Source organism: Pseudomonas sp. F01002 (genome assembly GCF_004402115.1).
GTDB classification, from domain to species: Bacteria; Pseudomonadota; Gammaproteobacteria; order Pseudomonadales; family Pseudomonadaceae; genus Aquipseudomonas; species Aquipseudomonas frigoris.
Window position 1 is genome coordinate 57,672 of the sequence record NZ_SOPU01000080.1, and the last position, 48,316, is coordinate 105,987.

At 55.6% G+C, this 48,316-nt stretch carries 56 protein-coding genes, 4 tRNA genes and 1 pseudogene (1 of these 61 running past the window's edge); 9 read left to right on the forward strand and 52 right to left on the reverse strand.

Annotated elements, in window-relative coordinates; genetic code table 11:
- From E3W21_RS29955 to E3W21_RS29990, 8 genes and pseudogenes are all read left to right on the forward strand, one after another.
- Positions 1-42 carry the 3' portion of a PspA/IM30 family protein gene (locus E3W21_RS29955; protein ID WP_134423337.1) on the forward strand. It extends 657 nt beyond the left edge of the window, so the window shows 42 of its 699 coding nt (coding positions 658-699); its start codon lies beyond the left edge, outside the window; the stop codon is at positions 40-42.
- 165 nt (positions 43-207) lie between these two features.
- The gene (locus E3W21_RS29960) at positions 208-771 is read left to right on the forward strand and encodes a rhomboid family intramembrane serine protease (RefSeq protein WP_134423339.1); all 564 of its coding nucleotides are present in this window, start codon (positions 208-210) and stop codon (positions 769-771) included.
- A 204-nt stretch (positions 772-975) separates the two neighbouring features.
- Positions 976-1,143, forward strand: a pseudogene (locus E3W21_RS29965) (potassium channel protein); the annotation flags it as partial.
- Positions 1,130-1,807, forward strand: a complete 678-nt coding sequence (locus E3W21_RS29970; RefSeq protein WP_134423341.1) for a DUF2491 family protein — start codon at positions 1,130-1,132, stop codon at positions 1,805-1,807. The pseudogene E3W21_RS29965 and the gene E3W21_RS29970, both read left to right, overlap by 14 nt.
- A gap of 15 nt (positions 1,808-1,822) precedes the next feature.
- Entirely contained in the window at positions 1,823-2,251 is a 429-nt protein-coding gene (locus tag E3W21_RS29975; RefSeq protein WP_123365591.1) for a DUF350 domain-containing protein, read from the forward strand.
- A gap of 18 nt (positions 2,252-2,269) precedes the next feature.
- Positions 2,270-2,986, forward strand: coding sequence for a DUF1190 domain-containing protein (locus tag E3W21_RS29980; protein ID WP_134423343.1), 717 nt, complete (start codon positions 2,270-2,272; stop codon positions 2,984-2,986).
- A gap of 12 nt (positions 2,987-2,998) precedes the next feature.
- Complete coding sequence (locus E3W21_RS29985) at positions 2,999-4,156, forward strand: glutathionylspermidine synthase family protein (RefSeq protein WP_134423345.1); 1,158 nt, start codon at positions 2,999-3,001, stop codon at positions 4,154-4,156.
- A gap of 121 nt (positions 4,157-4,277) precedes the next feature.
- Positions 4,278-6,482, forward strand: a complete 2,205-nt coding sequence (locus tag E3W21_RS29990; protein ID WP_134423347.1) for an OsmC domain/YcaO domain-containing protein — start codon at positions 4,278-4,280, stop codon at positions 6,480-6,482.
- Positions 6,483-6,547: 65 nt separating this feature from the next.
- Here the strand turns inward: E3W21_RS29990 and E3W21_RS29995 are convergent, their stop codons facing one another.
- Both E3W21_RS29995 and E3W21_RS30000 read right to left on the reverse strand, forming a co-directional pair.
- Complete coding sequence (locus E3W21_RS29995) at positions 6,548-7,078, reverse strand: single-stranded DNA-binding protein (RefSeq protein WP_134423349.1); 531 nt, start codon at positions 7,076-7,078, stop codon at positions 6,548-6,550.
- 9 nt (positions 7,079-7,087) lie between these two features.
- Positions 7,088-8,485 (reverse strand): MFS transporter, encoded by a 1,398-nt coding sequence (locus E3W21_RS30000; protein WP_129440770.1) that lies wholly within the window; start codon positions 8,483-8,485, stop codon positions 7,088-7,090.
- A gap of 191 nt (positions 8,486-8,676) precedes the next feature.
- Here E3W21_RS30000 and uvrA point away from each other — a divergent pair, with 191 nt between their 5' ends.
- Entirely contained in the window at positions 8,677-11,511 is a 2,835-nt protein-coding gene (gene uvrA / locus E3W21_RS30005) for an excinuclease ABC subunit UvrA (protein WP_134423351.1), read from the forward strand.
- Between the two features lie 65 nt (positions 11,512-11,576).
- On the opposite strand, the gene bfr is transcribed toward uvrA, so the two are convergent.
- The 50 genes from bfr to birA all read right to left on the reverse strand — a co-directional run bounded on the left by bfr (position 11,577) and on the right by birA (position 48,120).
- A complete protein-coding gene (bfr, locus tag E3W21_RS30010) occupies positions 11,577-12,041 on the reverse strand; it encodes a bacterioferritin (RefSeq protein WP_129440766.1) in 465 nt (154 codons plus the stop codon).
- A gap of 149 nt (positions 12,042-12,190) precedes the next feature.
- A complete protein-coding gene (locus tag E3W21_RS30015; protein ID WP_134423353.1) occupies positions 12,191-13,645 on the reverse strand; it encodes a catalase in 1,455 nt (484 codons plus the stop codon).
- Between the two features lie 209 nt (positions 13,646-13,854).
- Positions 13,855-14,241 carry a 50S ribosomal protein L17 gene (gene rplQ, locus E3W21_RS30020; RefSeq protein ID WP_008145500.1) on the reverse strand — a complete coding sequence of 129 codons (387 nt, stop codon included), beginning with the start codon at positions 14,239-14,241 and terminating at the stop codon, positions 13,855-13,857.
- Between the two features lie 42 nt (positions 14,242-14,283).
- Positions 14,284-15,285, reverse strand: coding sequence for a DNA-directed RNA polymerase subunit alpha (gene rpoA / locus E3W21_RS30025; RefSeq protein ID WP_003186012.1), 1,002 nt, complete (start codon positions 15,283-15,285; stop codon positions 14,284-14,286).
- Between the two features lie 22 nt (positions 15,286-15,307).
- Positions 15,308-15,928: a 30S ribosomal protein S4 gene (gene rpsD, locus E3W21_RS30030; RefSeq protein ID WP_003210056.1), complete on the reverse strand. Its 621-nt coding sequence runs from the start codon at positions 15,926-15,928 to the stop codon at positions 15,308-15,310.
- Between the two features lie 18 nt (positions 15,929-15,946).
- Complete coding sequence (gene rpsK, locus E3W21_RS30035; protein ID WP_002555466.1) at positions 15,947-16,336, reverse strand: 30S ribosomal protein S11; 390 nt, start codon at positions 16,334-16,336, stop codon at positions 15,947-15,949.
- Positions 16,337-16,366: 30 nt separating this feature from the next.
- Positions 16,367-16,723, reverse strand: coding sequence for a 30S ribosomal protein S13 (gene rpsM, locus E3W21_RS30040; protein ID WP_003186020.1), 357 nt, complete (start codon positions 16,721-16,723; stop codon positions 16,367-16,369).
- Positions 16,724-16,853: 130 nt separating this feature from the next.
- Entirely contained in the window at positions 16,854-16,970 is a 117-nt protein-coding gene (gene rpmJ / locus E3W21_RS30045) for a 50S ribosomal protein L36 (protein ID WP_002555468.1), read from the reverse strand.
- A 27-nt stretch (positions 16,971-16,997) separates the two neighbouring features.
- Positions 16,998-18,326, reverse strand: a complete 1,329-nt coding sequence (secY, locus tag E3W21_RS30050; RefSeq protein WP_003228718.1) for a preprotein translocase subunit SecY — start codon at positions 18,324-18,326, stop codon at positions 16,998-17,000.
- Complete coding sequence (rplO, locus tag E3W21_RS30055) at positions 18,327-18,764, reverse strand: 50S ribosomal protein L15 (RefSeq protein WP_007896782.1); 438 nt, start codon at positions 18,762-18,764, stop codon at positions 18,327-18,329.
- 3 nt (positions 18,765-18,767) lie between these two features.
- Entirely contained in the window at positions 18,768-18,944 is a 177-nt protein-coding gene (gene rpmD / locus E3W21_RS30060; RefSeq protein ID WP_003186033.1) for a 50S ribosomal protein L30, read from the reverse strand.
- 2 nt (positions 18,945-18,946) lie between these two features.
- Complete coding sequence (rpsE, locus tag E3W21_RS30065) at positions 18,947-19,447, reverse strand: 30S ribosomal protein S5 (protein WP_007943782.1); 501 nt, start codon at positions 19,445-19,447, stop codon at positions 18,947-18,949.
- Between the two features lie 3 nt (positions 19,448-19,450).
- Positions 19,451-19,801: a 50S ribosomal protein L18 gene (gene rplR, locus E3W21_RS30070; protein ID WP_003186037.1), complete on the reverse strand. Its 351-nt coding sequence runs from the start codon at positions 19,799-19,801 to the stop codon at positions 19,451-19,453.
- A 10-nt stretch (positions 19,802-19,811) separates the two neighbouring features.
- Complete coding sequence (rplF, locus tag E3W21_RS30075; protein WP_007896774.1) at positions 19,812-20,345, reverse strand: 50S ribosomal protein L6; 534 nt, start codon at positions 20,343-20,345, stop codon at positions 19,812-19,814.
- Between the two features lie 12 nt (positions 20,346-20,357).
- Complete coding sequence (gene rpsH / locus E3W21_RS30080; protein ID WP_003186040.1) at positions 20,358-20,750, reverse strand: 30S ribosomal protein S8; 393 nt, start codon at positions 20,748-20,750, stop codon at positions 20,358-20,360.
- Positions 20,751-20,959: 209 nt separating this feature from the next.
- On the reverse strand, positions 20,960-21,265 hold the full coding sequence (gene rpsN / locus E3W21_RS30085; protein WP_003176414.1) for a 30S ribosomal protein S14: 306 nt from the start codon (positions 21,263-21,265) through the stop codon (positions 20,960-20,962).
- Positions 21,266-21,278: 13 nt separating this feature from the next.
- Positions 21,279-21,818 (reverse strand): 50S ribosomal protein L5, encoded by a 540-nt coding sequence (gene rplE / locus E3W21_RS30090; RefSeq protein ID WP_003176415.1) that lies wholly within the window; start codon positions 21,816-21,818, stop codon positions 21,279-21,281.
- A gap of 20 nt (positions 21,819-21,838) precedes the next feature.
- Positions 21,839-22,153 carry a 50S ribosomal protein L24 gene (gene rplX, locus E3W21_RS30095; RefSeq protein WP_008145498.1) on the reverse strand — a complete coding sequence of 105 codons (315 nt, stop codon included), beginning with the start codon at positions 22,151-22,153 and terminating at the stop codon, positions 21,839-21,841.
- Positions 22,154-22,164: 11 nt separating this feature from the next.
- On the reverse strand, positions 22,165-22,533 hold the full coding sequence (gene rplN / locus E3W21_RS30100; protein ID WP_002555479.1) for a 50S ribosomal protein L14: 369 nt from the start codon (positions 22,531-22,533) through the stop codon (positions 22,165-22,167).
- 23 nt (positions 22,534-22,556) lie between these two features.
- A complete protein-coding gene (gene rpsQ, locus E3W21_RS30105; protein WP_003176419.1) occupies positions 22,557-22,823 on the reverse strand; it encodes a 30S ribosomal protein S17 in 267 nt (88 codons plus the stop codon).
- 2 nt (positions 22,824-22,825) lie between these two features.
- Positions 22,826-23,017 (reverse strand): 50S ribosomal protein L29, encoded by a 192-nt coding sequence (gene rpmC, locus E3W21_RS30110; RefSeq protein WP_008030901.1) that lies wholly within the window; start codon positions 23,015-23,017, stop codon positions 22,826-22,828.
- Entirely contained in the window at positions 23,017-23,430 is a 414-nt protein-coding gene (gene rplP, locus E3W21_RS30115; RefSeq protein WP_008145497.1) for a 50S ribosomal protein L16, read from the reverse strand. Before rplP ends, rpmC begins: the two co-directional genes overlap by 1 nt.
- A gap of 12 nt (positions 23,431-23,442) precedes the next feature.
- Positions 23,443-24,129: a 30S ribosomal protein S3 gene (gene rpsC / locus E3W21_RS30120; protein WP_003176422.1), complete on the reverse strand. Its 687-nt coding sequence runs from the start codon at positions 24,127-24,129 to the stop codon at positions 23,443-23,445.
- A 13-nt stretch (positions 24,130-24,142) separates the two neighbouring features.
- Positions 24,143-24,475: a 50S ribosomal protein L22 gene (gene rplV, locus E3W21_RS30125; RefSeq protein ID WP_003103908.1), complete on the reverse strand. Its 333-nt coding sequence runs from the start codon at positions 24,473-24,475 to the stop codon at positions 24,143-24,145.
- A gap of 13 nt (positions 24,476-24,488) precedes the next feature.
- The gene (rpsS, locus tag E3W21_RS30130; RefSeq protein ID WP_002555486.1) at positions 24,489-24,764 is read right to left on the reverse strand and encodes a 30S ribosomal protein S19; all 276 of its coding nucleotides are present in this window, start codon (positions 24,762-24,764) and stop codon (positions 24,489-24,491) included.
- A 16-nt stretch (positions 24,765-24,780) separates the two neighbouring features.
- Entirely contained in the window at positions 24,781-25,605 is an 825-nt protein-coding gene (gene rplB / locus E3W21_RS30135) for a 50S ribosomal protein L2 (RefSeq protein WP_129440762.1), read from the reverse strand.
- A gap of 14 nt (positions 25,606-25,619) precedes the next feature.
- Positions 25,620-25,919 carry a 50S ribosomal protein L23 gene (rplW, locus tag E3W21_RS30140; protein ID WP_002555488.1) on the reverse strand — a complete coding sequence of 100 codons (300 nt, stop codon included), beginning with the start codon at positions 25,917-25,919 and terminating at the stop codon, positions 25,620-25,622.
- Entirely contained in the window at positions 25,916-26,518 is a 603-nt protein-coding gene (gene rplD / locus E3W21_RS30145) for a 50S ribosomal protein L4 (RefSeq protein WP_007896707.1), read from the reverse strand. The genes rplW and rplD overlap by 4 nt, the downstream gene beginning before the upstream one ends.
- A gap of 12 nt (positions 26,519-26,530) precedes the next feature.
- Positions 26,531-27,166, reverse strand: a complete 636-nt coding sequence (gene rplC, locus E3W21_RS30150; RefSeq protein ID WP_003186059.1) for a 50S ribosomal protein L3 — start codon at positions 27,164-27,166, stop codon at positions 26,531-26,533.
- A gap of 80 nt (positions 27,167-27,246) precedes the next feature.
- Positions 27,247-27,558, reverse strand: a complete 312-nt coding sequence (rpsJ, locus tag E3W21_RS30155) for a 30S ribosomal protein S10 (RefSeq protein WP_003186070.1) — start codon at positions 27,556-27,558, stop codon at positions 27,247-27,249.
- 141 nt (positions 27,559-27,699) lie between these two features.
- Complete coding sequence (gene tuf, locus E3W21_RS30160) at positions 27,700-28,893, reverse strand: elongation factor Tu (RefSeq protein ID WP_134423355.1); 1,194 nt, start codon at positions 28,891-28,893, stop codon at positions 27,700-27,702.
- Between the two features lie 30 nt (positions 28,894-28,923).
- A complete protein-coding gene (gene fusA, locus E3W21_RS30165) occupies positions 28,924-31,029 on the reverse strand; it encodes an elongation factor G (protein WP_129440758.1) in 2,106 nt (701 codons plus the stop codon).
- Between the two features lie 30 nt (positions 31,030-31,059).
- On the reverse strand, positions 31,060-31,530 hold the full coding sequence (gene rpsG, locus E3W21_RS30170; RefSeq protein ID WP_002555493.1) for a 30S ribosomal protein S7: 471 nt from the start codon (positions 31,528-31,530) through the stop codon (positions 31,060-31,062).
- A 118-nt stretch (positions 31,531-31,648) separates the two neighbouring features.
- Positions 31,649-32,020, reverse strand: a complete 372-nt coding sequence (rpsL, locus tag E3W21_RS30175) for a 30S ribosomal protein S12 (protein WP_002555494.1) — start codon at positions 32,018-32,020, stop codon at positions 31,649-31,651.
- 216 nt (positions 32,021-32,236) lie between these two features.
- Positions 32,237-36,436, reverse strand: a complete 4,200-nt coding sequence (gene rpoC / locus E3W21_RS30180) for a DNA-directed RNA polymerase subunit beta' (RefSeq protein WP_007896632.1) — start codon at positions 36,434-36,436, stop codon at positions 32,237-32,239.
- 64 nt (positions 36,437-36,500) lie between these two features.
- Positions 36,501-40,574 carry a DNA-directed RNA polymerase subunit beta gene (gene rpoB / locus E3W21_RS30185; RefSeq protein WP_129440756.1) on the reverse strand — a complete coding sequence of 1,358 codons (4,074 nt, stop codon included), beginning with the start codon at positions 40,572-40,574 and terminating at the stop codon, positions 36,501-36,503.
- 220 nt (positions 40,575-40,794) lie between these two features.
- Positions 40,795-41,160 carry a 50S ribosomal protein L7/L12 gene (gene rplL, locus E3W21_RS30190; RefSeq protein WP_008145490.1) on the reverse strand — a complete coding sequence of 122 codons (366 nt, stop codon included), beginning with the start codon at positions 41,158-41,160 and terminating at the stop codon, positions 40,795-40,797.
- 80 nt (positions 41,161-41,240) lie between these two features.
- A complete protein-coding gene (rplJ, locus tag E3W21_RS30195) occupies positions 41,241-41,741 on the reverse strand; it encodes a 50S ribosomal protein L10 (protein WP_010467255.1) in 501 nt (166 codons plus the stop codon).
- Positions 41,742-41,939: 198 nt separating this feature from the next.
- Entirely contained in the window at positions 41,940-42,635 is a 696-nt protein-coding gene (gene rplA / locus E3W21_RS30200) for a 50S ribosomal protein L1 (protein WP_007896626.1), read from the reverse strand.
- Positions 42,635-43,066 (reverse strand): 50S ribosomal protein L11, encoded by a 432-nt coding sequence (gene rplK, locus E3W21_RS30205; RefSeq protein ID WP_003210097.1) that lies wholly within the window; start codon positions 43,064-43,066, stop codon positions 42,635-42,637. Before rplK ends, rplA begins: the two co-directional genes overlap by 1 nt.
- Positions 43,067-43,183: 117 nt before the next feature.
- Positions 43,184-43,717 carry a transcription termination/antitermination protein NusG gene (gene nusG, locus E3W21_RS30210; protein WP_007896622.1) on the reverse strand — a complete coding sequence of 178 codons (534 nt, stop codon included), beginning with the start codon at positions 43,715-43,717 and terminating at the stop codon, positions 43,184-43,186.
- A 9-nt stretch (positions 43,718-43,726) separates the two neighbouring features.
- Positions 43,727-44,095, reverse strand: a complete 369-nt coding sequence (gene secE / locus E3W21_RS30215; protein ID WP_008145488.1) for a preprotein translocase subunit SecE — start codon at positions 44,093-44,095, stop codon at positions 43,727-43,729.
- Positions 44,096-44,140: 45 nt separating this feature from the next.
- Positions 44,141-44,216, reverse strand: a tRNA-Trp gene (locus E3W21_RS30220).
- Between the two features lie 53 nt (positions 44,217-44,269).
- The gene (gene tuf, locus E3W21_RS30225) at positions 44,270-45,463 is read right to left on the reverse strand and encodes an elongation factor Tu (protein ID WP_007896619.1); all 1,194 of its coding nucleotides are present in this window, start codon (positions 45,461-45,463) and stop codon (positions 44,270-44,272) included.
- An 84-nt stretch (positions 45,464-45,547) separates the two neighbouring features.
- Positions 45,548-45,623 (reverse strand) — tRNA-Thr (locus E3W21_RS30230).
- A 26-nt stretch (positions 45,624-45,649) separates the two neighbouring features.
- A tRNA-Gly gene (locus tag E3W21_RS30235) sits at positions 45,650-45,723 on the reverse strand.
- A 23-nt stretch (positions 45,724-45,746) separates the two neighbouring features.
- Positions 45,747-45,831 (reverse strand) — tRNA-Tyr (locus tag E3W21_RS30240).
- Positions 45,832-45,973: 142 nt separating this feature from the next.
- Complete coding sequence (locus E3W21_RS30245; RefSeq protein ID WP_129440755.1) at positions 45,974-46,414, reverse strand: hypothetical protein; 441 nt, start codon at positions 46,412-46,414, stop codon at positions 45,974-45,976.
- Between the two features lie 7 nt (positions 46,415-46,421).
- Positions 46,422-47,171: a pantothenate kinase gene (locus E3W21_RS30250; RefSeq protein ID WP_134423357.1), complete on the reverse strand. Its 750-nt coding sequence runs from the start codon at positions 47,169-47,171 to the stop codon at positions 46,422-46,424.
- Positions 47,161-48,120, reverse strand: a complete 960-nt coding sequence (gene birA, locus E3W21_RS30255; RefSeq protein WP_129440751.1) for a bifunctional biotin--[acetyl-CoA-carboxylase] ligase/biotin operon repressor BirA — start codon at positions 48,118-48,120, stop codon at positions 47,161-47,163. The genes E3W21_RS30250 and birA overlap by 11 nt, the downstream gene beginning before the upstream one ends.
- Positions 48,121-48,316 lie beyond the last annotated feature (196 nt).

Sequence of the window (48,316 nt, forward strand, 5' to 3'; positions counted from 1 at the left end):
AACGCGATTCTGGAACGCCTGAAACAAAAATCGGCCGAATAATCGACCCGGGCGCTGATGCCTGGCGCTTAACCTGTGGAGCGAGCTTGCTCGCGATTGCGATCTGCCAGTCGACATTAATGCTGACTGATAAATCGCCATCGCGAGCAAGCTCGCTCCCACATGGAATGCGCTCAACTGACGGACATTCAACTGTCGAGGTCAAGGATGGATGCCCTGAAAGGTTTCAAGACAATCGCAGGCCTGACCCTTTTCATGGTCGCACTGCAACTGTTCAATGTAGCGACCGGCTACAGCCTCATGTCCTTCGGGCTGATCCCGAGAACCGTGCACGGACTGCTCGGCATCATCACCTCGCCTTTCCTGCACGCGTCCTTTGCACACCTGAGCGCGAACCTGGTTGCCTTCTTGATCCTGGGCACCCTGGTCATTGTCGAAGGGCTCAACCGGTTCATTGCCGTCAGTGCGATCATTATTCTGCTGGGCGGCTCGCTGGTCTGGCTGTTCGGTTTTACAGGCGTACACATCGGCGCCAGCGGCTGGGTATTCGGGTTATGGGCGTACCTCCTGTCCCGCGCCTGGTTCCACAGGAGCTGGGGCAACCTGATAACGGCCGGCGTCGTGGCCCTGCTCTACGGCGGTCTGATTTTTGGCTTCCTGCCTCGCCAGGGCGTTTCCTTCGAAGGCCATCTGTTTGGTGCGCTCGCCGGATTTATTGCAGCCAAGGTACTTTTCTCGGCACCGCGCAGCAGGTTAAATGCCGCCGATTGAACGCACTTGCGCATTCAGACGCCGAGGCGATGAAGTCGCCAGGAACAAGTACCCACGGAGTCAGGGACGAAATGTCGATTTTCCTTTTATTGCGCCTGTACGCTTCCTCCCTCTTCCTCCCTCTTCCACCGATTCGGCTGGGCAGGCCTGGTCATTGCATTGGGCGTACACCTGATCAGCGCTTACCTGACCCTGGCCACCGTGCTGGCGTCGCGGATGAAAGAACACCACAACGCCACCCTCATTGGCTATCGCACCAAAGGTGCCACACAACCGTCGATCAACCCGCCCAGCGCCACCCGCGTTGAGGGCGGCGAACTCTTCTACATCGCCTCCACTCGCCTCAAGGAAATCTCCAATGGGATGGTTTAAACAGTTGATGGGGCTTGAGGCCCCGAACGCGACGACAGAATCGAAATGGACCACCAGCGAAACCCCGCCACCGGCCACTGGCCCATTGGGCCTGGGATTGGGCAAAGGCGTGATGTTCGACACCACCCTGAAACTGTTGCTCGACGGAAATACCACGGTGACCATCCCGGGCTCCCAGCAGATCTGGAGCAACGGCACCATCAATCTCGGGCAGTCAACCTGGCTGTCGCGTTATTACATGAACGACGAAGACTACTGGCTGCAGGTGCACACCACCGGCGAGATCGCCGGACAAGTCGAGTCGGTGATCCTGTTCAACTACCTCAGTTACATAACCATCGGCAGTGAAGCGGAGCTGCGCCGGTTGGCCGGCCCGCAAAGCCTGATCGGGCTGCCGACCTACACCCATAACGGCGTCGAATACACCCGTGAATGGGGCACCGAGAATGGCCAGACAGAGTTGGTGGCGTTGAGCGAACAGCTGAAAAATCCGGACGAGTCCTACAGTATCGAGCACCGTTCGATGCTGTACGCTCGCGAAACCGGCCTGACCGATCGCCGGGAATTCCTGCTGTTTTCCGTCGAAGAAGACGCCGAAGGCACCATCAGTTTGAGCACGTCGCTGGGCATCTCGCTGTACACAACCGACCTGAACACGTTCTGAAAAAGGAAGAAGTCCATGCTAGAAGCACTCTCCATCTCGTTGAACAAAGCCGCCGTGTTCGGGTTTGTCACGTACCTCCTCGGCGCTGCCGTGTTGTTCGCCCTGTTCCAGTTCATCTACACCCGCATCACGCCGCACAAGGAATTCGAACTGATCCGCTCGGGCAACGTTGCCGCTGCGATCGCCCTGGGCGGCGCCATCATCGGTTTCGCCATTCCGGCCAGCAATGTGATTGCCTACTCGATCAGCATCCTCGACTTCGTCGTCTGGGCGGTGATCGCCGCCCTTGTACAACTGCTGGCGTTCCTGGTGACCAGCCTGGTGCTCAAAGGCACTTCCGAGCGCATCAAAAAAGGTGAAATCGCGGCCGGCATCTATGTGGCAGCCGTGGCCATCAGCGTCGGCATGTTGAACGCCGCGTGCATGACCCCTTCCCAGAACTGATTGCGCCCGGAGCTCCCGATGAAACGAAGCAAGTACGTTCAGCTTTCGCTGGCAGCGTCGGTCGCCATGGCGATATCAGGCTGCGGGCCGACGGAAAAAACCTACGCGGTGCAGAAGAAGTACAACTTCCAGTCCGTCCAGCAATGTGCCGATGAAAAGCTCCCGGTGGATGTCTGTTCGGACGCCTACATGACGGCCATGGCCGAGCACCGCCGCATTGCGCCGGTGTACGACAACCAGGCCGATTGCGATGCCGACTTTGTCGCCGACTGGTGCCAGCAGGACTCCGCTGGCAAGTTCATCCCCAAGCTGGGCGGTTTCGAACTGACCGCCGATGGCCAGGTCACGCAATCCCAGGTAGACGCAGCCAAGGCGCAATTGCCGGCCTCGGAAGCGAACAGTGGCGGCTCGGGTTTCTCCACCAGCAGCCTGCTGACCGGCCTGCTGATCGGCAACATGCTGAGCAGCAACCGCAACAGCTACTACTCCGAGCCGGTGTACCGCTATCGCGATGATCGTGGCAGCTATTCGAACTCGACGCTCAGCCAGCGGATTGCCAAGGGCTCGACGTTTACCAAGTCCAATCAGGCGAGGTACGGCAGCAGCAATTACGCCGACTCGGTCCGCTCTTCTACCAGCAAGCCGGTCTCCGTTGCCTCGTCCACTTCCCGTGGCGGCTTCGGCAGCAAGGCCAGTGCACGCAGCGGCTGGGGCGGCGGCGGGTCGAGCAGTTAAGGAAACCGGGCCATGAAGAAAATCCATTGTGCAGAGCGTGCTGACTGGAAACAGACCGCCGAGAGTCTCGGCTTTCTGTTCCACACCATCGACAACGAGCCCTACTGGGATGAGAGCGCGTATTACCAGTTCTCGCTCAAGCAGATCGAGAACGATCTCGAAGACCCGACCACCGCGATCCATGAGATGTGCATGGACCTGGTCGCCCGCGTGGTTCAGAGCGAGGAGTTGCTGGAGCGCCTGAGCATTCCCGCGCCATTCTTCGACATGGTTCGCACCTCCTGGCTCGAAGGTCACCCGCACCTGTACGGGCGCATGGACTTTTCCTACAACGGCACCGGACCCGCCAAGTTGCTGGAACTCAACTACGACACGCCAACCAGCCTGTATGAGGCTGCGGCGTTTCAGTGGTGCTGGCTGGAACAATGCATCGAACGCGGTTTGCTGCCCAAGCATGCCGACCAGTTCAACAGCATCGACACCAAACTGCATCAGGCCTTCGCTCAATTGCAGCTCAAGCAGCCCTTCTACTTCGCCTCGATGAAAGATTCGGTCGAAGACAAGGGCACCACCGATTACCTGCGGCTGGTGGCGGAAAAGGTCGGCATCGAGTCACGCCATATCGACATCGAAGACATCGGCCTGACCAGCGACGGACGTTTCGTCGACCTGGAGGATCGCTGGATTCCTCACCTGTTCAAGCTGCACGCCTGGGAATTCATCTTCCACGAGCCCTTTGGTGCAGCGATTGCCCAGAGTGATACGCAGTTTTTCGAGCCGGCCTGGAAGTCCATCATCTCCAACAAAGGCATCTTGCCGCTGTTGTGGGAGTTCAACAAAGGTCACCCGAACCTCCTCGCGGCGCACCTCGATACTGACCCGGGGAAAGCGGTGCCGAAAGGCTGGGTGCGCAAGCCGTTCTTTTCGCGGGAAGGTGCCAACATCGAGTTGCAAACCGCTGACGGTCTGATCGTGAAAGAGGACGGGCCCTACACCGATGCGCCGTTTATCCTTCAGGAATTCGCGCCGCTTCCGCAGTTCGGTGACAGCTTTACTTTGATTGGCTCCTGGGTGATCGGCGATGAAGCGGCGGGGATCGGTGTGCGTGAGGACAACAGCTTGATCACCAAGGATTCGAGCCGGTTCTTGCCTCATCTGATACTCGACTGACCCTCCATCGCCCACTAAAAAGGTCCGGTGTAGACATATCGACAGACGCCCGCAAGACTTATGGCCGAAATGCCGGATAATGGCGACCAAATCGTCTAGCCCGTTATTCTGGTAATCCCCCATGGAAATCAAGGTCAACTTTCTCGACAACCTTCGACTTGAAGCCAAGTTCGACGACTTCACGGTGGTGGCCGATCAACCTATCCGCTACAAGGGCGATGGCTCGGCACCGGGTCCGTTCGACTACTTCCTGGCTTCGTCGGCGTTGTGCGCGGCTTATTTCGTGAAGCTGTACTGCGACACTCGCAGTATTCCCACCGAAAACATCCGCCTGTCGCAGAACAACATTGTTGACCCGGAAAACCGCTACAACCAGATTTTCAAGATCCAGGTCGAGTTGCCGGCGGATATTTCCGACAAGGACCGCCAGGGCATCCTGCGTTCCATCGACCGGTGTACCGTGAAAAAAGTGGTCCAGGCCGGGCCTGAGTTTGTGATCGAAGAGGTGGAAAACCTCGACGCCGATGCCCAAGCGTTGCTGATGCCTGCTTCTACCTCAGAGGCGAGCACGTATATTGCGGGCAAGGATCTGCCGCTGGAGCAGACCATCGCCAATATGTCGGCCATTCTAGCGGACCTGGGCATGAAGATTGAAATCGCCTCGTGGCGCAATATCGTTCCCAATGTGTGGTCGCTGCATATCCGCGATGCGCACTCGCCGATGTGTTTTACCAACGGCAAGGGCGCAACCAAGGAAGGCGCGCTGGCGTCGGCGTTGGGCGAGTTTATCGAGCGACTCAACTGCAACTTCTTCTACAACGATCAGTTCTGGGGCGAAGAGATCGCCAACGCGCCGTTTGTGCATTACCCGGACGAACGCTGGTTCAAGCCTGGCCGTAAAGATGAACTGCCGGCCGAAATCCTCGACGCGTACTGCCTGAAGATTTACAACCGCGACGGCGAGCTACGCGGTTCCCATCTGATCGATACCAACTCGGGCAATGAAGAGCGCGGCATCTGCTCGTTGCCGTACGTGCGCCAGTCGGACGGCGAGGTGGTGTACTTCCCGTCCAACCTGATTGAAAACCTGTTCCTGAGCAACGGCATGAGTGCCGGTAACACACTGGCCGAAGCCCAGGTGCAATGCCTGTCGGAGATCTTCGAGCGTGCGGTAAAACGCGAAATCATCGAAGGTGAATTTGCACTGCCGGATGTGCCCGCCGATGTGCTGGCGAAGTACCCCGGGATACTGGCCGGGATTCAGGCGCTGGAAGAGCAAGGGTTCCCCGTATTGGTGAAGGATGCGTCCCTGGGCGGTGAGTTCCCGGTGATGTGCGTCACATTGATGAACCCGCGTACCGGCGGTGTGTTCGCCTCGTTCGGCGCGCACCCGAGCCTGGAAGTGGCGCTGGAACGCAGCCTGACCGAATTGTTGCAGGGCCGCAGCTTCGAAGGCCTCAACGACCTGCCCCAGCCGACGTTTGAAGGCCATGCGGTGACCGAGCCGAATAACTTCGTCGAGCACTTCATCGATTCCAGCGGCGTGGTGTCGTGGCGCTTCTTCAGCTCCAAGTCCGATTACGAATTCGTGGAGTGGGACTTCTCCGGCCAGGGTGAAAACTCGAATGCCGAAGAAGCCGCGACCTTGTTCGGCATTCTCGAAGGCATGGGCAAGGAAGTGTACATGGCGGTCTACGAGCATATCGGCGCGACGGCATGCCGCATCCTGGTGCCGGACTATTCGGAAATCTATCCCGTGGACGACCTGATCTGGGATAACACCAACAAAGCGCTTTTCTTCCGCGCCGATATCCTGAACCTGCATCGCCTGGACGACAACGAACTGCAAGCGCTGGTTGAGCGCCTGGTGGAAAGTGAGCTGGACGACTACACCGACATCACCAGCCTGATCGGCATCGAATTTGACGACAATACGGCGTGGGGTCAGCTGACGATTCTTGAGTTGAAGCTGCTGATTTATCTCGCCTTGCAGCAATATGAAGAGGCGAAAGAGGCGGTAGAAATGTTCCTGCAGTACAACGACAACACGGTTGAGCGTGGTTTGTTCTACCAGGCCGTCAATGTGGTGCTGGAGATGAAGCTGGACGAAGACCTGGAACTGGAAGACTACGAGGCCAATTTCCGCCGGATGTTTGGCAACGAGCGCACGGATGCAGCGATCGGATCGGTGGACGGCAGCGTGCGTTTCCATGGCTTGACGCCGACCAGCTTGAAACTGGAGGGGCTCGACAAGCACCTGCGGTTGATCGACAGCTACAAGAAACTGCACTCGGCACGGGCCAATGTGACCGCGTTATCCAGTTAATAGCGCCAACAAAAAAGCGAAGCCAGATGGCTTCGCTTTTTTGTTACTGACTGGATAGCTGCTTTTTAGAACGGGATATCGTCATCAAAGCTGTCGAAATCCGGAGCCGGTTGCGGAGCAGCCTGCTGTGGAGCCGGAGCCGGACGCGACTGTTGCGGTGCCGATGACTGCTGTGGACGCGGAGCCTGCTGGCGTGGAGCCGGGGCGGACTGCTGGTAGTTATTGCCCCCGCCTTGTTGGTCGCCCTGCTGTGGACGGCCGCCCAGCAGTTGCATGGTGCCTTGCATGTCGACCACGATTTCAGTGGTGTAACGCTTGATACCGTCTTTTTCCCACTCGCGGGTCTGCAGCTTGCCTTCGATGTAGACCTGCGAACCTTTACGCAGGTACTCGCCGGCGATCTCGGCAACTTTGCCGAACATCGACACACGGTGCCATTCGGTCTTCTCGACCTTCTGACCGGTTTGCTTGTCAGTCCACTGTTCGCTGGTCGCCAGACTCAGGTTGGTCACGGCGTTACCGTTAGGCAAGTAGCGAACTTCGGGATCCTGGCCGCAAGTGCCGACCAATATGACTTTGTTAACCCCACGGGCCATAACGTTCTCCTAGGCTACGCACGCTGCCCCGGCCGGGTTGTTCACCAGGCGCTCAAGGGTGGTGCGATCCAATAGTTCTGTGTCCAATTTGATGTAAATCGCCGCTTCATCTTCGACGATCACTGCATCTGTTACCCCTACGACGGCCTTCAGGCGCTCGACCAGACCCGCTTCGCGGATCGCCTCAGGCGACAACGGCAAGCGCAGGCTCGTCACGTAGGGAGGTTCGCGCATGGTAACAGCAAAGGCCAGCCAGAGGGCAGCCAGACCGGCGCATCCAAGGAACACAACCGACAGACCGCCATGCTGGAACAACCAGCCGCCGAGGATGCCGCCCAGTGCAGAACCGAGGAACTGGCTGGTGGAATAAACCCCCATCGCCGTGCCCTTGCCGCCCGCCGGTGAAACCTTGCTGATCAGCGATGGCAACGAAGCTTCCAGCAAGTTGAACGCGGTAAAGAACACCACCGTCCCGATCACCAGAGCCCGCAAGCTATCGCCGAACTGCCAGAAGAATAGCTCAGTGAGCATCAGCGTCGCGACGGCGCCGAGTAAAACTCGTTTCATTTTGCGTTTCTTCTCGCCGTAGATGATGAACGGGATCATGGCGAAGAAGGAAATCAGCAGCGCGGTCAGGTAGACCCACCAGTGCTGCTCTTTAGGCAGCCCGGCTTTTTCGACCAGCGCCAAAGGCAACGCAACGAAGCTCGACATCAACATCGCGTGTAACACAAAAATGCCCAGGTCCAGACGCAGCAAGTCTGGATGCTTGAGCGTCGGTATCAGTGCCTGGCGCGCAACGCCGGACTCGCGGTGCTGCAACGGCCCGGTTGAGCGCGGCACCATGAACATCACGATCACGATGCCGAACAGCGCCATGCCACCCGTGGCGAGGAACAACCCGGACAGGCCAAAGGCGCGGGTCAGCAACGGTCCTACAACCATCGCGACAGCGAACGACAGACCGATCGTCATGCCGATCATGGCCATGGCTTTGGTCCGATGCTGTTCGCGGGTCAGGTCTGACAGCAACGCCATCACCGCCGCAGAAATCGCCCCGGCGCCTTGCAGGATTCGTCCGGCGATCACGCCCCAGATCGAGTCGGCATTAGCCGCCAGTACGCTACCGAGGGCGAAGACGACCAGCCCCAGGTAAATCACCGGGCGACGGCCGATACGGTCGGAAATAAAGCCGAAAGGAATCTGGAAGATCGCCTGGGTCAGGCCGTAAGCGCCAATCGCCAGCCCGATGAGGGCCGGGGTCGCGCCTGCCAGATCCATCCCATAGGTCGCCAGAACCGGCAACACCATGAACATGCCAAGCATACGGAAGGCGAACACCAGGGCCAGACCGCTTGCTGCTCGGGTCTCACTGCCACTCATGCGTTCGCTGTGGGGATCGTGCATGGAAAAACCTCATGTGAACCGGCGGCGATTCTACCAGTCCCATCGATTGACAGGGTATATCGCGACGCTTTGACGCGCTCTGCTGACAGACTCTTCATGTAAGGCTGCAACCCGCTCATTCGATAGTGTGCATCCATCCAGTATTTGGCCGTATACTCCTACGTTTTCGACGCCCGCCGAGCGAGGCCACTTTGGACAAGATCCTGATTCGTGGGGCCCGAACCCACAACCTGAAGAACATCGACCTGACCCTGCCCAGGGACAAACTGATCGTCATCACCGGCCTGTCCGGCTCCGGAAAATCATCTCTGGCATTCGACACGCTGTACGCCGAAGGCCAGCGCCGCTACGTCGAATCGCTGTCGGCCTACGCTCGGCAATTTTTGTCGATGATGGAAAAACCTGACGTCGACACCATCGAAGGTTTGTCGCCAGCCATTTCCATCGAGCAGAAATCGACCTCGCACAACCCGCGTTCGACGGTCGGCACCATCACCGAAATCTACGATTATCTGCGCCTGCTTTACGCTCGCGTGGGTATTCCGCGCTGCCCGGATCACGACATTCCGCTGGAAGCCCAGACCGTCAGCCAGATGGTCGACCTGGTCCTCGCCCAACCGGAGGGCAGCAAGCTTATGCTGTTAGCGCCGGTGATCCGCGAGCGTAAAGGCGAACACCTTTCGGTTTTCGAAGAACTGCGCGCCCAAGGCTTTGTGCGGGCCCGGGTCAACGGCCGGCTCTGCGAGCTGGACGAATTGCCGAAGCTGGATAAGCAGAAGAAGCACTCGATCGATGTGGTGGTCGACCGTTTCAAGGTGCGCGCCGACCTACAGCAGCGCCTGGCCGAGTCGTTCGAGACCGCTTTAAAGCTCGCGGACGGCATCGCCCTGGTTGCGCCGATGGACGACGAGCCCGGCGAAGAAATCATCTTCTCCTCGCGCTTCGCCTGCCCGATCTGCGGTCATGCCATCAGCGAACTGGAACCCAAGCTGTTCTCCTTCAACAACCCTGCCGGCGCTTGCCCGACGTGCGATGGCCTGGGGGTGAAGCAGTTCTTCGACATCAAGCGATTGGTCAATGGCGAACTGACGCTGGCCGAGGGCGCGATTCGTGGCTGGGACCGGCGCAACGTCTATTACTTCCAGATGCTCGGGTCGCTGGCCTCGCACTACAAGTTCAGTCTGGAGGTGCCGTTCAACGAACTGCCGGCCGATCAGCAGAAATTCATCTTGCACGGCAGCGGTTCGCAGAACGTCGACTTCAAATACCTGAACGACCGTGGCGACATCGTCAAACGTTCGCACCCGTTCGAAGGCATCGTGCCGAATCTGGAACGTCGCTACCGTGAAACCGAGTCCGCCTCGGTGCGTGAAGAGCTGGCCAAGTTCCTCAGCACCCAGCCTTGCCCGGATTGCCGCGGTACTCGCCTGCGTCGTGAGGCGCGGCATGTGTGGGTTGGCGAGAAGACGCTGCCGGCGGTGACCAATCTGCCGATTGGCGATGCCTGTGAATATTTCGGCGTGCTGAAACTCACCGGCCGCCGTGGCGAAATTGCTGACAAGATTCTCAAGGAAATTCGCGAGCGACTGCAGTTCCTGGTCAACGTTGGCCTCGATTATCTGTCGCTCGATCGCAGTGCGGACACATTGTCTGGCGGTGAAGCTCAGCGGATTCGTCTGGCCAGTCAGATCGGCGCGGGCCTGGTAGGGGTTCTGTACATCCTCGACGAGCCGTCGATTGGCTTGCACCAACGGGACAACGATCGGCTGCTCGGTACGCTCAAGCACCTGCGGGACATCGGTAATACGGTGATTGTGGTCGAGCACGACGAAGATGCGATTCGCCTGGCTGACTACGTGGTGGATATCGGCCCGGGTGCGGGTGTACACGGTGGGCATATCGTTGCCGAAGGTACGCCGGCCGAAGTCATGGCTCATCCTGATTCGTTGACCGGCAAATACCTGTCGGGTCGGGTGAAGATTGCCGTTCCGGCCAAACGCACACCGCGCAACAAGAAGTTGTCGCTGTCCCTCAAGGGTGCACGCGGCAACAACTTGCGCGATGTCGATCTGGACATTCCGATCGGCCTGCTGACCTGCGTGACCGGCGTGTCCGGCTCGGGCAAGTCGACGCTGATCAACAACACCCTGTTCCCGCTTAGCGCTACGGCGTTGAACGGAGCGACGACACTCGAAGCGGCTGCCCACGACAGCATCAAAGGCCTGGAGCATCTGGATAAGGTTGTCGACATCGATCAGAGCCCGATCGGTCGAACGCCACGCTCCAACCCGGCGACCTACACCGGATTGTTTACACCGATTCGCGAACTGTTCGCCGGTGTGCCGGAGTCCCGCTCCCGCGGTTATGGTCCTGGACGATTCTCCTTCAACGTGAAGGGCGGACGTTGCGAAGCGTGTCAGGGCGATGGCTTGATCAAGGTGGAAATGCACTTCCTGCCGGACATCTATGTTCCGTGCGACGTCTGCAAGAGCAAGCGCTACAACCGCGAGACTCTGGAGATCAAGTACAAGGGCAAGAGCATCCACGAAACCCTCGAGATGACGATCGAGGAAGCGCGGGTGTTCTTCGACGCGGTTCCGGCCTTGGCGCGCAAGCTTCAGACGCTGATGGATGTCGGCCTGTCGTACATCAAGCTCGGGCAGTCAGCGACCACGCTGTCGGGTGGTGAAGCCCAACGGGTCAAGCTGTCCCGCGAACTGTCCAAGCGCGACACCGGCAAGACGCTGTATATCCTCGATGAGCCGACAACTGGCCTGCACTTCGCGGATATTCAGCAGCTGCTCGACGTACTGCATCGATTGCGCGACCACGGCAACACCGTGGTGGTGATCGAGCACAATCTGGATGTGATCAAGACGGCCGACTGGCTGGTGGACTTGGGGCCGGAAGGCGGTTCCAAGGGCGGCCAGATCATTGCAGTCGGTACGCCGGAAGAAGTGTCCGAGATGAAGCAATCTCACACGGGCTTCTACCTCAAGCCGCTACTGGCTCGCGACAAAGCCTGAATCAGGCCCACGAAAAAGCCCCTGTCACTTCATCGGTGACAGGGGCTTTTTTGTAGCCGGCGGAATCAGAACTGCGATTGCAGGTAATTCTCCAGACCGATCAACTTGATCAGACCCAACTGCTTCTCGAGCCAGTAGGTGTGATCCTCTTCGGTGTCGTTCAGCTGAATACGCAGCATCTCGCGGCTGACGTAGTCCTTGTGCAGCTCGCAGAGCTCGATGCCCTTGCAGAGTGCGGCGCGGACTTTGTATTCCAGACGCAGGTCCGCGGCGAGCATGTCAGGCACTGTGGTGCCGACGTCCAGGTCGTCCGGACGCATGCGCGGAGTGCCTTCGAGCATTAGAATCCGGCGCATCAGGGCGTCAGCGTGCTGCGCCTCTTCGTCCATTTCGTGGTTGATACGTTCGTAGAGCTCGGTAAAACCCCAGTCCTCGTACATCCGCGAATGGATGAAATATTGATCACGAGCCGCCAGTTCGCCGGTCAGCAACGTGTTGAGGTAATCGATTACGTCTGGGTGGCCTTGCATCGCCCTACATCTCCCTGCTTGAAAGTCTGTAGTTTGAACCAAGCAGACTGTTTGGTCACTCTGCTTGCGCGATAAAAGCGAAGATATCCTGAGAAAATTGGTTTAAATAACGCAAAAACCGCCAAAATGAGGGCGGTTCTGCTTCTCGTTTAGACTTCGTTAAGCTGTACGCCCAACGCCGTTGCGATCGCTTCTCCGTACGCCGGGTCGGCCCTGAAGAAATGCTGTAATTGACGATCAATCACGTCGCTGGAAACCCCTGCCATCGCGCCGGCAATGTTGTTGATCAGCAGCGTTTTCTGCGCATCGCTCATCAGACGGAACAGTGCACCCGCGTGGCTGTAGTAGTCAGTATCTTCGCGATGATCGTGACGATCAGCTGCACCACTCAGCGCCAGCGCTGGTTCTGCATAGCGAGGCGCTTGTTTCGGCGAGTCAATGTAGCTGTTCGGCTCGTAGTTAGGTGTCGCACCGCCATTGCTGCCAAACGCCATCGAACCGTCGCGCTGATAGCTGTTCACCGGACTGCGAGGCGCGTTCACCGGCAATTGCTGGTGGTTAGTGCCAATACGGTAGCGGTGAGCATCGGCGTAAGCGAACACTCGCCCTTGCAGCATGCGGTCAGGCGACAAACCGACACCAGGGACCATATTGCTCGGACCGAAAGCGGCTTGCTCGACTTCAGCAAAATAGTTCTGCGGGTTGCGGTTAAGCTCCAATTCGCCCACTTCGATCAGCGGAAACTCTTTCTGCGACCAGGCCTTGGTCACGTCGAACGGGTTCTCGTAGTGCGCTGCGGCCTGAGCCTCACTCATGATCTGGATGCACACGCGCCATTTCGGAAAATCACCGCGCTCGATCGCGCCGAACAGATCACGCTGTGCGTAATCTGGATCGGTACCAGCCAGGCGCGCCGCTTCTGCTGGCGCCAGGTTTTTGATCCCTTGCTTGGTCTTGTAGTGCCATTTCACCCAGTGACGTTCGCCATTGGCGTTGATCAGGCTGTAGGTGTGGCTGCCGAAGCCGTGCATGTGACGGTAGCCATCGGGGATGCCGCGGTCCGAGAACAGAATAGTGACCTGATGCAACGCCTCAGGTGAGTGCGACCAGAAGTCCCACATCATTTGTGCGCTTTTCAGATTGCTTTGTGGAAGACGTTTCTGGGTGTGAATAAAGTCCGGGAATTTCAAAGGATCGCGGATGAAGAACACTGGCGTGTTGTTGCCGACGATGTCCCAGTTGCCTTCTTCGGTGTAGAACTTCAGAGCAAAACCACGTGGATCGCGCTCGGTGTCGGCCGAACCACGCTCACCACCCACGGTGGAAAACCGCAGGAAGGTTGGGGTTTGCTTGCCGACAGACTCAAACAGTTTGGCGCTTGTGTACTCGGTGATGTCCCGAGTTACGCTGAACGTACCGTAAGCACCCGAACCTTTGGCGTGCACACGGCGCTCAGGAATGTTTTCACGGTTGAAGTGGGCAAGCTTCTCGATCAGGTGAAAGTCGTCGAGCAGCAGCGGGCCACGAGGGCCGGCGGAGCGGGAATTCTGGTTGTCGGCGACAGGAGCGCCACTGGCGGTGGTAAGTGTTCTATTTTGGCTCATGCGATGTCTTCCTCTGTCTGTCTTTCCTACTGCCGGCTAATCGGCTGAGAGGGAGTATTGACCATCAACATGACACCATCAAATTCATTAAGTTGTGAGAATCGATAGATAAATACTAATGAAACTGTATCACCTAGTCCTCTCGATACTTTTCGAGCGCTCACAAAAAACCGGGCACTAGGCCCGGTTCTTCGTTTCAGACTGACGTCTTACTCAGCGGATACAGCTTCACCACCGGCAGGACGATCAACCAACTCGACGTACGCCATAGGCGCGTTGTCGCCAGTGCGGAAACCGCACTTGAGGATGCGCAGGTAGCCACCCTCACGGGTAGCGTAACGCTTGCCCAGGTCGTTGAAGAGCTTACCAACGATAGCTTTCGAACGAGTACGGTCGAAAGCCAGACGGCGGTTAGCCAGGCTGTCTGTCTTGGCCAAAGTGATCAGCGGCTCAGCAACGCGACGCAGTTCTTTAGCTTTCGGCAGTGTAGTTTTGATCAGCTCGTGCTCGAACAGCGACACTGCCATGTTTTGAAACATGGCCTTGCGGTGCGAGCTAGTGCGGCTCAGGTGACGACCACTTTTACGATGACGCATGGTTCATTCCTTACCAAACACAACGTTCGGTGATTACGACGATCAGGCAGTCGCCTTGTCGTCCTTCTTAAGACTTGCAGGCGGCCAGTTGTCGAGGCGCATGCCGAGGGACAGACCGCGGGAGGCCAGAACGTCCTTGATTTCAGTCAAGGATTTCTTGCCAAGGTTCGGAGTCTTCAACAGCTCTACTTCGGTACGCTGAATCAGGTCACCGATGTAGTAGATGTTTTCCGCCTTAAGGCAGTTAGCCGAACGTACAGTCAGTTCCAGATCGTCAACCGGGCGAAGCAGGATCGGATCGATCTCGTCTTCCTGCTCAACAACCACTGGCTCGCTGTCACCTTTGAGGTCGACGAACGCAGCCAACTGCTGTTGCAGAATGGTTGCAGCGCGGCGAATAGCCTCTTCAGGGTCCAGAGTACCGTTGGTTTCCAGATCAATAACCAGCTTGTCCAGGTTAGTACGCTGTTCGACACGGGCGTTTTCCACCACGTATGCGATACGGCGAACCGGGCTGAACGAAGAGTCAAGCTGCAAGCGACCGATGCTGCGGCTTTCGTCTTCATCGCTCTGACGCGAGTCTGCCGGTTCATAACCACGACCACGAGCTACGGTGAGCTTCATGTTCAGGGCGCCGTTAGACGCCAGGTTAGCGATTACGTGATCGGGGTTAACGATCTCGACATCATGATCCAGCTGAATATCGGCAGCGGTAACCACCCCCGAACCCTTCTTCGACAAGGTCAGCGTAACTTCGTCACGGCCGTGCAGCTTGATAGCCAGACCTTTAAGGTTCAACAGGATTTCAATTACGTCTTCCTGTACACCTTCGATGGCGCTGTACTCATGGAGCACACCGTCAATCTCGGCCTCGACTACTGCGCAGCCGGGCATTGAGGACAACAGGATGCGGCGCAGCGCGTTGCCCAGGGTGTGGCCAAAACCACGCTCGAGAGGCTCGAGAGTGATCTTGGCGCGGGTTGGACTGACAACCTGCACATCAATATGGCGGGGTGTCAGGAACTCATTTACCGAAATCTGCATGGATGCACCTATTTTCTAGCCCTTACTTGGAGTAGAGCTCGACAATCAGGCTTTCGTTGATGTCGGCGGACAGATCACTGCGAGCAGGAACGTTCTTGAAAACGCCCGACTTCTTCTCAGTGTCTACTTCTACCCATTCTACGCGGCCACGTTGGGCACACAGATCGAGAGCTTGGACAATGCGAAGTTGGTTCTTTGCTTTCTCGCGAATCGCGACCACGTCACCAGCACGAACCTGGTACGACGGCACGTTTACGGTCTGACCGTTAACGCTTACGGATTTGTGCGATACCAGCTGACGGGATTCGGCACGAGTAGAGCCAAAACCCATACGGTATACAACGTTGTCCAGACGGCATTCGAGCAGTTGCAACAGGTTTTCGCCAGTTGCGCCTTTCTTGCCAGCAGCTTCTTTGTAGTAGCCGCTGAATTGACGCTCGAGAACGCCGTAGATACGACGGACCTTCTGCTTTTCACGCAGTTGGGTGCCGTAATCGGACTGGCGACCGCGGCGTTGGCCGTGGATACCAGGTGCTGCTTCAATGTTGCACTTCGATTCGATCGCGCGCACGCCGCTCTTCAAGAAGAGATCGGTGCCTTCGCGACGAGCGAGTTTGCATTTTGGACCAATGTAACGAGCCATTCTTTACAATCTCCTGGATTACACGCGGCGCTTCTTCGGCGGACGGCACCCGTTGTGCGGGATTGGCGTCACGTCGGTGATGCTGGCGATCTTGTAGCCACAGCCGTTCAAAGCGCGGACTGCAGATTCACGACCTGGACCTGGACCTTTGACGTTAACGTCGAGGTTTTTCAGGCCGTATTCCAGCGCAGCTTGACCAGCACGTTCAGCAGCTACTTGAGCAGCAAACGGGGTGGACTTGCGGGAACCGCGGAAACCCGAACCACCGGAGGTAGCCCAGGAAAGAGCGTTGCCTTGACGGTCGGTGATGGTCACGATTGTGTTGTTAAAAGATGCATGGATGTGGGCGATGCCATCAACCACTGTCTTTTTAACTTTTTTACGAGGACGAGCAGCAGGTTTAGCCATGATTAATTTCCTGTCGATTCGCTGGGGCGATTACTTGCGGATCGGCTTACGCGGACCTTTACGGGTACGCGCGTTAGTCTTGGTACGCTGACCGCGCACTGGAAGACCACGACGATGACGCAGACCGCGATAGCAACCGAGGTCCATCAAACGCTTGATTTTCATGTTGATTTCGCGACGCAGGTCACCTTCAGTGGTGAACTTCGCCACTTCGCCACGCAGCTGTTCAATCTGCTCGTCGCTCAGATCTTTGATCTTTGCGGCTGGGTTTACCCCAGTCACTGCACAGATCTTCTGTGCAGTAGTGCGACCAACACCATAGATGTAGGTCAGCGAGATAACAGTATGCTTGTTATCTGGAATGTTAACGCCTGCAATACGGGCCATTCAGTGGGACTCCAATTGACAGCTACCTACGCCCCGGAAGCCAAGAAATAGGGCGCGAGATAATATCGCTGTAATAACAAATAATCAACCCGGCAGCGCACTAGCTGCCGGGCTTGAAGCACAATCACACTCAGCCTTGGCGCTGTTTGTGACGCGGTTCCGCGCTGCAAATTACTCGAACAACACCTTCGCGGCGAATAATCTTGCAGTTACGGCACAGCTTTTTCACCGATGCACGAACTTTCATCACCAACTCCTCGAACCTTATGGGTACTCAGCGCAACATGCCGCTGCCGTAACCCTTCAGGTTGGCTTTCTTCATCAGGGATTCGTACTGGTGCGAAACGAGGTGCGATTGTACTTGGGACATGAAGTCCATCACAACCACGACGACGATCAGCAACGAGGTCCCGCCAAGGTAGAACGGTACGTTTGCTGCAACCACCAGGAACTGGGGCAGCAAGCACACGGCCGTCATGTAAAGAGCACCGAACATGGTCAAACGAGTCAGAACGCCATCAATGTAGCGCGCAGACTGCTCGCCTGGACGGATGCCCGGAATAAAGGCACCGGACTTCTTCAGGTTTTCCGCTACGTCTTTCGGATTGAACATCAACGCCGTATAGAAGAAGCAGAAGAAAATAATCCCTGCACTAAACAGCAGAATATTCAACGGCTGACCAGGAGCGATCGACTGCGAGATGTCCTGCAACCAGCCCATACCTTCAGACTGGCCGAACCAGGCACCCAACGAAGCCGGGAACAGCAAAATGCTGCTCGCGAAAATGGCCGGAATAACACCGGCCATGTTCACCTTCAGCGGCAAGTGGCTAGTCTGCGCAGCGAAGACCTTGCGGCCCTGCTGACGCTTGGCGTAGTGAACAGCAATACGACGCTGACCACGCTCAATGAACACCACAAAACCGATAATCGCTACTGCCAGCAAACCGATGGCAACCAGGGCGAAGATGTTGATATCACCCTGACGTGCAGACTCGAAAGACTGCCCGATCGCTCTCGGAAGACCGGCGACGATACCCGAAAAAATCAACATCGAGATACCGTTGCCAACACCACGCTCAGTAATCTGCTCACCCAGCCACATCATGAACATCGCACCAGCCACAAAAGTGGATACCGCGACGAAATGGAAGCCAAAGTCACCAGTGAACGCAACGCCCTGCCCTGCCAGACCAATGGACATGCCAATTGCCTGAACGAGAGCGAGAACGACAGTGCCGTAGCGGGTGTACTGGCTGATCTTGCGACGGCCAGCTTCACCTTCCTTCTTCAACTGCTCCAACTGCGGGCTGACGGCGGTCATCAGCTGCATGATGATCGATGCCGAAATGTACGGCATGATCCCCAGTGCAAAGATGCTCATCCGTTCCAGCGCGCCGCCGGAAAACATGTTGAACAAGCTAAGAATGGTCCCCTCATTCTGTCGAAACAGGTCCGCGAGTCGGTCCGGGTTGATACCTGGAACCGGGATGTGTGCGCCTATTCGGTAGACGATAATCGCCAGGAACAGAAAACGCAGACGAGCCCAGAGTTCAGACATACCGCCTTTGCCGAGCGCAGAGAGAGCACCTTGCTTAGCCATTTATTCCTCGAACTTGCCGCCAGCTGCTTCGATAGCCGCACGCGCACCTTTGGTGGCGCCGATTCCCTTTCCGATGGTAACAGCGCGAGTAACTTCGCCGGACAGCATGATTTTCACACGCTGTACGTTGACGTTGATCACGTTGGCATCTTTCAGGGACTGCACGGTGACGATGTCGCCTTCCACTTTAGCCAGCTCGGACAGACGCACTTCTGCGCGGTCCATGGCTTTCAGGGAAACGAAACCGAACTTCGGCAGGCGACGATGCAGCGGCTGTTGACCGCCTTCAAAGCCTGGAGCAATGGTGCCACCGGAGCGGGAGGACTGACCTTTGTGGCCACGGCCACCGGTCTTGCCCAAACCACTACCGATACCACGGCCCGGACGATGCTTTTCGCGACGGGAACCCGGCGCTGGACTCAGATCATTGAGTTTCATCGATTAACCCTCGACACGCAGCATGTAGTAAGCCTTGTTGATCATCCCGCGATTCTCGGGAGTATCAAGTACTTCTACAGTGTGACCGATGCGACGCAGACCCAGACCCTTAACGCACAGTTTGTGGTTAGGGATACGGCCGGTCATGCTTTTGATCAGCGTAACTTTAACGGTAGCCATGATCAGAAGATCTCCTTGACGCTTTTGCCACGCTTGGCGGCAATGGATTCAGGAGACTGCATAGCTTTCAAACCTTTGAAAGTGGCGTGAACCACGTTTACCGGGTTAGTCGAGCCGTAGCACTTGGCCAGAACGTTCTGAACGCCAGCAACTTCGAGGACAGCACGCATAGCGCCGCCAGCGATGATACCGGTACCTTCAGAAGCAGGCTGCATGTACACCTTCGAAGCGCCGTGACCGGACTTCATTGCGTACTGCAGAGTGGTGCCGTTCAGATCAACTTGGATCATGTTGCGGCGAGCAGCTTCCATTGCCTTCTGGATCGCAGCAGGCACTTCACGTGACTTGCCACGGCCGAAGCCAACACGCCCTTTACCATCACCAACCACGGTCAACGCGGTGAAAGTGAAGATACGGCCGCCTTTTACGGTTTTGGCTACGCGGTTAACTTGAACCAGCTTCTCAATGTAGCCTTCGTCGCGCTTTTGGTCGTTATTTGACATAACTTAGAACTCCAGCCCAGCTTCACGAGCAGCATCAGCCAGCGCCTTGACGCGGCCGTGGTACTTGAAGCCAGAGCGGTCGAAAGCCACCTGCGAGACGCCAGCGGCTTTAGCACGCGTAGCGACCAGCTGGCCAACCTTAGTGGCCGCGTCGATGTTGCCAGTGGCGCCATCACGCAGTTCTTTATCCAAAGTCGAGGCAGATGCCAGGACTTTGTTGCCGTCGGCCGAAATGACCTGGGCGTAGATGTGCTGCGACGAGCGGAACACGCAGAGACGCACGACTTCGAGTTCGTGCATTTTCAGGCGTGCTTTGCGAGCGCGACGCAGTCGAGTAACTTTTTTGTCGGTCATTTGCTATGCCCTACTTCTTCTTGGCTTCTTTACGACGGACGACTTCGTCCGCGTAGCGCACACCTTTGCCTTTGTACGGCTCTGGTGGACGGAAGTCGCGGATCTCGGCGGCCACTTGACCTACCAGCTGCTTATCGATACCCCGAATCAGGATGTCGGTTTGGCTAGGAGTCTCAGCGGTGATGCCTTCCGGCAGTTCATAATCCACTGGGTGCGAGAAGCCAAGAGCCAGGTTCAGCACTGTGCCTTTTGCTTGCGCTTTATAACCAACACCGACCAGCTGGAGCTTACGCTCGAAGCCTTGGCTTACGCCTTGGACCATGTTGTTTACCAACGCACGAGTGGTACCAGCCATTGCGCGAGTTTGTTGATCGCCATTGCGAGCAGCGAAACGCAGCTCACCAGCTTCTTCAACGATCTCAACAGACGAATGGATGTTCAGTTCGAGAGTGCCCTTGGCACCCTTCACCGAAAGCTGTTGGCCTGCGAATTTTACTTCGACACCGGCTGGCAGCTTAACGGGGTTCTTAGCGACGCGTGACATGCTTATCCCCCCTTAGAACACAGTGCAAAGAACTTCGCCGCCGACACCGGCAGCGCGCGCAGCACGATCCGTCATCACACCTTTGTTGGTGGAGACGATAGACACACCGAGACCGCCACGAACTTTGGGCAGATCATCGACGGACTTGTACTGACGCAGGCCTGGACGGCTAACGCGCTTCACTTCCTCGATGACCGGACGGCCTTCGAAGTACTTCAGCTCGATGGACAGCAGTGGTTTGATTTCGCTGCTGATCTGATAACCCGCAATGTAACCTTCGTCCTTCAGGACTTTGGCAACAGCTACCTTCAAAGTAGAAGATGGCATGCTTACGACGGACTTTTCAGCCATCTGGGCATTACGGATTCGAGTTAGCATGTCCGCTAACGGGTCCTGCATACTCATGGGCTAGACGCTCCTAATACAAAAAAATTAGCCTTGCGGCTACTACTTGTCGCCGAGCTCATCCATGCGAAAAAAGCACGGGCTCAGGCGAGCCGGGTATTCTAGACACACCCCACAAATGAATCAAGCCCCAAAAGGGGCTTGATTCAAGTTCAAGGTCACCGGCGGTCAGGATCTTGCGATCCCGAACACCGAGACTTTGACAGTGCTTACCAGCTGGCTTTAACCAGACCAGGTACGTCGCCACGCATTGCAGCTTCACGCAGTTTGTTACGGCCGAGGCCGAACTTGCGGTAAACGCCGTGTGGACGACCGGTCAGGCGGCAGCGGTTACGCATGCGCGAAGCGCTTGCGTCACGTGGCTGCTTCTGCAGAGCTACTGTAGCTTCCCAACGCGCTTCTGGACTTGCGTTCAGATCAACGATGATAGCTTTCAGTGCTGCACGCTTTTTGGCGTACTTGGCAACCGTGAGCTGACGCTTCAGCTCGCGGTTTTTCATGCTCATCTTGGCCATTTTCCTACTCCAATCAGTTGCGGAACGGGAATTTGAAAGCACGCAACAGGGCGCGACCTTCATCATCGTTCTTGGCAGTGGTGGTCAGGGTAATGTCCAGACCGCGGAGAGCATCGATCTTGTCGTAGTCGATTTCCGGGAAGATGATCTGCTCTTTAACGCCCATGCTGTAGTTGCCACGACCATCGAAGGACTTGGCATTCAGGCCGCGGAAGTCGCGAACCCGAGGCAGGGAGATCGACAGCAGACGATCCAGGAACTCGTACATACGCTCACGGCGCAGGGTCACTTTGACGCCGATCGGCCAACCTTCACGGACTTTAAAGCCAGCGATGGATTTCCGAGCGTAAGTCACAACAACTTTCTGACCGGTGATCTTTTCCAGGTCGGCAACAGCGTGCTCGATGACTTTTTTGTCACCGACCGCTTCGCCCAGACCCATGTTCAGGGTGATTTTGGTAACGCGTGGAACTTCCATCACATTCGAAAGCTTAAGTTCTTCCTTAAGCTTCGGTGCGATTTCCTTCCAGTAAATCTCTTTTAGTCGTGCCATGGTCTTCTACCTAGCAGTGTTCAAGCATCAACCGCTTTTTGGGTCGACTTGAAGACACGAATTTTCTTGCCGTCTTCTACTTTGAAACCAACGCGGTCAGCCTTGTTGGTTTCGCCGTTGAAAATGGCGACGTTAGAAGCGTCCAGTGGAGCTTCTTTTTCGACGATACCGCCTTGTACGCCCGACGCCGGGTTAGGCTTGGTATGACGCTTAACCAGGTTCAGACCACCAATAACCAGACGGTTATTAGCGAGAACCTTAAGCACCTTACCGCGCTTACCTTTGTCTTTGCCGGCGATCACGATGATCTCGTCGTCACGACGAATCTTTTGCATGTCGGATCTCCTTACAGCACTTCTGGGGCGAGCGAGACGATCTTCATGAACTTCTCAGTACGAAGTTCACGAGTCACTGGCCCAAAGATACGGGTGCCGATCGGCTCTTGCTTATTGTTCAGAAGAACAGCAGCGTTGCCATCAAAGCGGATAATGGAGCCATCAGCACGACGTACGCCGTGACGAGTGCGGACTACAACAGCAGTCATCACTTGGCCTTTTTTCACTTTACCGCGAGGAATTGCTTCCTTCACGGTAACTTTGATGATGTCACCGATACCAGCGTAACGACGATGGGAGCCACCCAGCACCTTGATGCACATAACACGGCGAGCGCCGCTGTTATCGGCCACATCGAGCATGGATTGAGTCTGAATCATATAATTTCTCCGACCCCTAGTCCTTAGACTTCCACAGCGCGTTCGAGAACATCAACCAATGCCCAAGACTTGGTCTTGGCCAGCGGACGAGTTTCACGAATAGTGACTTTGTCGCCGATGTGGCACTGGTTGGTTTCGTCGTGCGCGTGCAGCTTAGTCGAACGCTTAACGTATTTACCGTAGATCGGGTGCTTAACGCGACGCTCGATCAGAACGGTGATGGTCTTGTCCATTTTGTCGCTGACAACACGGCCAGTCAGCGTACGGACGGTTTTTTCGGCTTCAGCCATGATTACTTACCTGCCTGCTGTTTGAGCACAGTCTTCACGCGAGCGATGTCACGCTTAACTTGCCGGAGCAGGTGAGACTGCCCCAACTGGCCAGTTGCTTTCTGCATGCGCAGATTGAACTGGTCGCGCAGCAGGCCGAGCAGTTGCTCGTTAAGCTGCGGCGCGTCTTTTTCACGAAGTTCGTTCGCTTTCATCACATCACCGTCCGTTTAACGAAGGCAGTGGCGAGCGGCAGCTTTGCAGCAGCCAAGGCAAAAGCCTCACGCGCCAGCTCTTCAGTAACACCCTCGATTTCATACAGGACTTTGCCTGGCTGAATCTGGGCAACCCAGTACTCCACACTACCCTTACCTTTACCCATCCGAACTTCGAGTGGCTTTTTGGAAATAGGCTTGTCCGGGAATACACGGATCCAGATCTTGCCGCCACGTTTAACGTGACGGGTCAGAGCACGACGCGCTGACTCGATCTGACGAGCGGTGAGACGACCACGAGCTACAGACTTCAGCGCGAACTCGCCGAAGCTGACTTTGCTACCGCGCTGTGCCAGACCACGGTTGTGGCCTGTCATCTGCTTGCGGAACTTCGTACGCTTTGGTTGCAACATTTGGCGTACCCCTTACTTAGCAGCTTTTTTACGAGGCGCTGGTGCTTGTGGTTTCAGTTCTTCTTGGCGACCACCAATTACTTCGCCTTTGAAGATCCAAACCTTTACACCGATCACACCGTAAGTGGTGTGAGCTTCGTAGTTGGCATAGTCGATGTCGGCACGCAGGGTGTGCAGTGGCACACGACCTTCGCGATACCATTCAGTACGTGCGATTTCAGCACCGCCGAGACGACCGCTCACTTGGATTTTGATGCCTTTGGCACCAATGCGCATGGCGTTCTGTACAGCGCGCTTCATAGCGCGACGGAACATTACGCGACGCTCCAGCTGCTGAGCTACGCTCTGCGCAACCAACATACCGTCGAGTTCCGGCTTGCGGATTTCTTCGATATTGATGTGCACAGGCACACCCATTTGTTTGGTCAGGTCCTGACGCAGTTTCTCAACATCTTCACCTTTCTTCCCGATAACGATACCTGGACGAGCGGTGTGGATGGTGATACGTGCAGTTTGAGCCGGACGATGGATATCGATACGGCTTACGGACGCGCTTTTTAGTTTGTCTTGGAGATACTCACGCACCTTCAGATCAGCGAACAAATAGTCCGCATAAGTCCGACCGTCTGCGTACCAGACGGAGGTGTGCTCCTTGACGATTCCCAGGCGAATGCCAATGGGATGTACTTTCTGACCCATCTCTTCGACTCCGTTACTTGTCAGCAACCTTGACAGTGATATGGCAAGACCGCTTGACGATGCGATCAGCACGGCCTTTGGCACGTGGCATGATTCGCTTCAGCGAACGCCCTTCGTTGACGAAAACGGTGCTGACCTTAAGGTCATCAACGTCTGCGCCTTCGTTATGCTCGGCGTTGGCTACGGCCGACTCCAGCACTTTCTTCATGATCTCGGCGGCTTTCTTACTGCTGAAAGCCAACAGGTTGAGCGCTTCGCCCACCTTCTTCCCGCGGATCTGGTCGGCGACCAAGCGGGCTTTCTGGGCGGAGATTCGAGCGCCCGACAACTTAGCGGCTACTTCCATCGTTCCTTACCCCTTAACGCTTGGCTTTCTTGTCTGCCACGTGCCCACGATATGTGCGGGTACCGGCAAACTCGCCTAGTTTGTGGCCGACCATGTCTTCGTTCACGAGAACTGGAACATGTTGACGACCGTTATGCACAGCAATGGTCAAACCGACCATTTGTGGCAGGATCATGGAACGGCGCGACCAGGTCTTAACTGGTTTGCGATCGTTCTTTTCCGCCGCCACTTCGATCTTCTTCAGTAGGTGAAGATCAATAAAAGGACCTTTTTTCAGAGAACGTGGCACTGTCGTATCCCTCTATTTACTTGCGACGACGGACGATCATTTTGTCGGTACGCTTATTACCACGAGTCTTCGCGCCCTTAGTCGGGAAGCCCCATGGCGATACCGGATGACGACCACCAGAGGTACGACCTTCACCACCACCATGTGGGTGGTCAACCGGGTTCATGGCAACACCACGAACGGTTGGGCGAACGCCACGCCAGCGTTTGGCACCAGCTTTACCCAGCGAACGCAGGCTGTGCTCGGAGTTCGAGACTTCACCCAAGGTCGCGCGGCATTCAGCCAGCACTTTACGCATCTCACCAGAACGCAGACGCAGGGTCACGTAGACACCTTCACGAGCGACCAGCTGAGCCGAAGCACCAGCGGAACGAGCGATTTGCGCGCCTTTACCTGGCTTCAATTCGATGCCGTGTACGGTGCTACCAACTGGAATGTTACGCAGTTGCAGAGCGTTGCCCGGCTTGATCGGTGCCAAAGCACCTGCGATCAGCTGGTCACCAGCACTCACGCCTTTAGGGGCGATGATGTAGCGACGCTCGCCATCTGCGTACAGCAGCAGAGCGATGTGAGCAGTACGGTTTGGATCGTATTCAATACGCTCGACAGTGGCAGAGATGCCATCTTTGTCGTTGCGACGGAAATCGACCAGACGATAATGCTGCTTATGGCCACCACCGATGTGACGAGTGGTAATACGACCATTGTTGTTACGACCACCAGTCTTCGATTTTTTCTCGAGCAGCGGTGCGTGAGGAGCGCCTTTATGCAGCTCCTGGTTGACCACCTTGACCACAAAACGGCGGCCAGGGGAAGTCGGTTTGCATTTAACGATTGCCATGATGCACCCCTTCCTTACTCAGCACTGCTGCTGAAATCGAGATCTTGGCCTGGCTGAAGGGAGATAACTGCCTTCTTCCAGTCATTACGCTTGCCCAGACCGCGAGCAGTGCGCTTGCTCTTACCCAGAACATTCAGGGTAGTAACACGCTCTACTTTCACGCTGAACAGGCTTTCGACGGCCTTCTTGATTTCCAGCTTGGTTGCGTCAGTTGCAACCTTGAAAACGAACTGGCCTTTCTTGTCAGCCAGAACCGTAGCCTTTTCGGAAACGTGCGGGCCAAGCAGAACTTTAAATACGCGTTCCTGGTTCATCCCAGCAGCTCCTCGAATTTCTTCACGGCCGACACGGTGATCAACACCTTGTCGTATGCGATCAGACTAACTGGATCGGAACCTTGCACGTCACGCACATCAACGTGTGGCAGGTTACGAGCAGCCAGGTACAGGTTCTGATCAACCACTTCAGACACGATCAAGACGTCAGTCAGGCCCATGCCGGTCAGTTTGTTCAGCAGATCTTTGGTCTTCGGTGCATCAACAGCGAAGTCCTGAACCACAACCAGACGATCAGTACGCACCAGCTCAGCAAGGATGGAACGCATTGCTGCGCGATACATCTTCTTGTTCAGCTTCTGGGTGTGATCCTGAGGACGAGCTGCGAAAGTGGTACCGCCGCCACGCCAGATTGGGCTACGGATAGTACCGGCACGAGCACGGCCAGTACCTTTCTGACGCCATGGGCGCTTACCGCCACCACGAACGTCGGAACGGGTCTTTTGCTGCTTGCTACCTTGACGGCCGCCGGCCATGTAGGCCACGACTGCTTGGTGAACCAGCGTCTCGTTGAATTCGCCGCCAAATGTCAGTTCGGAAACTTCGATCGCTTGAGCGTCATTTACATTTAATTGCATGTCAGCTTCCCCTTAACCGCGAGCCTTGGCTGCTGGACGTACAACCAAGTTGCCGCCAGTAGCGCCAGGAACAGCGCCCTTGACCAACAACAGATTGCGTTCAGCGTCCACGCGCACTACTTCGAGGGACTGCACGGTCACGCGCTCAGCGCCCATATGACCGGACATTTTTTTGCCCTTGAATACACGACCAGGAGTCTGGCACTGGCCGATAGAGCCTGGAACGCGGTGGGATACGGAGTTACCGTGGGTATTATCTTGCCCGCGGAAATTCCAACGCTTGATCGTACCCTGGAAGCCTTTACCTTTGGACTGACCGGTTACATCAACCAGTTGACCAGCGGCGAAGATTTCAGCGTTGATCAGATCGCCGGCCTGGTACTCGCCTTCTTCAAGACGGAATTCCATTACGGTACGACCAGCGGCAACGTTCGCTTTAGCGAAGTGGCCAGCTTGAGCAGCTGTAACACGCGAAGCACGACGCTCGCCTACAGTGACTTGCACTGCACGATAGCCATCGGTCTCTTCAGTTTTGAACTGGGTGACGCGATTCGGTTCGATCTCAATGACCGTGACCGGAATGGAGACACCTTCTTCGGTGAAAATACGGGTCATACCGCATTTACGACCGACTACACCAATAGTCATGTTGTAAACCTCATGAGTGTACGGGGCTTTCACCCGCTATGGCCGCCCATTTCAGAGCGTTACACGACTAAGACCGAGTCTTAGCCGAGGCTGATCTGCACTTCCACACCGGCCGCAAGATCAAGCTTCATAAGCGCATCAACGGTTTTATCCGTCGGCTGGACGATGTCCAGAACGCGCTTATGAGTACGGATCTCGTACTGGTCACGCGCGTCTTTGTTGACGTGCGGGGAGACCAGAACGGTGAACCGCTCTTTACGGGTAGGCAGTGGAATTGGACCACGCACTTGAGCACCAGTACGTTTCGCGGTTTCCACGATTTCCTGGGTGGATTGGTCGATCAGGCGATGGTCAAAAGCCTTCAACCTGATACGGATTTGCTGATTTTGCATTGGATTTCAGACTCCGGCTGCTATTCCCAGCGAGCGCAATACGCCCGTTAAAAGGAGGCGCAATTCTATAGACGGGCTTCTACAGTGTCAACCCAATAAAAAAGCCCCCGCTAGGCGGGGGCTTTTTCAAGTCATCACTTATTAAGCGATGATTTTGGCTACGACGCCAGCGCCGACGGTACGACCGCCTTCACGAATAGCGAAACGCAGACCATCTTCCATTGCGATGGTTTTGATCAGGGTGACAACCATTTTGATGTTGTCGCCCGGCATTACCATTTCAACGCCTTCCGGCAGCTCGCAGTTACCGGTCACGTCAGTGGTCCGGAAGTAGAACTGTGGACGGTAGCCTTTGAAGAACGGAGTGTGGCGACCGCCTTCTTCTTTGCTCAACACGTACACTTCAGCTTCGAAGGTAGTGTGCGGCTTAACCGAACCTGGCTTGACCAGAACCTGGCCACGCTCAACGTCGTCACGCTTGGTGCCGCGCAGCAGCACGCCGCAGTTCTCGCCAGCACGACCTTCGTCGAGCAGCTTACGGAACATTTCAACGCCGGTGCAGGTGGTGACAACAGTGTCACGCAGACCAACGATTTCCAGCGAATCCTGAACCTTGACGATACCGCGCTCGATACGGCCAGTTACAACAGTACCGCGACCGGAGATCGAGAATACGTCTTCGATTGGCATCAGGAACGGCTTGTCGATAACACGAACTGGATCTGGAATGTAGCTGTCCAGAGTCTCAACCAGTTTACGAACGGCAGTGGTGCCCATTTCGTTGTCGTCTTGGCCGTTCAGAGCCATCAGAGCGGAACCGATGATGATCGGAGTGTCGTCGCCCGGGAAGTCGTAAGTGCTCAGCAGATCGCGCACTTCCATCTCAACCAGTTCCAGCAGCTCAGCGTCGTCAACCATGTCAGCCTTGTTCAGGAAGACAACGATGTACGGAACGCCAACCTGACGGGACAGCAGGATGTGCTCGCGGGTCTGAGGCATCGGACCATCAGCGGCCGAGCAAACCAGGATAGCGCCGTCCATCTGAGCAGCACCGGTGATCATGTTCTTCACATAGTCAGCGTGACCTGGGCAGTCAACGTGAGCGTAGTGACGGATCAGCGAGTTGTATTCAACGTGTGCGGTGTTGATGGTGATACCACGAGCCTTTTCTTCCGGTGCGCTGTCGATTTTGTCGAAAGCAACAGCGGCCGAACCGAAAACTTCGGAGCAGACGCGAGTCAGAGCAGCAGTCAGCGTGGTTTTACCGTGGTCAACGTGACCGATAGTGCCAACGTTAACGTGCGGGAGGTCACGTACAAATTTTTCTTTAGCCACGACAATTAACTCCTTGCCTAAAGGGCTGAATCAGCCTTGTTTTTTGGTAACAGTTTCGACGATATGCGACGGAGCTGTATTGTATTTTTTGAATTCCATAGAGTAGCTTGCGCGACCTTGGGACATGGAACGGACGTCGGTTGCGTAACCGAACATCTCACCCAACGGAACCTCGGCGCGAATCACTTTGCCGGAAACCGTGTCTTCCATACCCAGGATCATGCCGCGACGACGGTTAAGGTCGCCCATCACGTCACCCATATAGTCTTCAGGCGTAACAACCTCTACCGCCATGATCGGCTCAAGCAACTCACCACCGCCCTTCTGGGCCAGTTGCTTGGTCGCCATGGAAGCAGCCACCTTAAACGCCATCTCGTTGGAGTCGACGTCGTGGTAAGAACCATCAAAAACGGTAGCCTTCAGGCCGATCAGCGGATAGCCGGCAACAACACCGTTCTTCATCTGCTCTTCGATACCCTTCTGGATAGCCGGGATGTATTCCTTAGGAACCACACCACCCACTACTTCGTTCACGAATTGCAGACCTTCCTGACCTTCGTCAGCAGGAGCAAAACGAATCCAGCAGTGACCGAACTGGCCACGACCGCCGGATTGACGAACGAACTTACCTTCGATTTCACAGTTCTTCGTGATGCGCTCACGATAGGAAACCTGAGGCTTACCGATGTTGGCTTCGACGTTGAACTCACGGCGCATCCGGTCAACCAGGATGTCCAGGTGCAGCTCGCCCATGCCGGAGATGATCGTTTGACCAGTCTCTTCATCAGTTTTAACGCGGAAAGATGGATCTTCCTGAGCAAGTTTGCCCAGAGCGATACCCATTTTTTCCTGGTCGTCCTTGGTCTTAGGCTCAACGGCTACCGAGATAACCGGCTCCGGGAAGTCCATGCGAACCAGGATGATTGGCTTGTCAGCGGTGCACAAAGTTTCACCAGTGGTGACGTCCTTCATGCCGATCAAGGCCGCGATGTCGCCAGCGCGTACTTCCTTGATTTCTTCGCGGGCGTTTGCGTGCATTTGCACCATACGACCCACACGCTCTTTCTTGCCTTTAACCGAGTTGATCACGCCGTCGCCGGAGCTCAACACGCCCGAGTAAACTCGAACGAAGGTCAAGGTACCCACGAATGGGTCAGTAGCGATCTTGAACGCCAGAGCCGAGAACGGCTCGCTGTCGTCTGCATGACGCTCCAATTCGATAGTCTCGTCATCCGGGTCAGTACCCTTGATGGCAGGAATGTCGACCGGGGCCGGCAGGTAGTCGATAACAGCATCGAGAACCAGGGGAACACCCTTGTTCTTGAAGGAAGAACCGCAGACAGCCAAGACGATCTCACCAGCGATGGTACGCTGACGCAGAGCGGCCTTGATTTCCGGGATGGTGATTTCCTCACCTTCCAGGTACTTGTCCATCAGCTCTTCGCTAGCTTCGGCTGCAGCCTGAACCATGTTGTCACGCCACTCTTCAGCCAATTCCAGCAGTTCTGCAGGAATAGCTTCGCGACGCGGAACAGTACCCTTGTCAGCATCGTTCCAGTAAACAGCTTCCATGTTGATCAGATCGATCTGACCTTCGAAGTTGTCTTCGGAACCGATTGCCAACTGGATTGGCACCGGGGTGTGACCCAGACGCTGCTTGATCTGACCGATCACGCGCAGGAAGTTCGCACCAGCACGGTCCATCTTGTTTACGTAAACAAGACGTGGAACGCCGTACTTGTTGGCTTGACGCCATACGGTTTCCGACTGAGGCTCAACGCCCGAGGTGCCGCAGAACACCACGACAGCGCCGTCGAGTACACGCAGGGAACGTTCAACTTCAATAGTGAAGTCAACGTGGCCCGGGGTATCGATGACGTTGAAGCGGTACTTGTCAGCGTATTGCTTCTCGGAACCCTGCCAGAAGGTGGTAATAGCAGCAGAAGTAATGGTAATACCACGCTCCTGCTCCTGCACCATCCAGTCCGTGGTCGCGGCGCCGTCATGCACCTCGCCCATCTTGTGGCTTTTGCCAGTGTAAAAAAGGACGCGCTCGGTGGTGGTGGTTTTACCAGCATCCACGTGAGCAACGATACCAATGTTACGGTAGCGGTTAATCGGTGTAGTACGAGCCATAAAGCCCTCGCAAAATTAGTGACGCTAAAATTAGAAGCGGTAGTGCGAGAAAGCCTTGTTGGCTTCAGCCATACGGTGCACGTCTTCACGCTTCTTAACTGCAGCACCTTTACCTTCAGCAGCGTCCAACAGTTCGCCAGCCAAACGCAGAGCCATAGACTTCTCGCCGCGCTTACGGGCGAAGTCTACCAACCAGCGCATTGCCAGAGCGTTACGACGGGACGGACGAACTTCAACCGGAACCTGGTAAGTAGCACCGCCTACACGGCGCGACTTTACTTCGACCAGCGGAGCGATGGCGTCGAGAGCTTTCTCGAAGATTTCCAGGGGGTCGCTGTTCTTGCGCTCTTTAACCTTCTCCAGCGCGCCATAAACGATACGCTCGGCAACGGCTTTCTTGCCGCTTTCCATAACGTGGTTCATGAACTTGGCCAGGATTTGGCTTCCGTATTTTGGATCGTCAAGCACTTCGCGCTTGGCTGCTACGCGTCTTCTTGGCATGGATAAGCCCTCAAACGGTCTTCAGGTTCGCTCGGAATCGGTGCCCTTTCGGGACGCCTCCGACCTTACTCTTATCGACTCAGAAAAATAGAAAATCAGTTTTTACAAAAAGCCACTACTACTTAGGCTTCTTGGTACCGTACTTCGAACGACCCTGGTTACGACCTTTAACGCCGGAAGTATCCAAAGAACCGCGTACGGTGTGGTAACGAACACCTGGCAAGTCTTTTACACGACCGCCGCGGATCAGTACCACGCTGTGCTCTTGCAGGTTGTGGCCTTCACCGCCGATGTACGAGGAAACCTCGAAACCGTTGGTCAGACGCACACGGCATACTTTACGCAGTGCCGAGTTAGGTTTTTTCGGCGTGGTGGTATACACACGGGTGCATACGCCACGACGTTGCGGGCAGTTCTGCAGCGCAGGCACGTCGGATTTCTCGACGATACGCTTACGCGGCTGACGTACCAGCTGGTTGATAGTTGCCATCTACTAGCTCCACTGTTGTCTTGCGACGCTATTGTCTTGCAAGAAAAGCAAAATGGCAGGAACGAATTCCCGCCAAATTTAGGGGTACAAGAGTCTAAAGAGGATCTTGTCCCCAGTCAAGGCAAGGCCCCGACCTCCCCACTCATCCAACCTCGACAAATTGTCTCGATTCGATGAGCGGGGCTGCCAGGGCCCCACGCTTATTTACTGCAGAACTCAGTTACCGCTCGAGTTCAGTGCTTCGGTCAGTGCAGCTTCCACTTCACTGGCGCTTACGCGCAACGGTTTGTCAGCATCACGGCGGCGCTTGCGCTCGCTGTGATAAGCCAGACCGGTACCAGCCGGGATCAGACGACCCACGACCACGTTTTCTTTCAGGCCGCGCAGGTAATCGCGCTTGCCGGTTACCGCCGCCTCGGTCAGTACGCGAGTGGTTTCCTGGAAGGAAGCCGCCGAGATGAACGATTCGGTGGACAACGACGCCTTGGTGATACCCAACAGCACGCGAGTGAACTTGGAAACGAATTTCTCGTCGCCAGCCAAACGTTCGTTCTCTACCAGAACGTGAGTCAATTCCATCTGGTCGCCCTTGATGAAACTGGAATCGCCGGATTCAGCGATTTCAACTTTACGCAGCATCTGACGCAGGATGGTCTCGATGTGCTTGTCGTTGATCTTCACGCCTTGCAGACGATAAACGTCCTGGATCTCGTTCACGATGTACTTGGCCAGCGCACTCACACCCAGCAGACGCAGGATGTCGTGTGGATCGCTCGGGCCGTCGGAGATAACTTCGCCGCGGTTTACCTGTTCGCCTTCGAAGACGTTCAGGTGACGCCACTTCGGAATCAGCTCTTCGTACGGATCGCTACCGTCGTTCGGGGTAATGACCAGACGGCGCTTGCCTTTGGTCTCTTTACCGAACGCGATGGTGCCGCTGACTTCAGCCAGAATCGAGGCTTCTTTCGGACGACGGGCTTCGAACAAGTCGGCAACACGCGGCAGACCACCGGTGATGTCACGGGTTTTCGAAGTTTCTTGCGGAATACGAGCGATAACATCACCGATCGCGATTTTCGCACCGTCCGCTACACCGACCAGGGCGTTAGCAGGCAGGAAGTACTGAGCAATTACGTCGGTACCCGGCAGCAAGAGATCCTTGCCGTTGTCATCAACCATCTTCACAGCAGGACGGATATCTTTACCGGCAGCTGGACGGTCTTTGGCGTCGAGTACTTCAATGTTGGTCATACCGGTCAATTCGTCTGTCTGACGCTTGATCGTGATGCCTTCTTCCATGCCCACGTAGGTCACGGTACCTTTCATTTCGGTAACGATTGGGTGAGTGTGCGGATCCCACTTGGCCACGATTGCGCCAGCGTCGACCTTGTCACCTTCTTTAACCGAAATCACAGCACCGTACGGCAGCTTGTAACGCTCGCGCTCACGACCGAAGTCATCAGCGATTGCCAGCTCACCGGAACGGGACACAGCAACCAGGCAACCATCTACTCGCTCAACGTGCTTCAGGTTGTGCAGACGGACGGTACCGCCATTCTTCACCTGAACGCTGTCGGCTGCGGAGGTCCGGCTTGCCGCACCACCGATGTGGAACGTACGCATGGTCAGCTGGGTACCCGGCTCACCGATGGACTGGGCAGCGATAACGCCGACCGCTTCACCGATGTTCACCTGGTGACCACGAGCCAAGTCACGTCCGTAGCATTTGGCGCAAATGCCGTAGCGGGTTTCGCAGCTGATCGGCGAACGCACGATCACTTCGTCGATGCTGTTCAGCTCGATGAACTCGACCCACTTCTCGTCTACCAGCGTGCCGGCAGGAACGATGATTTCTTCGGTACCTGGCTTGAAAACGTCACGGGCAATAACACGACCCAATACGCGCTCACCCAGCGGCTCAACAACGTCACCGCCTTCAATGTGCGGAGTCATTACCAGGCCATGTTCGGTGCCGCAATCGATCTCGGTTACTACCAGATCCTGCGCCACGTCTACCAGACGACGAGTCAGGTAACCGGAGTTCGCAGTTTTCAGCGCGGTATCCGCCAAACCTTTACGAGCACCGTGAGTGGAGATGAAGTACTGAAGTACACTCAAACCTTCACGGAAGTTCGCAGTAATCGGCGTTTCGATGATGGAACCGTCCGGCTTGGCCATCAGGCCACGCATACCGGCGAGCTGACGGATCTGCGCAGCAGAACCCCGTGCGCCCGAGTCGGCCATCATATACATCGAGTTGAAGGATTCCTGGTCGACTTCGACGCCATGACGGTCGATGACTTTCTCTTTCGAGAGGTTGGCCATCATCGCCTTGGAAACTTCGTCGTTCGCCTTGGACCAAAGGTCGATCACTTTGTTGTACTTCTCGCCCTGGGTTACCAGGCCGGAGGCGTACTGACTTTCGATCTCTTTCACTTCGTCGGTAGCAGCACCGATGATGCGGGCTTTTTCATCCGGGATAACGAAGTCGTTAACACCGATGGAAACGCCGGAAATGGTCGAATAGGCAAAACCGGTGTACATCAACTGGTCAGCGAAGATCACGGTCTCTTTCAAACCAACCACGCGGTAGCACTGGTTGATCAGCTTGGAGATCGCCTTCTTCTTCATCGGCTGGTTGACGACGTCGTACGACAGGCCAGGTGGAACAACCTGGAACAACAGCGCACGGCCGACAGTGGTGTCGACGATACGGGTGTTCTTGACGCTGCCACCATCACGATCGTTGACGGTTTCGTTGATCCGCACTTTGACCTTGGCGTGCAGTGCGGCTTCGCCGGCACGGAACACACGGTCAACTTCTTGCAGATCCGCGAACACACGACCTTCGCCCTTGGCGTTGATCGCTTCACGAGTCATGTAGTACAGACCCAATACAACGTCCTGCGACGGAACGATGATTGGCTCACCATTGGCTGGCGACAGAATGTTGTTGGTCGACATCATCAACGCACGCGCTTCCAACTGGGCTTCCAGTGTCAGCGGTACGTGCACGGCCATTTGGTCGCCGTCGAAGTCGGCGTTGTACGCAGCACAGACCAGAGGGTGCAGCTGGATAGCCTTACCTTCGATCAGTACCGGTTCAAACGCCTGGATACCCAGACGGTGAAGGGTCGGTGCACGGTTGAGGAGAACCGGGTGTTCACGGATCACTTCAGCGAGAACGTCCCAAACCTCAGGCAGCTCGCGCTCGACCATCTTCTTGGCAGCTTTAATGGTGGTCGCGAGACCACGCATTTCCAGCTTGCCGAAAATGAACGGCTTGAACAGCTCGAGAGCCATCTTCTTCGGCAGACCGCACTGGTGCAGACGCAGGGTCGGACCTACGGTAATTACCGAACGACCGGAGTAGTCAACACGCTTACCGAGCAAGTTCTGACGGAAACGACCTTGTTTACCCTTGATCATGTCAGCCAGGGATTTCAGAGGACGCTTGTTGGAACCGGTGATAGCGCGGCCACGACGACCGTTATCGAGCAGCGCGTCGACAGCTTCCTGCAACATACGCTTTTCGTTGCGCACGATGATGTCCGGAGCGGACAGATCAAGCAGGCGCTTCAAGCGGTTGTTACGGTTGATCACTCGACGATACAGATCGTTGAGGTCGGAGGTCGCGAAGCGACCGCCATCCAGCGGGACCAGCGGACGCAGATCTGGCGGCAGAACCGGCAGAACGGTCAGCACCATCCATTCTGGAAGGTTGCCGGAACCCTGGAAGGCTTCCATCAACTTCAGACGCTTGGACAGCTTCTTGATTTTGGTTTCGGAGTTGGTTTGCGGAATTTCTTCACGCAGACGGCCAATCTCGTGCTCCAGATCGATAGCGTGCAGCAGTTCACGGACAGCTTCGGCACCCATGCGGGCATCGAAATCGTCGCCAAACTCTTCCAGCGCTTCGAAATACTGCTCGTCGTTGAGCAGCTGACCTTTTTCAAGTGTGGTCATGCCTGGATCGATAACGACATAGCTCTCGAAGTAGAGAACGCGTTCGATATCACGCAGGGTCATGTCCATCAGCAAGCCGATACGCGACGGCAGCGATTTCAGGAACCAGATGTGGGCAACTGGCGAGGCCAGTTCGATGTGTGCCATGCGCTCACGACGAACTTTAGCCAGCGCGACTTCAACGCCGCACTTCTCGCAGATCACGCCACGGTGCTTCAAGCGCTTGTACTTACCGCACAGGCACTCGTAATCCTTTACCGGGCCAAAGATCTTGGCGCAGAACAGGCCGTCACGCTCAGGTTTGAACGTACGGTAGTTGATGGTTTCCGGCTTTTTAACTTCACCGAACGACCACGAACGGATCATCTCAGGCGATGCCAATCCAATACGGATGGCGTCGAACTCTTCGACTTGACCCTGGTTTTTCAGCAAATTCAGTAGGTCTTTCAAGGCCTTTCCTCCTGGCGGAGCAGAGAGCGGGCAATCCTGCCCCGCTCTCGATTCGCGTCACGTGTTATTCGGTTTCCAGATCGATATCGATGCCGAGGGAACGAATTTCCTTGATCAACACGTTGAAGGACTCGGGCATGCCCGGCTCCATACGGTGATCGCCATCCACGATGTTTTTGTACATCTTGGTACGGCCGTTCACATCGTCCGACTTCACTGTGAGCATTTCTTGCAGAGTGTAAGCAGCACCGTATGCTTCCAGTGCCCAGACCTCCATCTCCCCGAAACGCTGACCACCGAACTGCGCCTTACCACCCAGCGGCTGCTGAGTAACCAGGCTGTACGAACCGGTAGAACGAGCGTGCATCTTGTCGTCTACCAAGTGGTTCAGCTTCAGCATGTACATGTAGCCAACAGTAACCGGGCGCTCGAACTTGTTGCCGGTACGGCCATCGGTCAGCTGCATCTGGCCGCTTTCTGGCAGGTCCGCCAGTTTCAGCATGGCCTTGATTTCGCTTTCCTTGGCGCCGTCGAACACTGGAGTGGCCATTGGAACGCCGCCACGCAGGTTCTTCGCCAGATCCAGGATTTCCTGGTCGGAGAAGCTATCCAGATCTTCGTTACGACCGCCGATCTGGTTGTAGATCTCGTCCAGGAATTTTCGAAGCTCAGCGACTTTGCGCTGTTCTTCGATCATCCGGTTGATCTTCTCGCCCAAGCCTTTAGCCGCGAGGCCCAGGTGGGTTTCAAGGATCTGACCAACGTTCATACGCGAAGGTACGCCCAACGGGTTGAGGACGACGTCGACCGGGGTGCCATTGGCATCGTGCGGCATGTCTTCAACCGGCATGATCACGGAGACCACACCTTTGTTACCGTGACGACCGGCCATCTTGTCGCCCGGCTGAATGCGGCGACGGATTGCCAGGTAAACCTTGACGATTTTCAGCACGCCTGGAGCCAGGTCATCGCCCTGCTGCAGTTTGCGCTTCTTGTCTTCGAACTTGTCGTCCAGCAGACGGCGGCGATCAACGATGTAGGCCTGAGCCTTCTCGAGCTGCTCGTTCAGAGCATCTTCAGCCATGCGCAGTTTGAACCACTGACCATGCTCAAGACCGTCGAGAACTTCGTCGGTGATTTCCTGACCTTTCTTCAGACCGGCGCCGCCTTCGGCTTTGCGGCCGACCAGAGCGGAACGCAGACGTTCGAAAGTTGCGCCTTCAACGATACGGAACTCTTCGTTCAGGTCCTTGCGGATCTCGTCGAGTTGAGTCTTCTCGATCGACAGTGCACGAGCATCACGCTCAACGCCGTCGCGGGTGAAGACCTGTACGTCGATGACGGTACCCTTGGTGCCGGTAGGCACGCGCAAGGAGGTGTCTTTAACATCGCTGGCTTTTTCACCGAAGATGGCACGCAGCAGTTTTTCTTCCGGAGTCAGTTGAGTCTCGCCTTTCGGAGTGACCTTACCAACCAGGATGTCGCCCGCGCCAACTTCAGCACCTACGTAAACGATACCGGCTTCGTCCAGCTTATTCAGTGCAGCTTCACCCACGTTCGGGATGTCTGCAGTGATTTCCTCTGGCCCAAGCTTGGTGTCACGTGCCACACAGGTCAGTTCCTGAATGTGGATCGTGGTAAAGCGGTCTTCTTGAACAACTCGTTCCGACAGGCAGATGGAGTCTTCGAAGTTGTAACCGTTCCAGGCCATGAACGCGATGCGCATGTTCTGACCCAGCGCCAGTTCACCCATGTCGGTGGACGGGCCGTCAGCCATGATGTCGCTACGCTGAACCCGATCACCTTTACGCACCAGCGGACGCTGGTTGATGCAGGTGTTCTGGTTGGAGCGGGTGTATTTGGTCAGGTTGTAGATGTCGACACCAGCTTCACCGGTTTCAACTTCATCATCAGCAACACGAACCACGATACGGCTGGCGTCGACGGAATCGATAACGCCACCACGACGAGCCACGACGCAAACGCCGGAGTCACGAGCTACGTTACGCTCCATGCCGGTACCGACCAGCGGCTTGTCAGCGCGCAGGGTTGGTACAGCTTGACGCTGCATGTTCGAACCCATCAACGCACGGTTGGCGTCATCGTGCTCGAGGAACGGGATCAGCGACGCTGCAACCGAAACTACCTGCTTCGGAGAAACGTCCATCAAGGTGACGTCTTCCGGCGCCTTGACGGTGAACTCGTTCAAGTGACGAACAGCTACCAGCTCGTCGATCAGCATTTTCTTGTCGTTCATCGTGGCCGAAGCCTGAGCGATCACGTGATCAGCTTCTTCGATGGCGGACAGGAACACGATCTCGTCGGTGACCAGAGCGTCTTTCACCACACGATACGGGCTCTCGAGGAAGCCGTACTGGTTGGTGCGCGCATAAGCGGCCAGGGAGTTGATCAGACCGATGTTCGGACCTTCCGGCGTTTCAATCGGGCATACACGACCGTAGTGAGTCGGGTGTACGTCACGAACTTCAAAGCCAGCACGTTCACGAGTCAAACCGCCAGGGCCGAGTGCAGAAACACGACGCTTGTGGGTGATCTCGGACAGCGGGTTGTTCTGGTCCATGAACTGGGAAAGCTGACTGGAACCGAAGAACTCTTTCACCGCCGCAGCCACTGGCTTGGCGTTGATCAGGTCTTGCGGCATCAGGCCTTCGCTTTCAGCCATCGACAAACGCTCTTTGACCGCACGCTCAACACGTACCAGGCCAACGCGGAACTGGTTCTCGGCCATTTCGCCTACGCAGCGAACACGACGGTTACCCAGGTGGTCGATGTCATCGACGATGCCTTTACCGTTACGGATGTCGACCAGAGTCTTCAGCACTGCAACGATGTCTTCTTTGCACAACACGCCCGAACCTTCGATCTCGGTACGACCGATACGACGGTTGAACTTCATCCGGCCGACCGCAGACAGGTCATAGCGCTCAGGACTGAAGAACAGGTTGTTGAACAGAGTCTCGGCAGCGTCTTTGGTTGGCGGCTCGCCTGGACGCATCATGCGATAGATCTCGACCAGCGCTTCCAATTGGTTGCTGGTGGAGTCGATCTTCAGAGTGTCGGAGACGAACGGACCGCAGTCGATATCGTTGGTGTACAGAGTTTCGATGCGAACAACCTGGGACTTGGCGATTTTTGCCAGGATCTCAGTGTTCAGCTCGGTGTTGCACTCTGCCAGGATTTCGCCGGTTGCCGGATGCACGATGACCTTGGCGGTAGTGCGACCCAGGACGTAGTCCAGAGGCATGACCAGCTCTTTGATCCCGGCTTTTTCCAGCTGGTTAATGTGGCGAGCGGTAATACGACGACCCTGCTCGACAATAACCTTGCCCTTGTCATCGACGATATCGATAGCGGCAATTTCACCACGCAGGCGCTGAGGCACCAACTCCAGGCTGATGCTTTCGCCCTGCACATGGAATACGTTGGTGGTATAGAACGCGTCCAGCACTTCTTCAGTGGTATAGCCGAGCGCGCGCAGCAGTACCGATGCAGGCAGCTTGCGACGACGGTCGATACGCACGAATACGCAGTCTTTCGGGTCGAACTCGAAGTCCAACCACGAACCGCGGTAAGGAATGATACGCGCCGAGTACAACAGTTTGCCGGAGCTGTGCGTCTTGCCACGGTCGTGGTCGAAGAACACGCCCGGGGAACGGTGCAGCTGGGAAACGATTACACGCTCGGTACCGTTGATTACGAAGGTACCGTTCTCAGTCATCAGGGGGATTTCACCCATGTAGACTTCTTGCTCTTTGATGTCCTTGATCGCTTTGTTCGACGACTCTTTGTCGAAAATGATCAGGCGCACTTTTACCCGCAAAGGTACGGCATAAGTTACACCGCGCAATACGCATTCTTTGACATCAAATGCCGGTTCGCCCAGGCGATAACCGACGTACTCCAGCGCAGCATTGCCGGAGTAGCTGATGATCGGGAAAACGGATTTGAAGGCCGCATGCAGGCCCACGTCGCGGAACTGATCTTTAGTCGCTCCCGCTTGCAAGAATTCACGATACGAATCCAGCTGGATGGCCAGGAGGTACGGCACATCCATGACGTCCGGCAACTTGCTAAAGTCCTTGCGGATACGTTTTTTCTCAGTATATGAGTAAGCCATCAGCGTTCCCCAGCTTGGTCACCTGCTTGTTTGGCCCCTCCCGACGGGAGCAGCCAGAAAATCGTGCAAACCCCATGGTTTGCGCCACCGCATCGGGTGGTTACAGCTCGTTATCAGCACCGACCCAGTCGGCTGCCAATAACGGAAAAAGGCCGGTGGCAAGAGCCACCAGCCATCAGCCTTTCGCTTAACGCTCGGGCTGGAGACGCAAAGTCGATGCTTACTTCAGCTCGACTTTAGCGCCTGCTTCTTCCAGAGTGGCTTTTGCTTTGTCAGCTGCGTCTTTCGAAACAGCTTCCAGAACAACGCCAGGAGCGCCGTCAACTACAGCCTTGGCTTCTTTCAGGCCCAGACCGGTCAGTTCACGTACTGCCTTGATCACGTTAACTTTCTTCTCGCCAGCTTCCAGCAGCATGACGTTGAATTCAGTTTGTTCTTCAACAACGGCAGCGACAGCAGCTGGACCAGCGGAAGCAGCGGCAGCGGAAACGCCGAACTTCTCTTCCATGGCCTTGATCAGCTCAACGATTTCCAGAACGGATTTTTCGCCGATTGCTTCGATGATTTGGTCGTTAGTCAGAGACATGACTATAAATTCCTGTATTGGGGTGACAGCCTACGCGGCCATCGAAATAAACAATAAACGCTGAAAGGAGTGGCTCAGCCTTAGGCTGCGGCAGCTTCTTTCTGGTCGCGAAGAGCCGCCAGAGTACGAGCCAATTTGCTGGTTGCGCCTTGAATCACGCTCATCAGCTGAGAAATTGCTTCGTCACGGGTCGGCAGGCTTGCCAGTACGTCGATCTGATTAGCTGCGAGGAACTTGCCCTCGAACGCAGCTGCCTTGATCTCGAACTTATCCTGACCTTTTGCGAACTCTTTGAAGATACGAGCAGCAGCGCCCGGATGTTCTTTGGAGAATGCAATCAAGGTCGGGCCGGTGAACACGTCGTTGAGCACGTCATATTGAGTGCCAGCAACGGCGCGCTTGAGCAGGGTGTTACGTACAACACGTACGTAAACGCCAGCTTCACGAGCCTCTTTACGGAGTCCGGTCATAGCGCCTACTGTTACGCCACGGGCATCAGCCACGACAGCGGACAGAGCAACTTGGGCAGCCTTGTTGACTTCAGCGACGATGGCCTTCTTGTCTTCAAGTTTAATTGCCACGGGAAAAACTCCTGCTTGTTACCGTTTCATCCAACCGAGGCCAGATGTCGTTTTGGTGTCTGATTCGGTAAGGAACCGGGAGCACCATCTGCGTAGGCTTGAGGTTTAAGACTTGCGTCGCCTACGGTCTTGGATAGCCCCCGCCAGGCAGGGACCCCAATCTTTCAATTGGCGCAATCGCTTGCGCCAACCTGTGTCTTACGCGTCGAGCGAGCCTTGGTCGATGACCAGACCTGGACCCATGGTGGTGCTCAGGGTAACGCGCTTGACGTAAATACCTTTCGAGGAAGCTGGCTTGATACGCTTCAGATCAGCGATCAGGGCTTCAACGTTTTCCTTCAGCTTGACGGCGTCGAAGCCAACCTTGCCAACGGAGGTGTGGATGATGCCGTTTTTGTCGGTGCGATAACGAACCTGACCAGCCTTGGCGTTCTTAACCGCGGTAGCTACGTCTGGCGTTACGGTGCCGACTTTAGGGTTAGGCATCAGGCCACGTGGGCCCAGGATCTGACCCAACTGACCAACAACGCGCATTGCATCCGGGGATGCGATAACTACGTCATAGTTCAGGTCGCCGCCTTTCATTTCGGCAGCCAGATCGTCCATACCTACACGGTCAGCGCCGGCAGCCAAAGCGGCCTCGGCAGCTGGACCCTGGGTGAACACAGCAACGCGAACGGTCTTGCCAGTGCCGTGTGGCAGCACAGTAGCGCTACGAACGACCTGGTCGGATTTACGCGGGTCAACACCCAAGTTTACAGCAACGTCAAACGACTCGCTGAACTTGACGGTCGACAGCTCAGCCAGCAGAGCAGCAGCGTCTACAAAGTTGTAGGACTTGCCTGCTTCGATTTTGCCGGCGATAGCCTTTTGACGCTTGGTCAACTTAGCCATTACACACCCTCCACGTTAAGGCCCATGCTACGAGCAGAACCGGCGATAGTACGCACGGCCGCGTCCATATCAGCTGCAGTCAGATCCGCGTTTTTGGTTTTCGCGATCTCTTCCAGCTGAGCACGGGTAACGGTGCCAACCTTAACGGTGTTCGGACGAGCGGAACCGCTAGTCAGACCAGCAGCTTTCTTCAGCAGAACCGAAGCAGGTGTGGATTTGGTTTCGAAAGTGAAGCTACGGTCGCTGTAGACAGTGATGATCACTGGAGTCGGCAGACCTGGCTCAATACCCTGAGTACGGGCGTTGAAAGCCTTGCAGAATTCCATGATGTTCACGCCGTGCTGACCCAGAGCAGGACCAACAGGTGGGCTTGGGTTAGCCTGAGCGGCCTTCACTTGCAGCTTGATGTAAGCGGTAATCTTCTTGGCCATGAGGCACTCCAATTACGGGTTCGAACGCCTCGAAAGGCTCCCCGGTTACTTGCGCGTTTATCCCAGTGACGACAAAACCCCACAGCCTAGGGCTGCGGGGTTGGGATGCTTGCTCAGCTAGACTTTTTCGACCTGGCTGAACTCTAGCTCTACCGGAGTAGAGCGACCGAAAATGAGCACTGCCACTTGGATCCGGCTCTTCTCGTAGTTAACTTCTTCGACCGTGCCAGTAAAGTCAGCAAACGGCCCATCATTGACACGCACCGACTCACCTGGCTCGAACAACGTCTTCGGCTTCGGCTTGTCGCTACCATCAGCAACGCGACGCAGAATCGCTTCTGCCTCTTTATCTGTGATAGGTGCAGGCTTATCAGCAGTACCGCCGATAAAACCCATCACCCGAGGAGTATCCTTGACCAAGTGCCAAGTACCCTCATTCATGTCCATCTGAACCAGCACATAACCTGGGAAGAACTTGCGCTCGCTTTTGCGTTTCTGGCCATTACGCATTTCAACCACTTCTTCAGTGGGAACCAGAATTTCGCCAAAGCCATCTTCCATGCCAGCCAGCTTTACGCGCTCTACCAACGAGCGCATGACATGCTTCTCGTAACCGGAGTAAGCATGCACAACGTACCAACGCTTAGCCACGGGACACCCTTAGCCGACAATCAAGGAAACAAGCCAGCCGAGCAGGGAATCAAGCCCCCACAACAGCAACGCCATTACCAGAACAACAGCCACAACAATCAACGTGGTCTGCGTGGTTTCTTGGCGAGTTGGCCATACGACTTTACGAATCTCGGTGCGAGCTTCCTTAACCAGTACAAAGAAAGACTTGCCCTTGACCGTCTGCAGGCCTACAAAGGCAGCTACAGCAGCAATGGCGAGCAAAGCAAGTACGCGGTACAGGATCGGCGAAGCAGAGTAATACTGATTGCCAACAACGCCAACAACCACCAAAGCAACTACTACTAGCCACTTGAGCAGATCGAAGCGAGAGCCTTGAGCTTCAGCTTTAGGAGTCATCTATGAAGATCCTGTGAAAAGAAAGCCAGACACACCAAGTGAATCTGGCAGGTCAGGAGGGAATCGAACCCCCAACCTACGGTTTTGGAGACCGTCGCTCTGCCAATTGAGCTACTGACCTAAAACAAAATCAGGCCGACCATTATGCCGGCCCGAAAAAGACATTACAACAATTTACTCGATAACCTTAGCAACGACACCAGCACCGACGGTACGACCACCTTCACGAATAGCGAAACGCAGGCCATCTTCCATCGCGATGGTTTTGATCAGGGTGACAGTCATCTGAACGTTGTCACCAGGCATTACCATTTCAACGCCTTCTGGCAATTCGCAGTTACCGGTCACGTCCGTGGTACGGAAGTAGAACTGTGGACGGTAACCCTTGAAGAACGGAGTATGACGACCGCCCTCTTCCTTGCTCAGAACGTAAACCTCTGCAGTGAACTTGGTATGCGGCTTGACAGTGCCCGGCTTGACCAGAACCTGGCCACGCTCAACATCATCTCGCTTGGTACCACGCAGCAATACGCCGCAGTTCTCGCCAGCACGACCTTCGTCGAGCAGCTTGCGGAACATCTCAACACCAGTGCAAGTAGTCTTGACAGTGTCACGAAGACCAACAATCTCAACTTCTTCCTGAATGCGGACAATGCCACGCTCAACACGACCAGTCACAACAGTACCGCGACCGGAGATCGAGAAAACATCCTCGATCGGCATCAGAAACGGCTTATCAATAGCCCGCTCAGGCTGCGGAATGTAGCTATCCAGAGTCTCGACCAACTTCTTGACGGCAGTAGTACCCATCTCGTTGTCATCTTGACCATTCAGCGCCATCAGCGCCGAACCAATGATGATCGGAGTGTCATCACCTGGGAAATCGTAAGTGCTCAGCAGGTCGCGCACCTCCATCTCAACCAGCTCCAGCAGCTCCGCATCATCAACCATGTCAGCCTTGTTCAGGAAGACAACGATGTACGGAACGCCAACCTGGCGGGACAGAAGGATGTGCTCACGGGTTTGCGGCATCGGACCATCAGCGGCCGAGCAAACCAGAATCGCGCCATCCATCTGGGCAGCACCGGTAATCATGTTTTTTACGTAGTCAGCGTGACCTGGACAGTCAACGTGCGCATAGTGACGCACAGCCGAATCGTACTCAACGTGAGCGGTGTTGATGGTAATACCACGAGCTTTTTCTTCAGGGGCGCTATCGATCTTATCGAAGTCTACCTTTGCCGAACCGAAAACTTCGGAGCAGACGCGGGTCAAAGCAGCAGTCAGAGTAGTTTTACCGTGATCGACGTGACCAATGGTACCAACGTTGACGTGCGGCTTATTACGTTCGAACTTTTCCTTAGCCATCAAAATCACCCCCAGGAGAAGAATTGAGCAGGTCAAACAAGCCATTAAAACAAAGGCAGATATTTTCATATCTGCCTTGTTATATGGAGCTCTTGAGCGGATTTGAACCGCTGACCTCACCCTTACCAAGGGTGTGCTCTACCAACTGAGCTACAAGAGCGTAACACCATGCAGGATCTGCAAACTTGGAGCGGGTAGCGGGAATCGAACCCGCATCATCAGCTTGGAAGGCTGAGGTTCTACCACTAAACTATACCCGCGAGCTTGCAGCTCTCGCTAAAAATGGTGGAGGGGGAAGGATTCGAACCTTCGAAGTCGTAGACGTCAGATTTACAGTCTGATCCCTTTGGCCGCTCGGGAACCCCTCCTAAGCGAGTCGGCATTCTACATCATGCCAGCCTTCTGTCAAGCATTTTCTCATTAAAAACCTGAGGTTAGCTGCGTTGACATCACTTTGCGGTGTTAACCATTAAAGGTCTTCACTGCGAAGCGGGCGCCATTCTATGCAAACTATTCGGCGGGTGCAACCCCCTCGCACGGCATTATTTTATGTTTTAACTCATTGAATTCTCTAGAAAGGTTTTTCAGCTGCGAGTCATCCAGCCAACGCCGGCTTTCTGGTGCCACACGCACCCAGTAACCATCAGACTCAGCAGGGGGCCTCAGCAAGGACTCGAACTTGATTTCCATGCCACTCAATCGCCGCTCAACCGCCTGAGCCGCTTCCTGACGAGTAAAACCGCCAAGATAGAGGCATCCCTCGTCTGCCTGGGTAGGCTTTCCTTTGTCACGAGCCGCGTCAGTCGTTTCACTCAACAAGCGAATATCCTGCTGCGACCCCCTATACAAATTCAAAGGGGTTACATCCTTCGCACGCAGAGGAGCCTCTTGTTGGTGCCAGATGTAATAGAACACATTGAGAACAAGCAGCAGCAGAAACAACCAACGCATAAAAACCTCACGACAAGGGACACGCCATAGCCAAACCTACAAACACCAGATCAGGAACCACCCTGGCCTCAGGCACGATCTCGGAAACCAGGTCTGCATCTCCTCCGGTGAGGAACACAGCAAAATCATCCCCCCAATAGCTACGCGCCAACTCTAGCTGTGTCAGGACAAAGCCTCTCAGCATCAACGAGCACCCCCGCTCGACCGCCTCGACAGTTGTCCGACCAGGAACAAGACTTTCCAGAGCGCGCTCAGCTGCTAGATCGCCATAACGAATTCTACGGGTGTGGGTACGCAATTGGTTTCGCATCAGAGGCATTCCCGGACATATAAATCCTCCTAGGTGCTCTCCATCCCTAGAGATGAAGTCCGCAGTAACAGCCGTACCAAAATCAAGCACAAGGCACGCACCCGAAGCCAGTTGGAATCCCCCAAGCATCGCCAGCCAACGGTCGAGCCCTAACCGTTCGAACTCCTCATAACCATTACGAACCCCGGACATTTCGCGGGACGGCGCCGCACATACCACCGACACGCCAAAAGCCTCTGTCAGCAGAGAAATCAGTGCACTGGTTTCTTCGGCGGTCCTGACACTGACCAACCGACAAAACTTGAGAGCGAGACCCTTGAGCACTTTCAAGCTCTCCAACAAAGCGAGATCCGAATCAACGACGCCCTCGCCAACCACCCACCGAACATCCGCGTCGAGCACACGCCACTTGATAAAACTGTTTCCGCAGTCGAGCTCAAGAATCATCACGCAACCTCAGACTGAGCTCACCACCACTAAAGACTTTTTCCACACCACCCACCTTCAAGCGCAGAGCACCCTGACTATCAATACCCAGCACTTCGCCATCTATATGGTTAACACCTGCGATCAACGACACGGCCCGCCCCTGCCAGAGATGATTTTGCTCCCACTCTGCCTGGATAGCTGAAAATCCGTCGACTTGATGACGAGACAGATATGCCTTGAGCGTCGCACCCAACTGCCCGACCAAGTGATTTCGATCAAACACCTTGCCCGACTCTAGCCGCATGGACGTCCACTGCTGATCTACCTCATCGGTAATCTGCATGTTCACATTAATTCCCACACCCAGCACAACGTGACACACATCAGCAGGATCCCCCACCAGCTCGAGCAATATCCCGGCGATCTTCTTCTGACCAACCAGAACATCATTGGGCCACTTCAATCCAGCCCCCGAAATACCAAGCTCACGCAGGGCTTGCATGACGGCGAGCCCAACAACAAGGCTCAAGCCTTCCAGCTGACGCATTCCACCTTCAATACGCAGCACGAGGCTGTAATAGATGTTTTCCGCGAATGGACTCGCCCATTTACGTCCACGCCGCCCGCGCCCTGCAGTTTGCCGCTCGGCAAGCACCAGAAAGGGTGCCGCCTGCCCCCGCTCTATGGCGCGCAATGCCTCGGCATTAGTGGAGTCAATTGAATCGAAAACCAGGATGGGCCAATCACAAGAAGGCGCCTGCTCTCTTATCTCGACAGGATCAAGCAGCGTCAATGGCGCAGCCAGTTGATAGCCGCGACCCCGCACCTTGTGAATAGATAATCCCAGCTCAGCTTCTAAATGCTGAAGCTGCTTCCAAACGGCACTACGACTGACACCCAAGGCGACGCCCAAGGCCTGACCCGAATGGAATCGGCCATCTTTAAGAAGCTTTAACAATGTCAGCATGCAAGTCTCGCCTCACAATGAGGCCCGCATGATAGCCATGCCCCGCGCCATTGCATAGAAACCCTACAGGTCAGTTTTCCTGCGGACAAAACAAAACCCCTACCTGCATACGCAGATAGGGGTTTCGGAATTTAATCTTGACGATGACCTACTCTCACATGGGGAAACCCCACACTACCATCGGCGATGCATCGTT

What these genes read in the sequence shown, in the direction of transcription:
- E3W21_RS29960 (WP_134423339.1), top strand. Translation starts at nt 208, where the DNA reads ATGGATGCCCTGAAAGGTTTCAAGACAATCGCAGGCCTGACCCTTTTC.
- E3W21_RS29970 (WP_134423341.1), top strand. Translation starts at nt 1,130, where the DNA reads ATGGGATGGTTTAAACAGTTGATGGGGCTTGAGGCCCCGAACGCGACG.
- E3W21_RS29975 (WP_123365591.1), top strand. Translation starts at nt 1,823, where the DNA reads ATGCTAGAAGCACTCTCCATCTCGTTGAACAAAGCCGCCGTGTTCGGG.
- E3W21_RS29980 (WP_134423343.1), top strand. Translation starts at nt 2,270, where the DNA reads ATGAAACGAAGCAAGTACGTTCAGCTTTCGCTGGCAGCGTCGGTCGCC.
- E3W21_RS29985 (WP_134423345.1), top strand. Translation starts at nt 2,999, where the DNA reads ATGAAGAAAATCCATTGTGCAGAGCGTGCTGACTGGAAACAGACCGCC.
- E3W21_RS29990 (WP_134423347.1), top strand. Translation starts at nt 4,278, where the DNA reads ATGGAAATCAAGGTCAACTTTCTCGACAACCTTCGACTTGAAGCCAAG.
- E3W21_RS29995 (WP_134423349.1), bottom strand. Translation starts at nt 7,078, where the DNA reads ATGGCCCGTGGGGTTAACAAAGTCATATTGGTCGGCACTTGCGGCCAG.
- E3W21_RS30000 (WP_129440770.1), bottom strand. Translation starts at nt 8,485, where the DNA reads ATGCACGATCCCCACAGCGAACGCATGAGTGGCAGTGAGACCCGAGCA.
- bfr (WP_129440766.1), bottom strand. Translation starts at nt 12,041, where the DNA reads ATGCAAGGCCACCCAGACGTAATCGATTACCTCAACACGTTGCTGACC.
- E3W21_RS30015 (WP_134423353.1), bottom strand. Translation starts at nt 13,645, where the DNA reads ATGAGCCAAAATAGAACACTTACCACCGCCAGTGGCGCTCCTGTCGCC.
- rplQ (WP_008145500.1), bottom strand. Translation starts at nt 14,241, where the DNA reads ATGCGTCATCGTAAAAGTGGTCGTCACCTGAGCCGCACTAGCTCGCAC.
- rpoA (WP_003186012.1), bottom strand. Translation starts at nt 15,285, where the DNA reads ATGCAGATTTCGGTAAATGAGTTCCTGACACCCCGCCATATTGATGTG.
- rpsD (WP_003210056.1), bottom strand. Translation starts at nt 15,928, where the DNA reads ATGGCTCGTTACATTGGTCCAAAATGCAAACTCGCTCGTCGCGAAGGC.
- rpsK (WP_002555466.1), bottom strand. Translation starts at nt 16,336, where the DNA reads ATGGCTAAACCTGCTGCTCGTCCTCGTAAAAAAGTTAAAAAGACAGTG.
- rpsM (WP_003186020.1), bottom strand. Translation starts at nt 16,723, where the DNA reads ATGGCCCGTATTGCAGGCGTTAACATTCCAGATAACAAGCATACTGTT.
- rpmJ (WP_002555468.1), bottom strand. Translation starts at nt 16,970, where the DNA reads ATGAAAGTTCGTGCATCGGTGAAAAAGCTGTGCCGTAACTGCAAGATT.
- secY (WP_003228718.1), bottom strand. Translation starts at nt 18,326, where the DNA reads ATGGCTAAGCAAGGTGCTCTCTCTGCGCTCGGCAAAGGCGGTATGTCT.
- rplO (WP_007896782.1), bottom strand. Translation starts at nt 18,764, where the DNA reads ATGAAACTCAATGATCTGAGTCCAGCGCCGGGTTCCCGTCGCGAAAAG.
- rpmD (WP_003186033.1), bottom strand. Translation starts at nt 18,944, where the DNA reads ATGGCTACCGTTAAAGTTACGCTGATCAAAAGCATGACCGGCCGTATC.
- rpsE (WP_007943782.1), bottom strand. Translation starts at nt 19,447, where the DNA reads ATGTCAAATAACGACCAAAAGCGCGACGAAGGCTACATTGAGAAGCTG.
- rplR (WP_003186037.1), bottom strand. Translation starts at nt 19,801, where the DNA reads ATGACCGACAAAAAAGTTACTCGACTGCGTCGCGCTCGCAAAGCACGC.
- rplF (WP_007896774.1), bottom strand. Translation starts at nt 20,345, where the DNA reads ATGTCACGCGTCGCTAAGAACCCCGTTAAGCTGCCAGCCGGTGTCGAA.
- rpsH (WP_003186040.1), bottom strand. Translation starts at nt 20,750, where the DNA reads ATGAGTATGCAGGACCCGTTAGCGGACATGCTAACTCGAATCCGTAAT.
- rpsN (WP_003176414.1), bottom strand. Translation starts at nt 21,265, where the DNA reads ATGGCCAAGATGAGCATGAAAAACCGCGAGCTGAAGCGTCAGCTCACG.
- rplE (WP_003176415.1), bottom strand. Translation starts at nt 21,818, where the DNA reads ATGGCACGACTAAAAGAGATTTACTGGAAGGAAATCGCACCGAAGCTT.
- rplX (WP_008145498.1), bottom strand. Translation starts at nt 22,153, where the DNA reads ATGCAAAAGATTCGTCGTGACGACGAGATCATCGTGATCGCCGGCAAA.
- rplN (WP_002555479.1), bottom strand. Translation starts at nt 22,533, where the DNA reads ATGATTCAGACTCAATCCATGCTCGATGTGGCCGATAACAGCGGCGCT.
- rpsQ (WP_003176419.1), bottom strand. Translation starts at nt 22,823, where the DNA reads ATGGCTGAAGCCGAAAAAACCGTCCGTACGCTGACTGGCCGTGTTGTC.
- rpmC (WP_008030901.1), bottom strand. Translation starts at nt 23,017, where the DNA reads ATGAAAGCGAACGAACTTCGTGAAAAAGACGCGCCGCAGCTTAACGAG.
- rplP (WP_008145497.1), bottom strand. Translation starts at nt 23,430, where the DNA reads ATGTTGCAACCAAAGCGTACGAAGTTCCGCAAGCAGATGACAGGCCAC.
- rpsC (WP_003176422.1), bottom strand. Translation starts at nt 24,129, where the DNA reads ATGGGTCAGAAAGTACATCCCATTGGCATTCGCCTGGGAATCGTCAAG.
- rplV (WP_003103908.1), bottom strand. Translation starts at nt 24,475, where the DNA reads ATGGAAGTAGCCGCTAAGTTGTCGGGCGCTCGAATCTCCGCCCAGAAA.
- rplB (WP_129440762.1), bottom strand. Translation starts at nt 25,605, where the DNA reads ATGGCAATCGTTAAATGCAAACCGACTTCCCCTGGCCGCCGTTTTGTG.
- rplW (WP_002555488.1), bottom strand. Translation starts at nt 25,919, where the DNA reads ATGAACCAGGAACGCGTATTTAAAGTTCTGCTTGGCCCGCACGTTTCC.
- rplD (WP_007896707.1), bottom strand. Translation starts at nt 26,518, where the DNA reads ATGCAATTAAATGTAAATGACGCTCAAGCGATCGAAGTTTCCGAACTG.
- rplC (WP_003186059.1), bottom strand. Translation starts at nt 27,166, where the DNA reads ATGACTATTGGTGTAGTCGGTCGTAAATGCGGTATGACCCGTATTTTC.
- rpsJ (WP_003186070.1), bottom strand. Translation starts at nt 27,558, where the DNA reads ATGCAAAATCAGCAAATCCGTATCAGGTTGAAGGCTTTTGACCATCGC.
- fusA (WP_129440758.1), bottom strand. Translation starts at nt 31,029, where the DNA reads ATGGCTCGTACTACACCGATTAACCGCTACCGTAACATTGGTATCGTT.
- rpsG (WP_002555493.1), bottom strand. Translation starts at nt 31,530, where the DNA reads ATGCCAAGAAGACGCGTAGCAGCCAAGCGCGAAGTGCTTGACGATCCA.
- rpsL (WP_002555494.1), bottom strand. Translation starts at nt 32,020, where the DNA reads ATGGCAACTATCAACCAGCTGGTACGTCAGCCGCGTAAGCGTATCGTC.
- rpoB (WP_129440756.1), bottom strand. Translation starts at nt 40,574, where the DNA reads ATGGCTTACTCATATACTGAGAAAAAACGTATCCGCAAGGACTTTAGC.
- rplL (WP_008145490.1), bottom strand. Translation starts at nt 41,160, where the DNA reads ATGTCTCTGACTAACGACCAAATCATCGAAGCAATCGGCGAAAAATCC.
- rplA (WP_007896626.1), bottom strand. Translation starts at nt 42,635, where the DNA reads ATGGCTAAGTTGACCAAGCGTCAAAAGGCTATCGCCGGCAAAATCGAA.
- rplK (WP_003210097.1), bottom strand. Translation starts at nt 43,066, where the DNA reads ATGGCCAAGAAGATTACCGCTTACATCAAGCTGCAAGTGAAGGCCGCT.
- secE (WP_008145488.1), bottom strand. Translation starts at nt 44,095, where the DNA reads ATGACTCCTAAAGCTGAAGCTCAAGGCTCTCGCTTCGATCTGCTCAAG.
- tuf (WP_007896619.1), bottom strand. Translation starts at nt 45,463, where the DNA reads ATGGCTAAGGAAAAGTTCGAACGTAATAAGCCGCACGTCAACGTTGGT.
- E3W21_RS30245 (WP_129440755.1), bottom strand. Translation starts at nt 46,414, where the DNA reads ATGCGTTGGTTGTTTCTGCTGCTGCTTGTTCTCAATGTGTTCTATTAC.
- E3W21_RS30250 (WP_134423357.1), bottom strand. Translation starts at nt 47,171, where the DNA reads ATGATTCTTGAGCTCGACTGCGGAAACAGTTTTATCAAGTGGCGTGTG.
- birA (WP_129440751.1), bottom strand. Translation starts at nt 48,120, where the DNA reads ATGCTGACATTGTTAAAGCTTCTTAAAGATGGCCGATTCCATTCGGGT.